At 40.9% G+C, this 57,671-nt stretch carries 50 protein-coding genes (1 of these 50 running past the window's edge); 14 read left to right on the top strand and 36 right to left on the bottom strand.

Annotated elements, in window-relative coordinates; translation table 11 throughout:
• Positions 1–2,391, top strand: partial view of an alpha-glucan family phosphorylase gene (gene glgP, locus A3775_RS06285; RefSeq protein WP_066424259.1) — the 3' portion only. Its footprint begins 174 nt before the window's first position; the window shows 2,391 of its 2,565 coding nt (coding positions 175–2,565); its start codon lies off the left edge, out of view; its stop codon occupies positions 2,389–2,391.
• Positions 2,392–2,541: 150 nt separating this feature from the next.
• Here the strand turns inward: glgP and A3775_RS06280 are convergent, their stop codons facing one another.
• From A3775_RS06280 to A3775_RS06235, 10 genes are all read right to left on the bottom strand, one after another.
• Positions 2,542–3,300, bottom strand: a complete 759-nt coding sequence (locus A3775_RS06280) for a DUF429 domain-containing protein (protein WP_066424257.1) — start codon at positions 3,298–3,300, stop codon at positions 2,542–2,544.
• Between the two features lie 93 nt (positions 3,301–3,393).
• On the bottom strand, positions 3,394–4,344 hold the full coding sequence (gene pip, locus A3775_RS06275) for a prolyl aminopeptidase (protein ID WP_066424256.1): 951 nt from the start codon (positions 4,342–4,344) through the stop codon (positions 3,394–3,396).
• A gap of 288 nt (positions 4,345–4,632) precedes the next feature.
• Positions 4,633–6,198: a B12-binding domain-containing radical SAM protein gene (locus tag A3775_RS06270; protein ID WP_066424254.1), complete on the bottom strand. Its 1,566-nt coding sequence runs from the start codon at positions 6,196–6,198 to the stop codon at positions 4,633–4,635.
• A 125-nt stretch (positions 6,199–6,323) separates the two neighbouring features.
• Positions 6,324–6,857, bottom strand: coding sequence for a rhodanese-like domain-containing protein (locus A3775_RS06265; protein WP_066376606.1), 534 nt, complete (start codon positions 6,855–6,857; stop codon positions 6,324–6,326).
• 111 nt (positions 6,858–6,968) lie between these two features.
• A complete protein-coding gene (locus tag A3775_RS06260; protein WP_066376605.1) occupies positions 6,969–7,229 on the bottom strand; it encodes a hypothetical protein in 261 nt (86 codons plus the stop codon).
• Positions 7,230–7,245: 16 nt separating this feature from the next.
• Complete coding sequence (locus tag A3775_RS06255; protein WP_066376604.1) at positions 7,246–8,118, bottom strand: CoB--CoM heterodisulfide reductase iron-sulfur subunit B family protein; 873 nt, start codon at positions 8,116–8,118, stop codon at positions 7,246–7,248.
• Positions 8,115–8,696 carry a 4Fe-4S dicluster domain-containing protein gene (locus A3775_RS06250; RefSeq protein ID WP_066424251.1) on the bottom strand — a complete coding sequence of 194 codons (582 nt, stop codon included), beginning with the start codon at positions 8,694–8,696 and terminating at the stop codon, positions 8,115–8,117. The genes A3775_RS06255 and A3775_RS06250 overlap by 4 nt, the downstream gene beginning before the upstream one ends.
• Positions 8,697–8,707: 11 nt before the next feature.
• Entirely contained in the window at positions 8,708–9,772 is a 1,065-nt protein-coding gene (locus A3775_RS06245; protein WP_066376601.1) for an FAD-dependent oxidoreductase, read from the bottom strand.
• A 77-nt stretch (positions 9,773–9,849) separates the two neighbouring features.
• On the bottom strand, positions 9,850–10,896 hold the full coding sequence (locus tag A3775_RS06240; RefSeq protein ID WP_066376599.1) for a heterodisulfide reductase-related iron-sulfur binding cluster: 1,047 nt from the start codon (positions 10,894–10,896) through the stop codon (positions 9,850–9,852).
• A gap of 19 nt (positions 10,897–10,915) precedes the next feature.
• Entirely contained in the window at positions 10,916–11,614 is a 699-nt protein-coding gene (locus A3775_RS06235; protein WP_066424302.1) for a 4Fe-4S dicluster domain-containing protein, read from the bottom strand.
• A gap of 291 nt (positions 11,615–11,905) precedes the next feature.
• On the opposite strand from A3775_RS06235, the gene trpS reads away from it, so the two are divergent.
• The 3 genes from trpS (at position 11,906) to A3775_RS06215 (ending at position 14,990) form a co-directional block, all read left to right on the top strand.
• Complete coding sequence (trpS, locus tag A3775_RS06230) at positions 11,906–12,913, top strand: tryptophan--tRNA ligase (RefSeq protein WP_066376595.1); 1,008 nt, start codon at positions 11,906–11,908, stop codon at positions 12,911–12,913.
• 277 nt (positions 12,914–13,190) lie between these two features.
• A complete protein-coding gene (locus A3775_RS06220) occupies positions 13,191–14,126 on the top strand; it encodes a methylenetetrahydrofolate reductase (protein ID WP_066376586.1) in 936 nt (311 codons plus the stop codon).
• A gap of 123 nt (positions 14,127–14,249) precedes the next feature.
• Positions 14,250–14,990, top strand: coding sequence for a Uma2 family endonuclease (locus A3775_RS06215; RefSeq protein ID WP_066376584.1), 741 nt, complete (start codon positions 14,250–14,252; stop codon positions 14,988–14,990).
• Positions 14,991–14,997: 7 nt separating this feature from the next.
• On the opposite strand, the gene A3775_RS06210 is transcribed toward A3775_RS06215, so the two are convergent.
• From A3775_RS06210 to A3775_RS06195, 4 genes are all read right to left on the bottom strand, one after another.
• The gene (locus A3775_RS06210; protein WP_066424250.1) at positions 14,998–15,855 is read right to left on the bottom strand and encodes an oxygenase MpaB family protein; all 858 of its coding nucleotides are present in this window, start codon (positions 15,853–15,855) and stop codon (positions 14,998–15,000) included.
• A gap of 52 nt (positions 15,856–15,907) precedes the next feature.
• Positions 15,908–17,038: a CO2 hydration protein gene (locus A3775_RS06205; protein ID WP_066424248.1), complete on the bottom strand. Its 1,131-nt coding sequence runs from the start codon at positions 17,036–17,038 to the stop codon at positions 15,908–15,910.
• 113 nt (positions 17,039–17,151) lie between these two features.
• Entirely contained in the window at positions 17,152–18,654 is a 1,503-nt protein-coding gene (locus tag A3775_RS06200; protein WP_066376578.1) for an NADH-quinone oxidoreductase subunit M, read from the bottom strand.
• Between the two features lie 93 nt (positions 18,655–18,747).
• On the bottom strand, positions 18,748–20,604 hold the full coding sequence (locus A3775_RS06195; RefSeq protein WP_066376576.1) for an NAD(P)H-quinone oxidoreductase subunit F: 1,857 nt from the start codon (positions 20,602–20,604) through the stop codon (positions 18,748–18,750).
• A gap of 657 nt (positions 20,605–21,261) precedes the next feature.
• Here A3775_RS06195 and A3775_RS06190 point away from each other — a divergent pair.
• The 7 genes from A3775_RS06190 to A3775_RS06160 all read left to right on the top strand — a co-directional run bounded on the left by A3775_RS06190 (position 21,262) and on the right by A3775_RS06160 (position 27,008).
• Positions 21,262–21,570, top strand: coding sequence for a carbon dioxide-concentrating mechanism protein CcmK (locus A3775_RS06190; protein WP_010995042.1), 309 nt, complete (start codon positions 21,262–21,264; stop codon positions 21,568–21,570).
• Between the two features lie 89 nt (positions 21,571–21,659).
• Complete coding sequence (locus tag A3775_RS06185; RefSeq protein ID WP_015111750.1) at positions 21,660–22,007, top strand: carbon dioxide-concentrating mechanism protein CcmK; 348 nt, start codon at positions 21,660–21,662, stop codon at positions 22,005–22,007.
• A 6-nt stretch (positions 22,008–22,013) separates the two neighbouring features.
• Entirely contained in the window at positions 22,014–22,316 is a 303-nt protein-coding gene (locus tag A3775_RS06180; protein WP_066376574.1) for a EutN/CcmL family microcompartment protein, read from the top strand.
• A gap of 72 nt (positions 22,317–22,388) precedes the next feature.
• Positions 22,389–24,059 carry a ribulose bisphosphate carboxylase small subunit gene (locus A3775_RS06175; RefSeq protein ID WP_066376573.1) on the top strand — a complete coding sequence of 557 codons (1,671 nt, stop codon included), beginning with the start codon at positions 22,389–22,391 and terminating at the stop codon, positions 24,057–24,059.
• A 149-nt stretch (positions 24,060–24,208) separates the two neighbouring features.
• Complete coding sequence (locus tag A3775_RS06170) at positions 24,209–24,958, top strand: transferase (RefSeq protein ID WP_066376571.1); 750 nt, start codon at positions 24,209–24,211, stop codon at positions 24,956–24,958.
• Positions 24,959–24,990: 32 nt separating this feature from the next.
• Positions 24,991–25,779 carry a carbon dioxide-concentrating mechanism protein CcmK gene (locus A3775_RS06165; RefSeq protein ID WP_066376552.1) on the top strand — a complete coding sequence of 263 codons (789 nt, stop codon included), beginning with the start codon at positions 24,991–24,993 and terminating at the stop codon, positions 25,777–25,779.
• Positions 25,780–26,069: 290 nt separating this feature from the next.
• On the top strand, positions 26,070–27,008 hold the full coding sequence (locus A3775_RS06160) for a LysR family transcriptional regulator (RefSeq protein WP_066376551.1): 939 nt from the start codon (positions 26,070–26,072) through the stop codon (positions 27,006–27,008).
• 217 nt (positions 27,009–27,225) lie between these two features.
• Here A3775_RS06160 and A3775_RS06155 read toward each other — a convergent pair whose 3' ends face one another.
• The 8 genes from A3775_RS06155 to acpP all read right to left on the bottom strand — a co-directional run bounded on the left by A3775_RS06155 (position 27,226) and on the right by acpP (position 38,373).
• Positions 27,226–28,737 carry a hybrid sensor histidine kinase/response regulator gene (locus A3775_RS06155; RefSeq protein WP_066376550.1) on the bottom strand — a complete coding sequence of 504 codons (1,512 nt, stop codon included), beginning with the start codon at positions 28,735–28,737 and terminating at the stop codon, positions 27,226–27,228.
• Between the two features lie 21 nt (positions 28,738–28,758).
• Positions 28,759–31,206 carry a GAF domain-containing protein gene (locus A3775_RS06150; protein ID WP_066424301.1) on the bottom strand — a complete coding sequence of 816 codons (2,448 nt, stop codon included), beginning with the start codon at positions 31,204–31,206 and terminating at the stop codon, positions 28,759–28,761.
• A gap of 536 nt (positions 31,207–31,742) precedes the next feature.
• Positions 31,743–33,275, bottom strand: coding sequence for a SagB/ThcOx family dehydrogenase (locus tag A3775_RS06145; protein WP_066376548.1), 1,533 nt, complete (start codon positions 33,273–33,275; stop codon positions 31,743–31,745).
• Between the two features lie 192 nt (positions 33,276–33,467).
• Positions 33,468–33,629: a hypothetical protein gene (locus tag A3775_RS24570; protein WP_197480099.1), complete on the bottom strand. Its 162-nt coding sequence runs from the start codon at positions 33,627–33,629 to the stop codon at positions 33,468–33,470.
• Positions 33,630–33,635: 6 nt separating this feature from the next.
• A complete protein-coding gene (locus tag A3775_RS06140) occupies positions 33,636–33,971 on the bottom strand; it encodes a hypothetical protein (protein ID WP_231866955.1) in 336 nt (111 codons plus the stop codon).
• 192 nt (positions 33,972–34,163) lie between these two features.
• On the bottom strand, positions 34,164–36,176 hold the full coding sequence (gene tkt / locus A3775_RS06135; RefSeq protein WP_066376546.1) for a transketolase: 2,013 nt from the start codon (positions 36,174–36,176) through the stop codon (positions 34,164–34,166).
• 521 nt (positions 36,177–36,697) lie between these two features.
• A complete protein-coding gene (gene fabF, locus A3775_RS06130; RefSeq protein WP_066424246.1) occupies positions 36,698–37,948 on the bottom strand; it encodes a beta-ketoacyl-ACP synthase II in 1,251 nt (416 codons plus the stop codon).
• 170 nt (positions 37,949–38,118) lie between these two features.
• Positions 38,119–38,373 (bottom strand): acyl carrier protein, encoded by a 255-nt coding sequence (acpP, locus tag A3775_RS06125; RefSeq protein ID WP_066424245.1) that lies wholly within the window; start codon positions 38,371–38,373, stop codon positions 38,119–38,121.
• A 434-nt stretch (positions 38,374–38,807) separates the two neighbouring features.
• On the opposite strand from acpP, the gene A3775_RS06120 reads away from it, so the two are divergent.
• Entirely contained in the window at positions 38,808–39,713 is a 906-nt protein-coding gene (locus A3775_RS06120; protein ID WP_066424244.1) for a CoB--CoM heterodisulfide reductase iron-sulfur subunit B family protein, read from the top strand.
• A gap of 224 nt (positions 39,714–39,937) precedes the next feature.
• Here A3775_RS06120 and lpxD read toward each other — a convergent pair whose 3' ends face one another.
• The 11 genes from lpxD to A3775_RS06065 form a co-directional block, all read right to left on the bottom strand.
• Complete coding sequence (lpxD, locus tag A3775_RS06115; RefSeq protein ID WP_066424243.1) at positions 39,938–40,996, bottom strand: UDP-3-O-(3-hydroxymyristoyl)glucosamine N-acyltransferase; 1,059 nt, start codon at positions 40,994–40,996, stop codon at positions 39,938–39,940.
• 138 nt (positions 40,997–41,134) lie between these two features.
• Complete coding sequence (locus A3775_RS06110; protein WP_066376535.1) at positions 41,135–42,184, bottom strand: polysaccharide pyruvyl transferase family protein; 1,050 nt, start codon at positions 42,182–42,184, stop codon at positions 41,135–41,137.
• Positions 42,185–42,266: 82 nt separating this feature from the next.
• Positions 42,267–43,685, bottom strand: coding sequence for an oligosaccharide flippase family protein (locus A3775_RS06105; protein ID WP_066376532.1), 1,419 nt, complete (start codon positions 43,683–43,685; stop codon positions 42,267–42,269).
• An 86-nt stretch (positions 43,686–43,771) separates the two neighbouring features.
• The gene (locus tag A3775_RS06100) at positions 43,772–44,761 is read right to left on the bottom strand and encodes a glycosyltransferase family A protein (protein ID WP_066376700.1); all 990 of its coding nucleotides are present in this window, start codon (positions 44,759–44,761) and stop codon (positions 43,772–43,774) included.
• A gap of 119 nt (positions 44,762–44,880) precedes the next feature.
• Positions 44,881–46,314, bottom strand: coding sequence for an O-antigen ligase (locus tag A3775_RS06095; RefSeq protein ID WP_066376522.1), 1,434 nt, complete (start codon positions 46,312–46,314; stop codon positions 44,881–44,883).
• A 2-nt stretch (positions 46,315–46,316) separates the two neighbouring features.
• Positions 46,317–48,503, bottom strand: coding sequence for a polysaccharide biosynthesis tyrosine autokinase (locus tag A3775_RS06090; protein ID WP_066376518.1), 2,187 nt, complete (start codon positions 48,501–48,503; stop codon positions 46,317–46,319).
• A gap of 347 nt (positions 48,504–48,850) precedes the next feature.
• Entirely contained in the window at positions 48,851–50,038 is a 1,188-nt protein-coding gene (locus tag A3775_RS06085) for a glycosyltransferase family 4 protein (protein WP_066424241.1), read from the bottom strand.
• Between the two features lie 116 nt (positions 50,039–50,154).
• Positions 50,155–51,369 (bottom strand): glycosyltransferase, encoded by a 1,215-nt coding sequence (locus tag A3775_RS06080; RefSeq protein WP_066424239.1) that lies wholly within the window; start codon positions 51,367–51,369, stop codon positions 50,155–50,157.
• Between the two features lie 453 nt (positions 51,370–51,822).
• Positions 51,823–53,070: an NAD(P)/FAD-dependent oxidoreductase gene (locus tag A3775_RS06075; RefSeq protein WP_066424238.1), complete on the bottom strand. Its 1,248-nt coding sequence runs from the start codon at positions 53,068–53,070 to the stop codon at positions 51,823–51,825.
• An 82-nt stretch (positions 53,071–53,152) separates the two neighbouring features.
• Positions 53,153–53,317: a rubredoxin gene (rd, locus tag A3775_RS06070; protein WP_066376506.1), complete on the bottom strand. Its 165-nt coding sequence runs from the start codon at positions 53,315–53,317 to the stop codon at positions 53,153–53,155.
• 192 nt (positions 53,318–53,509) lie between these two features.
• On the bottom strand, positions 53,510–53,704 hold the full coding sequence (locus A3775_RS06065) for a hypothetical protein (RefSeq protein WP_066376504.1): 195 nt from the start codon (positions 53,702–53,704) through the stop codon (positions 53,510–53,512).
• A gap of 382 nt (positions 53,705–54,086) precedes the next feature.
• On the opposite strand from A3775_RS06065, the gene A3775_RS06060 reads away from it, so the two are divergent.
• Complete coding sequence (locus A3775_RS06060) at positions 54,087–54,650, top strand: SRPBCC family protein (RefSeq protein ID WP_066376501.1); 564 nt, start codon at positions 54,087–54,089, stop codon at positions 54,648–54,650.
• A gap of 166 nt (positions 54,651–54,816) precedes the next feature.
• Here A3775_RS06060 and A3775_RS06055 read toward each other — a convergent pair whose 3' ends face one another.
• On the bottom strand, positions 54,817–55,086 hold the full coding sequence (locus A3775_RS06055; RefSeq protein WP_066376499.1) for a Nif11-like leader peptide family natural product precursor: 270 nt from the start codon (positions 55,084–55,086) through the stop codon (positions 54,817–54,819).
• A 191-nt stretch (positions 55,087–55,277) separates the two neighbouring features.
• Here A3775_RS06055 and A3775_RS24050 point away from each other — a divergent pair, with 191 nt between their 5' ends.
• Positions 55,278–55,442: a hypothetical protein gene (locus A3775_RS24050; RefSeq protein WP_156481572.1), complete on the top strand. Its 165-nt coding sequence runs from the start codon at positions 55,278–55,280 to the stop codon at positions 55,440–55,442.
• Positions 55,443–55,534: 92 nt separating this feature from the next.
• Here A3775_RS24050 and A3775_RS06050 read toward each other — a convergent pair whose 3' ends face one another.
• Together A3775_RS06050 and A3775_RS06045 are read right to left on the bottom strand one after the other, a co-directional pair.
• Positions 55,535–56,485 carry a DNA cytosine methyltransferase gene (locus tag A3775_RS06050; RefSeq protein ID WP_066376493.1) on the bottom strand — a complete coding sequence of 317 codons (951 nt, stop codon included), beginning with the start codon at positions 56,483–56,485 and terminating at the stop codon, positions 55,535–55,537.
• Positions 56,486–56,517: 32 nt separating this feature from the next.
• Positions 56,518–57,671 (bottom strand): HindVP family restriction endonuclease (locus A3775_RS06045; protein WP_339373756.1); only part of this gene is annotated, 1,154 nt, incomplete at its 5' end.

Below are 57,671 nucleotides of genomic sequence, written 5' to 3'. Positions count from 1 at the left end.
GGTACGATTAGTCAAGCCCGGCTTTTGGAAGTCGTGGAAGATGAAGGCTTCCTAGCACAGATGGATCGTGCTGCGCGTCAATTACAAGAATATCTCCAAGAGCGCACTTGGTATCAGAAACAGCGCAGTCAAAAACCAAAGGAATGTTACGCCTATTTTTCGGCGGAATTCGGGCTGGTAGATTGTCTACCCATCTATTCTGGTGGTTTGGGTGTGCTGGCGGGGGATCACCTCAAATCTGCCAGCGACTTGGGTTTACCTCTGGTGGGAGTCGGCTTACTCTACCAGCAAGGCTACTTTGCTCAGTATCTAAATGTGGATGGCTGGCAGCAAGAACGCTACCCGATTAATGATTTTTACAATATGCCCTTGCATCTGGAGCGTAATCCCGACGGTTCAGAATTGCGGATTGCAGTAGACTATCCAGGGCGGAAAGTATACGCGAGAGTTTGGCGCGTACAGGTGGGAACAGTACCCTTGTATATGTTGGACACTAACATTGAACCAAACAATCCCTACGACCACGACATTACAGATCAGCTGTATGGTGGGGATATCGATATGCGTATCCACCAAGAAATTATGTTAGGGATTGGTGGTGTACAGCTATTAAAAGCTTTGGGGTATGAGGTGACAGCTTACCACATGAATGAAGGCCACGCCGCCTTTTCAGCCCTAGAGCGTATCCGTCTGTTAATTAAAGAACAGGGATTAAGCTATGCGGAAGCTAGGCAGGTGGTAATTTCCAGCAACATCTTTACCACCCACACCCCAGTACCAGCAGGGATTGACTTGTTCCCTCCCGACAAAATCCTTTACTACCTGGGTTATTATGCAGATATTTTTGGGTTACCCAAAGAACAATTTTTAGGACTGGGGCGAGAGAATACAGGTGATTTATCTGCACCCTTTAGTATGGCAGTGCTGGCTTTAAAAATGGCAACTGCTTCTAATGGTGTGGCGCAGTTGCACGGCGTAGTCTCACGGCAAATGTTCCAAGGTTTGTGGAAAAAAGTACCCGTGGAAGAAGTGCCAATTGCCGCTATTACTAACGGTGTCCACGCCCGCAGTTGTGTTGCTAAATCAACTCAGGAATTATATGATCGCTACTTGGGGCCGAATTGGTCATCTGCACCACCTGATAGCCCATTATGGGAACGGATGGAAGCGATACCCGATGAGGAGTTATGGCGAAATCATGAGCGTTGTCGCTTAGACATGATTTTGTATGTGCGGGAACATCTGGTTAAACATTTACGCGATCGCGGTGCTTCTGCTTCAGATATTGCTCAAGCCCAGGAAGTCCTAGATCCTAATGTTTTAACTATTGGCTTTGCCCGTCGTTTTGCCACTTACAAACGCGCTACCTTGTGGATGCGTGACATTGAACGTATAAAGCGCATTTTGCTAGGTAACAAAAATCGCAAAGTGCAGTTTGTGATTGCGGGTAAGGCACACCCAAAAGACCTTCCTGGTAAAGAACTCATCCGCGAAATTAACCACTTCATCACAGAACAACACTTAGAAAAACATATAGTGTTTGTTCCCAACTACGACATTCATATTTCCCGGTTGATGGTGGCTGGCTGTGATGTCTGGTTAAATACTCCCCGTCGTCCCCGTGAAGCTTCTGGTACTAGCGGGATGAAAGCAGCCATGAATGGACTACCTAATTTAAGTGTCTTAGATGGTTGGTGGGATGAAGCTGATTATGTCCGCACAGGTTGGGCAATTGGTCACGGCGAAAATTATGATGATCCTAATTATCAGGATGAAGTCGAAGCTAATGCTTTGTATGACTTACTAGAAAAAGAAGTTGTACCGTTATTCTATGACCACCGTGATGTCGATGGTTTACCTCGGCGTTGGGTTGCTAAAATGAAAGACGCGATTCAGTTGAATTGTCCGTTTTTCAATACAGCGCGGATGGTGCGAGAATATGCTCAACGGGCTTATTTCCCTGCTAGCGATCGCTATCATACCCTGATAGCTGATAATTATGCTCCAGCTAAGGAATTAGCAGCTTGGAAAGCAAAACTTACTGACCACTGGTTTAATATCAAAATCAAAGATATCGACGTATCCGCAGGTGCAGATATCGAAGTCAATCAAACTGTGGCCGTAAAAGCTAAAGTTGACCTAGCAACTTTAACCAATGATGATGTGCAGGTGGAATTATATCAAGGTGCAATTGATGCCAATGGCGATATCGTCAACGCTGTACCTGTAGTCATGGATTACCAAGGACAGGATACACACGGCTTGAGTATTTACACCGCCAATATCATTTATACCAATTCCGGTTTACAAGGCTTGTCTTTGCGCGTGTTACCTCAACACCCATATCTATCTAGTTCTTATGAACCCCGGTTGATTGCTTGGGCTGAATAGGATGAGGGAGTTATACCAATTCACAATTCGCAATTCGCAATTCGCTATTAAGAAACTTAGATGAGGGAAATTTTCCCCAGAATTCTTTAATTTTGAATTTTGAATTTTGCGAAAAGTTCTGTAGGCGGGTTTCCCGCCGTAGGAAACTTTTCAAGACGAATTTTGAATTGATTTGTCCCCAGTCCCCAATCCCTTGGGGATGACAATGTAACCTGTAGTGCGATCGCCTAATACTAGGTTACGTTGTGTACCCCAATACCACCAGTAAGCAGCTACATAAGCACAGATTAAGCTATCTAATTTATCTTCTGTAGCTTTGAGTTCTGCACCTGTATAGGGAATCTCCACAGGTAACAAACTACCCACATCTAAAGCAGGTTCATAGGTGGGTAGCATTTCCACAATATATTGATATAGTTTGATTAATTCTAAGCGGCGTTCATTGATACGCCCTTTTTTATATTTTAGGATGCGTTCTAACCCGAATAAATGCACTATCGCGGGGTGAGGAAACACTTCAATTTGATATCTACCCGGCGTTTGTGGTGTAATTTCCGGTGCATGGGCAAAACCACGGGATTCTAATTCTAAACCAAAGTTAATAGTGCGTTCGGCAAATGGGAGACTTTGGTTAGCGGGGTAACAGCCAGCGTGATATTTTCCAAAGTATGTATGAGTTAGCTTATCAGGAAGACGACTACCTGTAGCGTTAGGGATGAGGGTAGGCGCATCTACGGCGATAAGTGCTGATTCGGTTGGTTTTACGCAGTTATCTATCCAAGCTAAAATGTGAGTGATCGCATCTTTCCGTGCTAAATCAACTAACTCTAATTTTCCCTCTGTTAATTGTAAGCAACACAGCCCACTCGGTTGAGATTTCCAACCCAAATCCACACCTATAAATTTCATTGTTATCAATATAAAATTATTTTGTTTGTAGTGAGGACTTTAGTCCTCCCTATCTTTAAATAAGGACTAAAGTCCTTACTACAAACTATTAACTTACACCCTATCACCAAACCTATCCGTTGCCTCAATCAAAGCACTACGAATTCCCACCTCACTCATCGAGTGTCCCGCATCAGGAACTACAATAAATTCAGCCTCCGGCCAAGCTCGATGTAATTCCCAAGCTGATATCATCGGACACACTACATCATAACGACCTTGAACAATCACAGCAGGAATATGCCGAATGCGGTCAACATTTAATAATAATTGATTTTCAGGATGAAAAAAACCTTTATTAATAAAATAATGACATTCAATTCGTGCAAAAGCTTCAGCAAATTTATCCTCGCCAAAAGTTTGCATTAATTGGGTATCAGGAAATAATTTACTGGTGCTAGCTTCCCAAATTGACCAAGCTCGTGCTGCTGCTTGTCTAATTTGTAAATCTGGGCTAGTTAAACGTTGATAATAAGCTGTGAGTAAATCATCACGTTCATCTACAGGAATTGGTTTGAGATATTCTTCCCAAGCATCAGGAAAAATATAGCTAGCACCTTCTTGATAAAACCATCTTAATTCTTTTTGTCTGAGTAAGAATATACCGCGTAAAATTAACCCTAAACAACGTTCTGGATAAGTTTGACTATAAGCTAATGATAAGGTGCTTCCCCAACTACCACCAAAAACTACCCATTTTTCTATGCCTAAATGTTCTCGCAGTTTTTCAATATCATCAACTAAATGCCAAGTTGTATTTTCTCGTAACTCTGCATGGGGTATACTTTTACCGCAACCACGTTGATCAAACATGATTAACCGCCATTTTTCTGGATGAAAATATTGGCGATAATGTGGCGGACAACCACCACCAGGGCCGCCATGCAGCAAAACTATAGGTTTACCTTGGGGGTTTCCTGATTCTTCAAAATGGATTGTGTGTAATTCTGAAACTTGTAATTTACTTTCATTATAAGGTTCAATCAGGGGATAGAGTTCACGCATTTTTATATGTAACTATTTACAAATAATAATTTCTTAGCTTATACTAAGTTAATATGGCTCTGTATAAAATCAGATATCAAGCATAATTGAACGCAGATGGACGCAGATAAACGCCGATAAAGACAGAGAAATCAATGGATTTTCTAATTATGTGCAACTTCACGTAACATTGGTATTGTACCATTTTTTGATGAATATGCGCTTGATTCTTAAATGTAGAGACGTTGCATGCAACGTCTCTACGGTATGTATTGAACTGCTATATTTAAATAGAGCAAGAGTGATGAATCAACTTACAGATGCTAATTGCTGAATTGCGTCTTCCTGTTTAGACTCCTGCAATGCTGCCAATTTTGCTTGTAACTGCGCCCTTACCTCATGACGGTAGCTGAAGAAATGTTCACCTATACCCAAGGTAGTCATGTAATCGTATAATAACCGGGGTTTGGAAAAGGCGATCGCTACCAATTGCCACCAAAACCGCCAGCGTGTAGAACGAACTACACCCTGTCGCCAGCAAATAGCAAAAAACAGACGTATTTCAATCATAGTTACACGACGGTTAGTTTTAGGCCGCCAGCCCGTCATCATCATAAAATGGCGGAAAGTCCGCTTTAAGTAAGGCATTGGCTCATAAATATGCCAAAAAGCCTCAATATACTCTTCCGTAATTTCCTCTACGGGACGAGTTGGTACAAAGTTCATAATTGCACCTTGATGAACAGTTCCTAACCCATCAACCAGCCGCCCTTCCTGCTGTAAGCGATTCCAAAGAGCAGTATTTTGTAACGCTTGCAGTAAGCTAAAATGCCCTTGAGGAATGCCAGTTTCCTCAATAAAATCCCTAATTCTTTGACCTGCACCTGAACGCTCATTATCAAAGCCCATAATAAAACCAGACATAATTTGTAATCCTGCCTTGGTGATTTTATGGCAAGATTCTATTAAGTCTTTACGTGTATTCTGGACTTTATGAATACCCAAAAGACTATCTGTGTCTGGGGTTTCGATGCCCATAAAGACCATCGTAAAACCAGCTTTCACCATCAACTCAATTAATTCGTCGTCCTCGGCTAAATTTAGTGATGCTTCTGTCACTAAAGTAAAGGGGTAATTATGTTCCTCCATCCACGGGATGAGTGCTTTTAAAAATACTTTGGCATTACGTTTGTTACCGATAAAATTGTCATCCACCACAAACACATACCTTCGCCAACCCAAATCATAGAGAGTTTGAAATTCTCTCAGCATTTGTTCTGGTGTTTTGGTGCGGGGTTTGCGTCCATACAAATTGATGATGTCGCAAAACTCGCATTGAAACGGACACCCACGGGAAAATTGTACAGTGATTGCTAAATAAGCATCTAAATCCAGTAAATCAAATCGAGCAATAGGCGTTTGGGTAACATCTGGTTTTTCTGGAGAACGAAAAATTCCCCGTTCCTCTCCCCCTGCTAAAGCTGATAAAAACATGGGGATAGTACATTCACCCTCATCCAAAATTAAATAATGCGCCCCTGCTTCCAAAGCAAATTCTGGGACTGACGTAGGGAAAGGCCCTCCTACAGCTACCTTTTTACCTAACGCAACTCCCTTTTTGATCAACTCCCAAAAGTCCTGTTTTTGGATAATCATTGCAGAGATGATTACCAAATCGCACCATTCCCAGTCTGCATCAGTTTCTAAACGTACATTGCGGTCTATCAATCTAATTTCCCAATCACTAGGTAACATCGCCGCCACTGTAATTAAACCCAATGGGGGATTCGTAGAGTGTAAACCTGCTAAATCAAGGGTTTCCTGGTAAGACCAGAAAGAATTGGGCATTATTGGCCAGAGTAGTAAGGCTTTCATAAAGCACACACCCCGGAATTCAAAAACATTACCTCCTAAGTTAATGTAAGTTTTTCAACGGGATATTAAGATTTGTTGTGATGTGTGAAAGCATAGAGACTGAAACTAGCGTTGCTGAGTTGCAATTAGCTGGAGGAAGTATTTAAAGTTTGACCTGCTGCTTTCCAACCATTGATACTTGGGGGAAAACCTCGCACATTGTCATAACCCAACAAACGTAAAGACATCACAGCCATTGCTGAACGATAACCAGATGTGCAGTATACAACCACAGACTGATTTTGGGGAATTTGGTCAAGGTTTTGCGTTAGTCTTGGCAGAGGAATATTAATTGCATTACCAATATGTCCGGTGGCATACTCAGAAGGTTCTCTGACATCAATCAAAAGAATATTTTCCTCCCTGAGTAACCGTTGCAATTCTTCTACATTACCCACGGTGTAATAGCCTTTAGGGATGGAAGTGAGATAATGATTAACTGCCGTTTTTAGGTCTGAATCTGAATTAACCACGGTTGTATTTTTGGTAACTGGGGTAGATAAGTTTTGATTCAATGACTGGGAAAATGCTAATGCTGACTGGTTATAGGCGAAACCAAAAAGAATATAGACAAATATCCCTAATCCTAATAAACTTGCCAGAATTTTTTGATGTTTCATGGTCTAGATTTTAATAGTATTTCGTGATGGTAACTAAGAAAAAAAATTCCCACTATATTCTAGACCATAAAAATAATCTGCTCGTCAACTCAAAGCATGAATATGTAAGTTTTAGTTGGGGATTTTAGCGGCTACTTCTGCTTTGGCTTCAGTGACAAGTTCTTTACTACTTTCATAGACAAGGATGCCGCCTTTGATGGTTTGCTTGGCGATTGATTTACCAACTTTTTTGACTGCTGGTAGCAGAATTGGTAAAAGAATGAAGCCAGTAGCACTGACAAGCAATAATTTTGTCATGCCTGGAAATGGACAGTAATTGCCAAACAGAGGATTTCTCGTGACTGCCTTGCTCAATTGATATTCCCATTTCATAATTTATCTCTCCTACTTAGTCAGATACATTCAATTTCTGCAAAACCGACTTGGTAGAAATTATGTGCTTATTTAAGCCTAATTTTCTGGGTGCAATACCAAAAGCCAGTCCAATTAACTCCGTAATGTAGATAATGGGTAAACCATAGCTAACATTGTATTTCTTCTCGATATCTGGTTGTTTAATTTCTAAATTTGTAGCACACAAAGGACAAGCCAAAACTATACAATCAGCCCCCAGAGATTGAGCCTCATCTAATAGTCTCTTAGTCAGTTCTAAGGCGACATCTTCTTTGGGGATGACTACAGACCCGCCACAACATTTGGTTTTTGAGCGAAAATCAACCACCTCAGCCTCACACTTTTGAGCTAATTTATCCATTGACATGGGGAAAGTAGGAGAGTCCCACCCAGTAATGTCTGCTGGTCGAGTCAAGAGACAACCATAATAACAAGCCACTTTCAAATTCTTCAGAGGCTTTTTGATGTGGCTGGAAATATCAACATCATTAACCAACACATCAACTACATTCCTGACTCTAATATTGGAGTCGGAAACGGATATACCCATTTCTGAGAGAATCGAGGTGATTTTTTGTCTTTCTGTATCCTTTTCTAATGCCTGTGCTGCCTTCGCTGATTTGTTATAACAACCAGAACAAGATGCTAACAAATCCAGATTTTGCTTTTGTGCCAAAGCGACATTTCGCGCCGCCAAAGCCATACCCACATCATGGGAAACTGCGCCAGCTACAGAACCGCCACAACATGACCAGTCATGCAAATCCTCAAGTTCAATTCCCAGTTCCCGCATCACAACTTTGGTGGAGATATCAAACTCTTTGGCTGTTGTATGCAGACTACATCCAGGATAGTAAGAAAATTTCATTGTTCGACCGCCTTTGATAATGCTGCGCTAAATTGTTTGGGGTCTTTGACTTGAGCCGGAAATGGGGATATTTTGCCCCGTAAAGCTAATTTGATGCCTAATTCTGCTTGTTCCAGCACGGCGGCCATACCCCCGTACTGTTGCATTAATTCCGGTTCAAACAGGATGCCGCGTTTCTTGATTAATTCCACAAATATCTGATTAAATCTTACAGAGTCATTTTTAATACCTTCCCGAATAGCGATCGCCTTCACTGCTTCCATCACATCCGACGGTCGCACCCCACGCGGACATCGGGTAGTACAAATTTGACAAGATGTACACAACCACAAAGCCTGACTTTGCAGCACCTTTTCCCACTCACCCCTCTGAATCATCAGTACCAAACTGCGTGGTAAAATATCCATCCGGTCAGCATTGGTACAGCCACCGCTACAAGTACCACACTGCATACAACTAGCGATCGCAGCATACTCACCACCCTCCGCCAGAACCTGCTTGAGAAACTCGTGGTTCATTTTGTCACCATCAACCTGACGGTCTACCTTCAGACCAAAGAAACATTTTTTTCCTGCCATTGCTTGATACCTTAATGAAGTGAAGTAGCAATTTCCGCCACTACCGAGCCACCATTGAGAGAATCTACTGATTGACTAGCTAAAAAAGCTGCAATTTCCGCCGCCGCCGACCGTCCATCAGTAATAGATTCCACAATTGCTTTTGGCCCTGTAGCTGTCCCCGCCAGAAAAATACCTTCTCTGGGGGAGGAATTATTGGAATATTGCATATTAGCAGTGACATAGAAACGGTCTGCACCAACCTTTAACCCCGCCACCTGTGATAATTCCGTATTGGCACACATCCCCACCATTAACACCAACATATCCACACTCAACCGCATCGGTCTAGCTGTTAAGGTATCTTCCAGTCTTAACAATAAACTGCTGTCAGTTTTCTCATTCGCCTCAGACAACCGACCACGAATAAACTGAATACCATAATCTTCCTGAGAAGTGCGATAAAGTTCCTCATAACCGCGACCAAACACCCGAATATCCATATAGAGGCAATAAATCTCACAATTAGGAATCTGCTGTTTAAGTTCAATTGCCACCTTAATTGTGTTCGTACAACAGACTCTAGAACAGTAATTATTATTGACCTTCTCATCCCTAGAACCCACACAGTGAATCATCGCCACCTTTTGCGGCGTTTTACCAGATGCCGTCTTCACAGTGTGATGTTTCAACATAGCATCTAGCTCAATTGAGGTAATAGAATTATCGTAGATGCCATAACCATATTCTTCCTTCAAAGCAGCATCAAACGGCTTAAATCCCGTCGCCACCAAAATCGCAACTGCATCTATGATTTCACCAGTCGAAGTTGTCACTTGAAAATTGGGTGCTGACCCAGCAATCTCCGTCACTGTACAATCAGTTAAAATCTTAGTCTTGTTGAGATTCCCCTTTAAATTACTAATAATTTCCGTAGCATCAGTAAAATCAGGAAACACCTTATACCAATTCTTAACATGACCCCCAATAGCGGCTGCCTTCTCAATTAAAACCACCTCATAACCAAAATCCTGCAATCTCCCCGCCGCCGCCATCCCAGCAACACCGCCCCCAATCACTACAACATTTTTACCCATAACTTTCACCTCTAAACTCTCTTACTCTCTGCGCCTGGAGCGTGACAAAATCCAAAACCATGCAACACCGCAGACGATTAAAATGGCCTCCTACGCTCCTGTGCCGTTTTACTCTTGTCATAAGGAATACCAATCTTCTCCAACAAAGGCTCAATCGGGACAGCCTTAGCATTCAATCCACAATCCTTAAATGGGTCATAACCCAACAACAACCCAGTCAATTGAGCATAGTCAAGAATACTGACATTAAACTCTTCTTCCAAAACTTCCTTAATAGTTCCTTGTTCAGCATCAAGAAACACAGTACACCCCGGACAGTTAGTCAAGATTAAATTACAGTCTGGATGCGCTTCCTTCAAACTAACTAATTTTTTGTAAACACTACTGGCGGTATAGTCTCTGTTTTCTGGGAAAGCACACTGACGAAAACCCATACCACAGCAATGTCTGCGTTCGGGATAATCCACAATCTCAGCACCAAAGGCTTCTAGTAGCCCTACTAACACTTGCGGGAACTCAGCCCCACCCATAGCCTCACCAGGGAAAATCTTCCCGTAGTGACATCCAACATGGTCTGTAGCTTTGATTCCCTTCAGGCTGTACTTAGCTTTTGCGGCTAATTTATGCCGATTCGCAAAGAAAACATCGGAAGCATGAACCACAGAAGGTCTACCCCCAGAAACATGAGGAATCCAAAATTCTCGTCCGGTAGTTTCCTTCAAAGTCTTTTCGGTATACTCTCTTAACTCTGGTTCTTCTTCCCAAAGTTTAATCACTTCCGTATAGTTAGCAAAGGAAGTAACGCAAAATGAGAAGAGATTATCTACACCCAGTTCGTGATGAGCAACAGAAAAATTTCTTGCCGCCATTACCATCTGCGTTTCCAGGTTGGACACATCCCCGTGATAGCCAATAGCACCACAGGAGGTATGTCCGGCAGCTTCCCGCAGTTCCATACCTAAATCGTTTTTCAAGATTTTATAAGCAATACCTTCTGTGTAGGGGGCAGCACTCTGAAGAAAACAACTGCGAAAACATCCCCACAACTTACCACCTTCATCATCTACAGATGGCACAGCTTTTTGGTGTCTTTCCCAAGCCTGATTTTTTCCTGCCAGTTTCATTATTTTTCACCCTATATAGTTATTTCAGTTCGTAATTTCTGCTGTCGCCGGTTTCTAGCCAGTTTTGCCAATATTTATCTACTTCAGCCTTACTACCCAGTTTCTTTTCCATGCCTTGTTCCACTGCATCCATTAAAGAAACTGCACCAGTTTTTTGATAAATTGCCCGTACTTCTTCCATGTCTGTTTCTGGAATCATCCGGTGCGAACCTGCGCTATTTTCCAGATTCATCGGTACATCCCACCATTCCCGCATCTGTTGCATATTGTCGTAATAGTATTCCCAGTTGTCACCGAGTTCGGGGAAGTGGGAAGGCGCGATATTCTCCGCCAGCAAGGTATAACCTCGTTTGAGCATATTTTCCCCAAACAGCCGCTTGGCGATTAATTGCTGTCTGCCTTTTTCCGACTCGGCGAAGTAACCGTACCTAATCGACAGTCGGCGTAAGGCAAGAATGACGGAGGCTGCGCTGTTACCTCTAGGACACCGGGTTTTACAAGAAAAACACTGTCCGCAATACCAAATTTTGTCTGACTTGAGTAACTCCTCAATCTGTTCGTCGTCTTCCGACTGCACCATATTCATGACTTCTCTAGGAGAGTAATCACTAAACTCCGCCGCCGGACATACAGCAGTACATACACCACAATTTAAACAGGCATTCATCCCATGCTGATACAAGATATCTTTCTTCAGCTCGTTAAATAATTTGCCCATACATAAAACCTCGTCATTCCACTTTCTGAATGACATCCCTCTGAATCTTTTTTCCATTATATAACTATATAGTAATATTATCAAGCATATTAAGGAAACTTTTGTGATTTTTCTTAAAATTGTCTGAGGGATTGGATATTGGGCAAAATTCTCGTTTACACCCCTATTCCTGACTCTAGAATTTGGACTACCGATTTTCAAGTCAGTTACCCTGGAAAATGTCAAAATGAAAGGTGTTTTGCCATTGCCACTTTACACGGTGGGCATTTGAGATTAATAAACTGGTAATTTATGGGTAAGCAGCGTGTTCTTTCTGGAGTTCAACCAACTGGTAATTTACACTTGGGTAACTACTTAGGCGCAATTCGCAACTGGGTGGAAATCCAAGAACAGTATGATAATTTCTTTTGTGTCGTAGATTTACACGCAATTACAGTACCGCATAATCCAGCGACATTGGCAGCAGATAGTTACACCATTGCTGCACTTTATTTAGCCTGTGGTATTGATTTAAAATATTCCAACATCTTTATTCAATCCCATGTCTCAGCCCACAGTGAACTTGCTTGGTTACTCAACTGCATCACACCCTTGAATTGGCTGCAAGACATGATTCAGTTTAAAGAGAAAGCAGTCAAGCAAGGCGAAAATGTGGGTGCTGGCTTGTTAATTTATCCTGTGCTGATGGCGGCTGATATTTTGCTATACCAAGCAGATAAAGTGCCAGTGGGTGAAGACCAAAAACAACATTTGGAACTAACACGGGATATTGTCAATAGATTTAATCATCAATTTGCTAAGGATCAGCCTGTGTTGAAACTTCCCGATCCTTTAATTCGTAAGGAAGGCGCGAGGGTAATGAGTTTGACAGATGGGACACGCAAAATGTCAAAATCTGATCCTTCAGAGTTAAGCCGGATTAATCTTTTAGATCCACCAGACCAAATTGCGAATAAGATTAAACGTTGTAAAACCGACCCAGTGCGGGGTTTAACTTTTGACGACCCAGAACGCCCAGAGTGTAACAACTTGCTAACATTATATATGTTGTTGTCTGGCAAGACTAAGGAAGAAGTAGCGACTGAGTGTCAAGATATGGGCTGGGGACAATTTAAGCCATTGTTGACAGAAACAGCGATTAATGCTTTGAAACCCATTCAAGAGAAATATCAGCAAATCATGGACGACAAAGGCTATTTAGAGTCTGTGTTGCGTGATGGTCGCGAAAAAGCCGAAGCCATAGCCAACCAAACTTTAAGAGACGTAAAAGCAGCTTTAGGCTATTCGATGCCTTTATGACTGCTGAATGTTGACTGTTGATTGTTGAGTGTCTTGTAGGGTGCGTCAGACTGCTTAAATAATGTCAATAAACAGATTGTTGATATCTGACGCACCCTACTATTATGCCAGTTGCGTAAGTCCTGTTGTTGATTGTTGAGTGGGGAGTGTTGAGTAAGCAATTCTTGAATTTTGAATTTTGAATTTTGAATTTTGAATTGATTAGTCCCCATTCCCCAATGTTTCCCTTTAAGGTGTGATTCATAATACCCTTAAAGAGAAACCACTTATAAACGTTATGGAACATCACCATAGCTGTAGCTATAGCACATTGAACAATTTTCGTAAAGCCGCGCAAGCGGGAGAATTCTTAGTTACCGCCGAGGTAGCACCACCGAAAGGGGTAAATCCAGCACACATGATTGAAATGGCGGCGACCCTTAAGGGGAGGGTTCATGCTGTCAATGTTACCGATGGTAGCCGTGCTGTGTTGCGGATGTCTTCGTTGGTAGCGTCAGTGATTTTGTTGCAACATGGGATTGAACCAATTTGTCAGATTGCTTGCCGCGATCGCAACCGTATTGGTTTACAAGCTGACCTCATGGGGGCGCACGCGCTAGGTATTCGTAATATCTTAGCTTTAACTGGCGACCCAGTAAAAGCAGGTGATCACCCTAAAGCCAAAGCAGTGTTTGATTTAGAAGCTGTGCGACTGTTACAACTGATTCGCAAAATGAATCAAGGTGTCGATAGCAACGATAACCCTTTAACAGATGGCGCAACAGATTTATTTGCAGGTGCAGCCGTAGACCCACAAAGTACCAGTTGGTCAGGTTTGCAAAGTCGCTTTGAACGTAAAATTGAAGCGGGAGCGCAGTTTTTTCAAAGTCAGTTAATAACTGATTTTGAAAGACTAGATAAGTTCATGGACAAGATAGCATCTGCCCATAATAAACCGATTTTAGCAGGAATTTTTCTGTTGAAATCAGCGAAAAATGCTCAATTTATTAATCGCATGGTTCCTGGTGTCAATATTCCTGACCATATCATTGATAGGTTAGCGAAAGCCAAACACCCCCTACAGGAAGGCGTGAAAATTGCCGCCGAACAAGTGCAAATTGCTAGGCAATTGTGTCATGGTGTCCATGTCATGGCGGTGAAGCGGGAAGATTTGATTCCGCAAATTTTAGATTTGGCTGGTGTTGCGCCAGTTCATCAGGTGGTTGTGAAATAGTTTCAGCAAGCCATTTATGAGTTGACAGGGGAGTGGGTAAGCTAGCAAAACCCTAGGTATAGCCCTCCTCCCCTTTGATTGTTAAACTAAAAAAACAACCCTTATCCCTGCAAAGGTAGCTTTATGACCTCTGCAAATCCAGTCACCGACCTCACCCCATTTCCCGACCATACGCAACTACCAGAGTCCGATGGTACATTTGTGTTCGCGAAGCGTGCCGGAGGCAAAAACTTTCAGGAACATCCGCAAAGCATTCTACTTACTGACTCGATTAAACCGATATTGCAACAACGCCATCCCGATGGGCAATATTGTATAGGTCAAGATAGCGGAATCTACTGGCGCATGACTGAACCGCCAGAAAAAGGCGCAGCAGCACCCGACTGGTTTTATGTCCCGAATGTACCACCGTTGTTAGATGGACAAACCCGTAGGTCTTACGTGTTATGGCGCGAGTTTATTGCCCCGTTGATTGTTTTAGAATTTGTCTCTGGGGATGGTAGTGAGGAACGAGACAAAACTCCTTGGAAGGGTAAATTTTGGATCTATGAGCAAGTAATTCGTCCGCCCTTCTATGGTATTTATGAAGTCAATAAAGCTAGTGTAGAAGTTTATCACCTGATTGAAGGACAGTATCAACTCTTACCCGCAAATGAACGGGGACATTATGCCATACATCCTTTAGGTGTTGAGTTAGGTATCTGGCAGGGAGAATATCAGAATATGCAATTACCCTGGTTACGTTGGTGGGATTTACAGGGTAATTTGTTATTAACTGGTGAGGAAAGAGCCGAACAAGAACGTCAACGGGCTGAACGCCTCATGGCTCAATTGCGATCGCTCGGTGTTGAACCAGAAGTATAATAATCAACTACTTGCCAATGTTCTCTGCTGGCCCTAGTTTCCCTATCTCATAACCCTTGGGATAAGTACGGATAGGTGCGTCAATAAAAAAGTCCGGCTGAGTGCGTGGAGGTAATAACCGCAGAAATTTAGCACGCAATTTCAAAATGCTGGCTACAGTAGAACGCAGTAAGGGCGAGGGATGGGGAAAGCCAAAAGCATTAATCATGGTATCATCTAGTAAAGCATAGATGAACGGTGTTAAGAGCGATCGCATCCACCAAGGAAACCAACTCAAAAATAAATCACGGGTTGCTTCCCCTACACGGCGATTAGTATCAGAATAATGAAAGTTTTGGCGTTCGTAGTCTAGGTTATAGCGTTCAAATTCGGCGTAGGTTTCCGGGATATTTTGAATTTCCATCCGCTTACCTACTTCTCGCCAAAAGTAAAAAGCTGCTAATTTTTCTTGTTCACACATCAACCGCCAACCAAACCGCTCATTCCACCGGATAGGTTCATAAACGAAGGTTGAAAGCACATAGAGAAAATCAGCGTTATCAATTTTAAAGCGGCGGTGGATAGCGTTCATCCGTTCCAAAGCTTGTTTACCGCGATCGCTATCATATCCCCACTTGACAATCTCAACCACAATAATGCTTGTATCATCATAGCGTTTCTGCGGACGATGAATAAATTCCCCTGTTTGATTCAATAACTTAGAAATGCTGGGAATACAGTAAGTTCGCATGAGTGCAACTTCCAACGAGCGCGTTATATCCCAGGGAAATTCATAACCGTTCATCAAATGATAAATTTGACAATGGTCGCGTTCTGGGTCTAATTGCTGAATCAAATCAAGATTTTGATAGCGATCGCGTTGCATTGGCGATGTTTCTGTTAACAGCTAATACAAAATTATAATTGTTTTCTCGTCCTTAACTATTAACATCAGCCAATCGTGATGTTGTAAATCTATCCATCCATTTTTCCAGATAAACTAGGTTAGCATTCTGCTCAGATGGGTCTTCTGTATCCACAGGATGAGGCATTAAGCCTAAAATTGCGGCTGTAGTCACACAAAACATCGATTTTTGGAACGTTATACAAATCTGCACCCGCAAATCATCTTCACCTCTGGGACTGCGGCGATAAACTTCATGCAGATACTCTGGTAAATAATGGCGCATATCCTGCATTAACAATGTAGGCGGAATACCAGCACCACCAATCGGTAAAGGATCAGCGTATAATGCCCCATACTGGAATCGCGCTTGATCCGGTGGAATTTGATAAGCTTGGGCATTGTAGGAAACTGTTCCTAAAAATGGAGTCCCTCTAAAGAAAACTGCTTCTACATAAGGTACTGCGGTATCTGCTAAAAAAGTCAACCCTAAACTTTTAGGAATAATTTCATAAACTGTTTTGTTAATTTTCACAGAATAAGTAATTGGCTTTAACGCATCCGCTACCAATCCGGCTTTAATATGGTCTACAACTTGCGGAATGGTTTTAATTTCACCTCGGTCATAGCGGTCTGATAAATTAAGGAAAATATCAGCCATCACTCGCCAAAATTGTCCTAAACCACTGTAATAAGAAGACACCCGTAACTGTTCGATTAAAAAGTCGGGAAATAGTTGATTTAATCCCAATATCAAGGGATTATTTACAAATTGCGCTTTGATAACTGCTTGCGCTATTTCTTGAAATTCTTTAGTATCTAAATAAGCATCTAAACCGCCTCCACCATGCCACATCATGGATTTCATACAGTATTCGGCGTATTCAAAATTGATTCTGTCGTGCCACCAATGGCTAAATAATTTGTTTAAACTTATTTCCCCATTAAAATATTTAAAAAATGGGAAAAATACTAAAAATTGATTTTCTGCTATATAAATTAAATTCTTAGAATAAGCATCTAAAACTACGCCGTAGCTTTTGAGAATCCCCACCACTTCTAAGACATTCTCTGGACTGTCTGCTAATAAAGCCTGTCCAGCTTTTAGACGTTCGATATATTCGGCTAATGGATGATTATTCTGTTTGTTTTTAATTGTTACCATTGTCAATTCTCCAAAATAGTAAAAATATAGTTTTTAATAATGTTTAGTAATTGATAATTGGTAATCGTGGGTTGTTTCCCATGATCAATTACCAATTTTCAAATACATGATATTTAGCTTTTGCTTTTGGGTTTATCTAGAGAGACAGTTGCAATTGGATTTTCTACATTTACCATAGCTGTCAGGGTTGGTTCAGTCCAACGTACTAACCAAGTGGGTTGGATACCGAAAATCACAATTAGCATAGCTAAGATAATTGCAGGTGCGCGATCGCTCCAGTAAACTCTAGGTAGGTTAATCACTGGCTCAGACAACCGCCCAAAAAAGGCACGATTAAGCAGAATTAAAAAGTAAACCGCCGTTAATCCAGTGCCAATCATGGATATCAGAGTCTGTACTGGAAAAACTGCAAAACTTCCCCGAAATACAATGAATTCCGAGATAAAGCCGACCATTCCCGGAGTTCCAGCACTAGCCATCACTCCTAGTACCATTAAACTACCAATCACAGGCAACCCTCTTTCTGGGTTTAGGAGTCCACGAATTACATTTAAATCACGACTACCAGCTTTTTTATACACAACTCCCACTAATAAAAACATCAGGGCAGAAATCAAACCGTGGCTAATCATTTGCATGACTGCGCCCAAGGTGCTTAATGGTGTAGCGGCGGCGGCGGCTAGTAAGACATAGCCCATGTGTCCAATTGAACTATAGGCTACCATTTTCTTCATATCAGTTTGAGCGATCGCACAAGATGAACCATACAATACACTCACCACAGCCCAAACTGCTAACCAAGGGGCTAAATACCCCCAAGCTTCCGGTAACAAGTTCATCCCAAACCGCAATAAGCCATAAGTTCCCAACTTCAACAACACACCCGCCAGTAGCACAGATATCGGTGTAGAAGCTTCAACGTGAGCATCTGGTAGCCAAGTGTGCAAGGGAACTAAAGGCATTTTGATGCCAAAACCAATTAAAATTCCCCCCAGCAGTAACAACTGTGTTGCTAAGGGTAGCGATTTAGCGTTTATCGATGCTAAGGCAAAACTACCAGCATCACTCAACCACACCAAGCCGAGGAAACTAGCTAAAATCAATATCCCAGAAACAGCAGTGTAAATCAGAAATTTTGTAGCTGCATAACCCCGTCTAGCACCGCCCCAAATGGCTATCAACAGATACAGGGGAATCAATTCTAACTCGTAAAACAAGAAGAATAGCAATAAATCCTGGGCGAGAAATGCACCATTGACTCCAGCACTTAAAATCAGAATCAAAGAGTAATAAAATCGCGGGCGTTGCAGAGATTCATCACTGCTATAGATGGCTATGGCAGTCAATAACCCATTTAACACGAGCAATGGCAAAGATAAGCCATCTACACCTAGATTATAATTTAATCCCAAGACATCTATCCAGGGTAGAAACTCTGTAAACTGTTGACTAACTTCCCCTGGATTGAATTGGCTAGCGAGTACCACCGACCACACACAAGTGAAACTCGCCACCCCCAAAGCTAGACTACGGGAAAATTTCCCATTCACGCCAGCAGGTAATAAACCAACTAATAGCGCACCCAATAAAGGGGCAAAAATTAAGGCACTTAGCATAAGCAAACATGAGCAAGGGGACTAGGGACTGGGGACTGGAAGGGACTGGGGAAATAAGATAATTCTTCACTCAGCACTCACCACTCAGCACTATCAAAAAGGCAATTGATCTAGTAAGCCTAATGACCAGGCGATGAAAAATCCCAAAGCACTGATAACTGCTAGGATGGTTAACATATAAGCTTGGGATTGACCAGAAACGCTGTAACGTAAGCTTTGTCCGCTAAATATGGCTGCAAAACCGACTAAGTTAACTAAACCATCAACTAAATAGCGATCGCTCCAAGCGGAAATTTTCGATAACATAGCTACAGCACTGACTACGGTGAGGCGATAAATCCGGTCAATATAAAAGTCGTAACCCAATAAATCTTGTACCATCCGCCAAGCCATCATGTTTGACCTAGACCAAGCTTTGTGCAGATGAATAATCGACCCGATAACTACGCCAGTGACAGTAGAAGACACCAACACTAACACTACATACCAATCAATACTTTCCCACGTTGGTAGTAAGTACCATTGCTGTAACATTAAGGGTAGTAGTAAAGTCAGAATTGTGAGTGTCACCATTGGGAAAGCCATCGGCCAGCCTACTTCCGGGGCGCGACGGGTTTTTTGTTGTGGTTGACCCCAAAATACTAATCTAAATACTCTGGTCAAGTTTAAGGCGGTTAAGCCGTTGACTATGGTTAAAATGGCAATTACCCAAGGGGTGACTCGGACTAAACCATCAGCCCAGGCTAGCATTGCCCAAAAGCTACCTAGTGGTAAAAGTGTGACCATTCCGGCTGCACCGACAACAAAAGCGGTGGTAGTTGCTGGCATTTTCGACCATAAACCGCCCATTTCGGTCATGTTTTGGCTGTGGGTGGTAAAAATGACAGAGCCAGAACTCATAAATAATAATGCTTTAGCGATCGCATGAGTCAGCAGCAACATCAAAGCTACTCCTCCTTGCTCTAATCCCACCGCTAAAAACACCAAACCCATATATGCGCTTGTCGAATGGGATAGAGCGCGCTTAATATCGGTTTGTGCGAGAGAAACTAAACTAGCTCCCACTGCTGTGACGCTACCGATAATGATTAAAGCATTCAATACAAATGGCGATATTACCAAGATTGGCTGCAATTTATACAACACATACGCCCCACCAGCTACCACCAAGGAGTTCCGCATCACAGAAGCTGGGTTCGGGCCTTCCATTGCTTCATCTAACCACAAATGTAAGGGAAATTGAGCGCATTTACCAGCCGGGCCAGCAATCAAACCCAAACACAACAACGCCGCCGTCAAGGAATTTAACTGTGCTGTTTGTGTCCATTCATATAAATCAGAAAAGTTTAAACTACCTGCTATAGTGGCAAGCGTCACCACAGCCATCAACAGCAACAAGTCTCCCACGCGCTTAGTCAAAAAAGCATCTCTGGCGGCTGTAACTACCAAAGGTTGAGCATACCAAAAACCCACCAACAAATAAGTAGAAAGGGTCAGCACTTCCAACAATGCGTAGCTGAGAAACAAGGAATCACTAATGGCTAGACCACTTAATGCGGCTTCAAAAAATCCAATTAGCCCGAAAAAACGAGCTAAAGACCAGTCTTTTTCCATGTACCCCAGGGCATAAATTTGAGCCAGTAGACTCAGCCCTGTGATTAATACTGTCGCCCCAATACTGACTGGTGAAAGTTCCAAGGCAAAAGATAAATTTAAATCCGCAGCTTGTAACCAAGTTACGACTAAATTCTCTTGTTCTCTGTTCCAGATATCTTTAAATACCAATAGGCTATGCAAAAAAGCCAAAAGGGTCGTCAACAAGTTGAGGTAGGCCGCAGGTCTTGGCCCTGTCCGGCGAATTATTCCTATTGCCCACGGCAATGTTAAAAGTGCGCCTAGCAAGCTATATAAAGGGACACACCAACTCGTTGCAAATAGAAATTGATTCATTTAGATTTCCCTTGATGACTCAGCCTTAATCTTTTTTAAACTCTTACAATAATCATTTATTAAAAATAATCACTTTTGCCAAAAACTACGCTTTTTTTAACTTTCTTAATTTTTCAAGTTTAATGCCTATGTTTTACTTAGTTAGCTTTAGTAACCTTTAATTAAACACAGGCGTTTAACTCAAAAACATTCGTTCTGATTACATCTATATCTTTGGCAAAAATGTATGTTACGGTTTTCTACAAATAAATTTATATGACTTATAAGAAAAAGTTATATATTGTTTAGACACTTTTGGTTTCAAATAGAAGATTGAGGAAAGACAGAGACAGCAAAAGCTACAGCCTGTTACTATTCCCCCCAGACATAATTTGTCTTGGTTATCAATATTTGTCTATGAATGTCATAAAAAAATTATAAAGCATAAGTGGTTGCTCTAGAAATCAATGAACTTTGATTGCCCAGAACACAAGTACAAAATTTTGTTAAGTTTTTTTAAACTTTTTAATTATAAACTATTATACTAATTTATATTGCCAGAGATGCCAAGCTTTCCTATGCTTAGTTTGGAAGTGTTTTTGTAGCTCAAGATGAGCTTCCCCGTCCAAAATTTCACACCACAATACTGATTGGATTAATTTTTGTAGGAGTTCTGGGATGCCAATTGCAGTTGGAATGATTGAAACTAAGGGATTTCCCGCAGTAGTAGAAGCAGCAGACGCGATGGTGAAAGCTGCGCGCGTAACTTTGGTAGGATATGAAAAAATTGGTAGTGCAAGAGTTACAGTAATTGTGCGGGGAGATGTATCTGAGGTACAAGCCTCAGTAGCAGCTGGGATTGAAGCAGCCAGAAGAGTGAATGGTGGTGAAGTTGTCTCAACACACATCATTGCTCGTCCCCACGAAAACTTAGAATACGTCTTACCGATTCGTTACACAGAAGCTGTGGAACAATTCCGTACCTAAAAGCTGATTAAAAAAAAGTAATTAACGGGGTTGCCTTCTTGAGCATCACTTAAGTCCAGGGCGAGAAATTTGATCAAGGAAACAAACGGATGTCAATTGCAGTTGGAATGGTAGAAACGCTGGGCTTTCCAGCAGTAGTAGAAGCAGCAGACGCGATGGTAAAAGCTGCGCGAGTCACCTTAGTAGGCTACGAAAAAATTGGTAGTGGTCGGGTGACAGTAATTGTTAGAGGAGATGTGTCTGAAGTTCAAGCTTCAGTAGCAGCAGGTGTGGAATCTGTCAAGCGGGTTAACGGTGGACAAGTATTGTCTACTCATATCATTGCTCGTCCTCATGAGAACTTGGAATATGTTCTCCCAATTCGATATACAGAAGACGTAGAGCAATTCCGGGAAAATGTGAATGCAATTCGTCCCTTTGGTGGTAGAAGACCGTAATTCATAATGCAAATTGCCAAAGTTCGTGGCACAGTAGTTAGCACACAGAAAGATCCTAGTCTTCGAGGTGTGAAGCTACTTTTGTTGCAATTAGTAGATGAAGAAGGAAACCTCCTGCAACAGTATGAGGTAGCAGCAGATAGCGTTGGTGCAGGAGTAGATGAGTGGGTACTAATTAGTCGTGGTAGTGCTGCTCGTCAAGTGCTGGGTAATGAACAGCGTCCATTAGATGCAGCAGTAGTGGCGATAATTGATACTATTCACCTGGAAGATCGTCTCATTTACAGCAAAAAAGACCAATATAGGTAGTCATTAGTCAATAGTCAAGGTCTATAGACTATGGACTCCAGATAATAAGCTTAATTTAGGAGGAATCTCGCAATGGCAGTCCGCAGCACGGCGGCACCCCCAACCCCGTGGTCGAGAAATTTAGCAGAAGCCAAAATCCATGAGACCGCATTTGTACATTCTTTTTCCAACATTATTGGGGATGTTCGGATAGGTGCAAATGTCATTATTGCTCCAGGAACTTCCATCAGAGCCGATGAAGGTACACCTTTTCATATTGGAGAAAATACCAATATTCAAGATGGTGTAGTTATTCATGGGTTAGAGCAAGGGCGAGTAATGGGCGATGACGGCCTAGAATACTCGGTTTGGGTGGGTAAAAATGCTTCTATTACCCACATGGCATTGATTCATGGGCCGGCTTATGTTGGGGATAATTCATTTATTGGTTTTCGCTCGACGGTATTTAATGCCAGAGTAGGAGCAGGCTGCATCGTGATGATGCACGCTTTAATTAAGGATGTAGAAGTTCCCCCTGGTAAGTATGTTCCTTCAGGAGCGATCATTACTACCCAAAAGCAAGCTGATCGCTTGCCAGATGTGCAACCCCAAGACAAGGATTTTGCACATCATGTTATTGGCATTAATCAAGCATTGCGGACTGGATATCTTTGTGCTGCGGATAGCAAGTGTATTTCTCCGCTTCTCAATGAACAAGTTAAATCTTATACAACTAATAAAGTTAATGGGTTAGAAAGGAGTAGTGAAGTGGCAAGCAGCTTGGGTGCAGAAACCATAGATCAGGTACGCTATCTATTAGACCAAGGGTATAAAATTGGTACAGAACACGTAGATCAAAGAAGATTCCGCACAGGTGCGTGGACTAGCTGCCAACCAATTGAAGCCAGATCCGTAGGCGAAGCGGTGGCAGCGTTGGAATCTTGTTTGACAGACCACAGTGGCGAGTATGTGCGGTTGTTTGGTATTGACCCCAAAGGTAAACGTCGGGTACTAGAAACTATTATTCAACGTCCCGATGGTGTAGTGGGAGGTGCGACCGGCTTCAAAGCTCCTGCTAGTCAGACAAATGGCAGTTACAACAACGGTAATGGTGCCAGCTACAGTAGTAACGGCTCTGGTAGTGGTAAACTCTCGGCAGAAACTGTACAACAAATTAGCCAACTGCTAGCAAGTGGTTACAAAATTGGTACAGAACACGTAGATGAGCGGCGTTTCCGCACTGGTTCATGGAATAGCTGCAAGCCCATCGAAGCAACTTCTACTAATGCCGTTGTCTCAGCTTTGGAAGAATGTATGGACAGTCACCAGGGCGAATACGTGCGGTTGATTGGGATTGACACCAAAGCTAAACGCCGTGTCCTAGAATCGATTATCCAAAGACCGAACGGCCAAGTAGTCTCCTCTGGCAATGGCCACAGAACGGTTGCTAGTGCGCCAACGGCAACAGCTAGCGCAACAGCTAGCGCAACAGCTACCGCTACCCGTTTAAGTGGGGAAGTAGTAGATCAAATCCGGCAAATCTTGGCTGGTGGGTATAAACTAAGCTTAGAACACGTAGACCAGCGACGTTTCCGTACAGGCTCTTGGAATAGTTGCGGGACAATTGCGGCTAATTCCGAAAGGGAGGCGATCGCGGCTGTAGAATCTGCCTTAGCGGAATATGCCGGCGAATACGTGCGGTTAATTGGCATCGACCCCAAAGCCAAACGTCGGGTACTGGAAAGCATTATTCAGCGTCCATAGTAGAAGGTAGTAGGGAATAGGGAATAGGGAGTAGGGGAGATTTTTCCCCAAAATTCTTGAATTTTGAAGTTTGAATTGATTTATGCCCGATTCCCCATTCCCGATTCCTCATTCCCCATTGATATTTGGCTTCCGAGGTTAAAATTTCCATGTCTGTGCCGCCACTGCGCCTCCAGCATAACTTTGATTCCTACATTAGTGGCGAGGTAATAATTCATCCAAGTGCAGTCATTGCACCAGGTGTGATACTCCAAGCGGCTACAAACAGCAAGATCATCATCGGGGCAGGTGTCTGTATTGGTATGGGGTCAATTCTCCAAGTTGATGAGGGAACTATAGAGGTAGAAGCAGGTGCAAGCTTGGGGGCAGGTTTTTTGATGGTGGGTAAAGGCACTATTGGCAACAATGCTTGTATTGGGGCAGCAACAACGGTTTTCCAATGTTCGATTGCGCCAGGCTTAGTAGTGCCACCAGGTGCGATTTTAGGAGATCCCAGTCAGCCGATTGCTGAAGCAGAACCACCAACATCATCAACTAATAGCACTGCTGAGACAGATACCCAACAGCCTCAAGAAGAAAATGAGAGCAAAGTGATCACTTCAACTAGCGTTTCAGCTTCAGGTTTTGAGGAATTAAAACAAGAGTCTATTTCTGTCTCAGAACCCCCAGCCACACCAGAAAATCAGTCTGCGGCTGTAGAAGAAAATACGCCTTCTACTGACTCTACCCTGACACAACTCAGCCCTGAAGATTCAGAACCTGGTCAAACAGCCACTGAATCACCTAATGGCTTCGGGACTCAAATTTATGGACAAGGAAGCATCAAAAGACTTTTGGTGACATTGTTTCCCCATAGACAAGCCCTAAACAACCCGGTATCTGACGATCTGTCTGAGTAAGTGTTAAGTTGTGAATATCCTGGAGAATTCACATGGAGATATATAATAAAAGTTCTATTAGCACCAACCAGACATCCCATCGTCGAGATCACCTCAAGGATACTGCCCTAGGGTTAGTATCCACCCTCAGCTTCCCGGCGATTGTGGGAACAGCTGACATGATGTTGAAATCGGCTGGGGTTCACCTAGTGGGTTATGAAAAAATTGGCAGTGGTCACTGTACGGCCATCGTCCGGGGTGGAATTGCTGATGTCCGACTGGCGGTAGAATCTGGTGTGCAAACTGCTGAACAGTTTGGTCAGCTAGTTTCTAGTTTAGTCATTCCTCGACCTTTTCCTAATCTAGACGTAGTCCTACCAATTACTAACCGCCTGAACCAATTCATGGAGGAGGGAAAATACAGCCGATTGAGCAACCAAGCGATTGGTTTGGTAGAAACGCGGGGCTTTCCAGCAATGGTAGGCGCGTGTGATGCCATGCTAAAAGCGGCTGATGTCCAGTTAGCATCCTATGAAAAAATTGGTGCGGGCTTGTGTACAGCCATTATTCGTGGCTCTGTAGCTAACGTGGCAGTAGCAGTAGAAGCTGGGATGTATGAAGCAGAAAGAATTGGGGAGTTGAACGCAGTTATGGTGATTCCTCGACCCCTAGATGAATTAGAGCAAACCCTGCCAATAGCAAGTTGCTGGATCGAAGAGCGTCAGCCTTTAAGATTGCCAGTGAACATCAAAGAGCAAGTAGCCGAAGTGGAAGTGTTACAGTTGCCAGATTTAGCCACCCTGCCTGTAAAAATTACAGAAGAAGTATGGAATGATGAATGATGAATTATGAATTGCTAATCAAAGAATGATAATTTATGGGAAATTTTCATTCCACATTCAGCATTCAGTATTCAGCATTCATCTTGCAGCTGGAAGGCATCTTACGCTTTGCTTGTTTTTTTGATGATAACTTCTGAACACCATAAAGAAAATAATTTTCTTCTGATAGCGAGAATAGAGTTTTATCTATAATGAACTCATAACTTTTGTATGAGTGCAGCTGTGTCATGTATTAGTGTTGAGTGATACAAGTTTTATAATGATAAATCGCTATTGGAGGAGAATCACCCTTGAATCAGGCGACCCTACACCAGTTGAAGGTGTTCGAGGCGGCGGCAAGACACGGCAGTTTTACTCGTGCTGCTGAGGAATTATTTCTCACCCAGCCGACTGTTTCCATGCAAATCAAGCAACTGACAAAATCTGTGGGTTTACCACTGTTTGAGCAGGTAGGAAAGCGGCTCTATTTGACAGAAGCCGGGCGGGAATTGTTTGCAACGTGTAGACAAATTTTTGATAATATCGCCCAGTTTGAAATGAAGGTGGCAGACCTGAAAGGATTAAAACAGGGGCAATTACGTTTGGCAGTAATTACAACTGCAAAATACTTCATACCACGTTTACTTGGGCCTTTCTGTCAACTTTATCCAGGAATTGACATTTCGCTGCAAGTAACCAACCATGAACGCATCCTAGAGCGGATGATGAACAATATGGACGACTTGTACATTATGAGTCAAGTTCCAGAACACGTAGATGTGAATTGCCAACCGTTTTTAGATAATCCTTTGGTGGTATTTGCACCTGTAAATCATCCCCTAGCAAAAGAAAAAAACATTCCCATCCAGCGTTTAACTAATGAGCCTTTTATTATGCGCGAACCAGGTTCAGGAACACGCCGTGCTGTACAGAACCTTTTAGATGAACATGGAGTTACAGTCAAAGTCAAGCTGGAACTAGGGAGTAATGAGGCGATTAAACAAGCGATCGCTGGCGGATTGGGAATTTCTGTTTTATCTCGGCATACCCTGTTGTCAGACGCATCAGAGTTCAGCATTTTGGACGTACAATATTTTCCTGTGAAGCGGGCTTGGTATATAGTTTATCCGGCTGGTAAACAGTTATCTATTGTAGCTCGTACTTACTATGAGTATTTGCTAGATGCGGCACAAAAGTTCGTAGCGTCCACTCAGCAAACTGTTGCTTCTGAATACGTTCAGGTTGAGTAAGTTTTCAGGCAGGAGGCAGTCCTGATGAACTTCGTACAACCGTCAGGTACTCTGCGAACAAGTACGGGGAATACCAGTCACCTAGGTTGGTTGGGAAACCCGCCTACAACCTATAGGACTGGTATCACTGCACTAACACGTTTAATTGTGGCAATTTCACCAAAATATTTGCCCCACCTCATGAGTCATCACCGTCACATAACTATAGTGTAATTTCTTAAGATGATGATTTGGATTCAGAGTTTAAAGGTAAAACTATTGTAAATGTAGTACCTTGAGCTTCTTGACTGCTCACACGAATTGTACCTTTGTGAGCGTCAACGCAATTTTTCACTATAACTAAACCCAGGCCAGTCCCTTGAATTGTTTTAGCATTTGAGGCTCGATAAAAAGATTCAAACAGGCGCACTTGATCGGCTTGAGGAATACCAATACCTGCATCTTGAATACAAAAAGTTGCTACGCCTTCTGTTTGGTTACAAATTAATTCAAACTTAATTGTTGAATTTTCAGGTGAATACTTAACTGCGTTAGAAAGTAAATTCATTAACATACAATTTAATAATTTTTCATCCATGCGAGCCTGAGTATTTTCGTTATTACAGGTAAAAATAATTTCATGCCCGCTAGTTCTGACCGAGGTGAATTCTTCAATTAGCTCTTGACAAAATTCTTTCAGGTTCAATTGAATCGGATTACATTCCAGTTTTCCAGCTTCAGTCCTACCTATAAACAACACATCCTCCATGAGTTGCTTCATCGACTGCACAGCTCCTTGAATTCTTTTGAGATAGGTGTTTTTCTTAGCTTCTGTTAAATTTTCTCCTTGCATTTCTATCAGTTCTACTGCCGTTTGAATTACACTTAAGGGATTGCGGAATTCATGAGAAACTGTAGAGATAAATAAAGATTTGAGATGATTAAGTTCTTTTTCTTTATTTAATGCTTGTTCTAATAATTCGGTTTTCCGCCGTTCGCTGATATCCCAACAAACAATCACTACACCATTGACTTGATTGGGTAATCTTCTAATTGGTGACGCACTATCACCAATTGGGACTCGTTGACCATTTTTAGTGATCAAGGATGTAAATTCTTCTAAATAAACAACCTTTTTTTCTCTTAAAACCTTTGTAACTGGGTTTTCTATAGTAGTTTCTGTAACATCATCAACAATATGAAAAACTTGGGAAATATCTGCCCCCAAAGCCTCTGATTCATGCCATCCAGTTAGCTTCTCGGCTGCTGGATTCATAAATGTAATAATTCCATGCTCATTAGTAGCAATCACAGCATCACTCATTGAGTTTAAGAGAGTCGCTAACTGATCGCGATTTTCCCGGAGTTCACTTTCTAGGCGATGTTTTAACAGAGCTATTTCAATTGCTATGCGTAAATCTTTAGAAGTGAAGGGTTTAATAATATATCCAAAGGGTTGGGTAATTTTTGCTCGTTGCACAGTATCGTCATCACCATAGGCAGTTAAGAAGATGATAGGAATATCTAAACGTTCACGAATGTAACTAGCGGTGTCGATACCATCCATTTCCCCTTTGATAATAATATCCATTAAAATTAATGCTGGTTTGCTATCTAATGCTTTGGCGATCGCCGCTTTTCCAGAAGAAGCTGTACCGATAACGGTGTAACCTAATTGAGTGAGTTGACTAGCAATCGTTCTAGCCACAATTACTTCATCTTCTACAACTAATATTTTCGCTTGTTCCATCGCTTGGTTATTAATAAAAGTTTACTGAGGAAATTGAATCCTAAATAATGTTCCATGAAGCCGTTCTATGGTGATAGTGCCTTCAAGTTGTTCTGTCACTAGGTCATAAACCAAAGACAGACCTAACGAATTCGTATTATTCCAATTTATGTCATCTGATAAACCAACGCCATTGTCTTGAATAATCATCTCTATAGTATTATCAAACCGATGCAAAGCAATCATGATTTTGCCAATCTGGCTTTCTTTAAAAGCGTGCTTAAGAGCATTAGAAAATAGTTCATTGATGATTAAACCACAGGCTATAGCTTGGTCAACATTCAAATTAATAGCTTGAATATTAGTTTCTAAATTGATTTTGCCTGGCTGTATTTGATAAGAAATGAGGATGCTAGTGGCTAAATTATAGATATATTCTGCAATATTCAGTTGCCCAATATTAGGAGAAGTATATAAGTTCTTATGAATCAAAGAAATTGACTCAATCCGGTTCTGACTTTCTCTTAATGTTCTAATTAATTCCGGTTCTTTGAGGGTTTGTGACTGGAGTAGTAACAGTCCAGAGACTATTTGTAAATTATTTTTTACGCGGTGATGAATCTCTTTTAATAAAACTTCTTTTTCGGCCAAGGCACTTCTTAATTGAATTTCAGCTTTTTGCCGTTCAGCTAATTCACTCTGGGCTTGCTGAAATATGCTAGATTGTTGGATGGCGATCGCAATTGGTATTGAAAGTTGGTCAAGCAAATCGAGTTCATGTTTTTTCCATTCCCTAGGTGTAGAACACTGGTGCGCTATCAACAAACCCCAAAGGCTACGGCCAGTAAACTCTTCACCTACTTCTAAAAGAATTGGTACGACTAGGTTAGCTTTGACATCAAACTGTTCTAACAACTGAATATGACAATCAGTTAATCCAGCCTCATAGATATTAGCGATCGCTCTTTTTCTTCCTAGATAATAGTCTGCTCCCGCACCTGTCTGGAAACAAGTGTCTTCAATATCTACACCCAAGGAAACCTTCCATCCAGGTTGTACCGATTCTGCTACGATTTTACCACTCATATCTGCGGCAAACTGATACACTATAACTCGATCAACCTGAAGTAAATCTTTCACTTCTTTAACTGTGGCGTTAAGAATATCTTGAAGATTCAAAGACTGATGAATTCTTTGAGCAACAGTTCGCATAAGTTGCTCCCTTTCAGCTTGAGCTTTCAGTGTCCGTTCAGTTTGTTTGCGTTCTGTGATATCTTTACCGATACCGATGACTTGACCATTTGGCAATTTGACATTTGTCCAAGAAGTATCCAGTATCCGACCGTCCCGCAATTTAGTTCTGAGGTCACGCCAATATCCATCTGCCGATTGCATAAAATTAACGACAGATTGATAATATTCAGGGTCAGGGTATAATTCTGCTAAAACATTACGAGTTTGATATTCTTCTAAGCTATAACCTAGAATACTTTGTATTTCTTGGTTAACCCAATGGACTTTACCATCGGTATTTACAAGTGCAATCATTAAAGGTATGCCAGCAAAAATACTCTGTAAAAATGAATTTTCCTCTTGGAGCTTCACCTCAAAATTTTTACGTTCAGTGATGTCATATAGTACAGTTAAAATCGCATATTCATTGTGAAAATTTAAATATTGGAAAGAAGTGATCGCCCAGAAAAAAGTACCATCACCTCGCTTAAACTGGATATCGTAATTTTCTAAAGAACCATTCTGAGCCAGAGTTGCCAAAATAGTTTTTTGCTCATTTGGATTTTGATATATTTCAGAAATATAACGGTTGACTAAATCATTTGTAGTCAACCGAAATTTTTGCATGAATTCTGAATTACTATATAGTATCAAGCCATCTGTCACCCTTGAAATAACTAAAGGCACAGGAATAGCCTCGATAATTTCTCTGAGTCTAGCTTTACTTGTTTTTAGCGCGTGTTCAGTACGTTCACATTCTTTGATATTGATAATTTTCTGCCGTTGCAACTCTAAATGCCTGATTACCTGACGTGCTAATCTTTGTAATGAAGCTTGTGCTTTTAAACTCAAATGTCGTAGGACAAAATCCATTACAGCGAGACTACCTAATGCGAAACCATCAGAGGTAATTAGTGGAATTCCTGCATAGAAACGCACTTGTTTTTTTGACAAAAAGAAAGACTTTTTAGCATAATTATCATCTTGTAAAATATCGGAAATAATGAGGATTTCACTTTGCAAAATAGTATGAGTACCGAAACCCATGCTGCGAGGAAGTTCTGATTCAGTAACTCCTACCTTGGATTTGAACCATTCGCGTTCACTATCCACAAAGCTAACGACAGCAATTGGTGTTTCACAAATGTCAGCAGCAAGCTGTACCAAATCATCAAAAACTGCTTCTGGTTGTGTATCTAAAATCAGATATTGATGGAGTAATTCTAACCGTTGATTTTCGTTTTCCGGTAATAACATTAGTGCTTTCATTATCAAATAATATTAATGTGATCTGATAAGTAAAAATACTTAAAAAATCTCCTCTTGGGAGCAGATCAGCATCATTAAAGGCACTATTATACTGTATGGACAAGAGGACTGTTCGCTAAGTGCATTTGTTGGCAATAGAGATAGCAATGACTGAGATTGTTTCGCTCCTGAAAATCACAGTTTATACCATAATTCTTTACGCATATTTACTTTTAAATTCGATATTATATGTTACGATAAATAAGATACTACACCTATAAAGTTTAAACATAATAAATTTTATTAAAATGCACAGTAATGAGATAGATGAATTAGATAGACGAGAAAGTATCTAATTAAAGCAGTGACGTAATTAGTCAGTTCACCATAATTGATATCTCAGGTTAGAGTTGCTAAAGAAGAATGGTATTTACTCGTGCCAAGACACAAGCAAAAATGTGTAGCAACATCCCAGTCGGCTGGCTACTTTCTCCTATTCCTGAGTTGTTAGGGATAAATCGGCGTAAACACAGAAAATTGAAGATTTATCTTGGTCTACCGAGAGTTGTGATATATAACACAGCTTCATCAGCAGGAATCCCTAAAACTTCATTTACTTGGTTATCGAAGAAGCCACCGATACCACTGACACCCAAATTGAGTTGAATAGCTGCTAAATTTAGGCGTTGTCCCAAATGGCCAGCATCTATATGTAAGTAACGATAAACGCGATCGCCATATTGGGCAATAGCTGATTTTAAGTCAGCCGTATGGAAAATCACGGCGGCGGCATCTCGTCCTAATTCTTGTCCTAAGCAAAGGTAGTGTAACTCGCGCCGGAAATTTTTAAACCGAATTTGACGTAACTCTTGAGCTTTGGGTGCGTAATAGTAACAGCCAGATTCTAGTCCATTGACACCACAGACAGCAATAAATGTTTGGATTAAATTCAAATCGAAGTAATCAGGAGAATTATCTAAACTTTGGTCAATATAATTTTGAGGTTGATAAGTGAAATCCAATAAAGCCTGAAGTTCATCAAAAGTTAAGTTTTCGCTATTATAAGCACGGGTAGAACGTCGCTTGTGGATAGTAAGTTCTAAATCTGATAGGTTTTCTCCCCAGTAAATAGGTGTAGTAGCGGTAGGAATTTTCAAACAAAAAGGAAAATTATATTTATCTTCTAAGGATCTAGGTTGTTTAATCGCTGGTAAATTGAGGTTGCCAGTAATACCTGCCTTAATTTGGGTATGGTGATGAAAATATCTCAGCAATTCGCCATCGGGGATATAAGGATAATTGGTTGCTGTGGCTGAAGGTAGGGCGGTACATCCAGGGGGTAAGTTTTGTTGAATATCTAATAAATCTGCCAACGGTAAAATAGCGATCGCACCTTCCTGTTCCGCATCGATGTAAAGTAAATCATTAATGGCTTCATCGATAAAACCACCAATCAGGTGTGGGCGATAATCGGTAATAGCCCCTGCTAACTCGATATTGCCCAATAAGTGTCCTATATCTAAACCAATTCGACGGTAAGCCCTGTCTTCATAACGCCACGCCGAACGATAAAAAACCGCCGTCACAATAATTGCTAATTGGGTACTTTCTAAAACCGGATGCCAAAAACAAGCGTCTTGTAATGCTTGCCAAACATCATTTTCCCAAAAACATACTAAAGAATGAGTCCGACATTGGTAGTTATACAGACCAGCCGGTAGTAAAGGCGTACCACGAGAAACTACATACAATTCCGCAGGATACAATCCCCCAGCACTAGGCGCAGAGCGTAAATATACCGTACTACCCATAGAGGGCATTCTCGCAGTCAGCCCATAACTGCAAAATAGTAACCGTGAAAGTCTTTGCCACCATTGAGCATGAGAATCATTAACAAATTTCTCTGGTGTGGCTTCAATATAGGGTATCAGGTCGATGTGAGAACCAATTCTGTATTCTTTAAACGGGACTGGCTGTTTAGCCCAATCTAGCCGATGATTTTTAGATGCTAGAGTGTTAGGGTCGTATTTAGTACGTTCGTGATAATGCTGTGCAATTGATTGGTGTATTTCTGGCATAAAAATTTCAATACCTTGATCATATCCTGATTTTTATCTTGGCATTCATCAGGCCGATTATTCGTTTTAATTAGTACATTCCTTATATTTAGTTAATCTTGTTTGAATAATTACAACGCCGTCATGTTTAAAAGCTTCAATAAGCAATTAAACATATTACATCAGCTTGCATCATGTTTATATATTTTCAATTTAAAAATTTGTGGTCAGCCAATTTTCTAAATTTAAACCCTGTATTCTTGCTAAATCAGAATCATCTTCCCCTAGAAACCGCACCTCCTCTAGTTTGTTATTGACACTTTGATTTTTCTTTAAAATAGCCGTTAAAATATTTGTATCAAGAAGATAGCCCATTTACTTCTATCTCCTGTTTACAGAGGAATCAAACATCTCTATTTGCTCTGGAGTTAAATCATTTAATGTTCCAGAAACAGCCTCTACCACCAAAATACTATCAATTCTATGTACTAATTCTTCATCAGAAATAGCTTTTAAAACTTCTGGAGAAAACTTATCCAACAGTTGGATTAAATGTTGAATCATGTCTTCTTTATTAAGTCTTTGCTGATAGAGACGATTGCTTAGAAACAAATCCCCAATAATTTTTGATATTCGTCCTATCGCTAAGTTTCTCTCCCCTGAAAATTCCTGCATAATAGCCTGCTGTATTTTCTTAATTTTAGATTCTTTGATCATCAACCATCTACTTAATTATAACCTCTCGCCTATCTCCTCTCTCCTCTCTCCGCGCGACGGCAGTCGCTACAAGTCTGGCGACCGAACGCGCTGCCTCCCCTCCGCGTTTCCCTCCGCGCCCCTCCGCGTTAAAAAAAAAGGGCAGACAAAAAGCCCACCCCATAACTAAATTAAGAGAATATTCTATTGCGATTAACCCAACAATTTTTTAGCTGTAGCTAACACATTATCAACGCTAAAACCAAACTTCTCCAAACAAACACCACCGGGAGCAGAAGCACCAAAACGGTCAATAGTAACCGTATCGCCTTCAGTACCGATGTACTTATGCCAGCCGAAGCTACTACCAGCTTCCACAGCCAAACGCTTAGTAACAGCTTTAGGTAGAACAGACTCCTTATAAGCTGCATCTTGAGCTTCAAACAAATCCCAAGCAGGTAAAGAAACAACACGGACTTTCTTACCTTCGGCGGTGAGTTTCTCAGCTGCGGTGACACAGAGACTCAATTCCGAACCAGTACCAATCAGGATTAAATCTGGTGTACCTTGAGAATCTACTACTATGTAACCACCCTTAGCCACATTTTCGACAGATGTACCTGCCAAGTTGGGGACATTTTGACGAGTGAACGCCAACAAAGTAGGAGCATTTTCCTTAGCTCTCTCGATAGCTACTTTGTATGCGCCAGAGGTTTCGTTACCATCGGCGGGACGAATCACAGTCAAGTTAGGAATAGCGCGGAGAGAAGCTAGAGTTTCGATAGGTTGGTGAGTGGGGCCATCTTCACCTTGACCGATGGAGTCGTGAGTCATCACCCAAATCGCACCAGCTAGAGACAGAGCAGATAAGCGGATAGCTGCCCGCATATAGTCTGTGAAAATTAAGAAGGTCGCGCCGTAGGGAATTAAACCGGAACCATGTAACGCAATACCGTTACAAATTGCGCCCATAGCGTGTTCCCGTACACCAAAGTGGATGTTGGGGTTTTGGTATTGTCCTTTTTGGAAGTCGCCCTTACCCTTGATTTCGGTGAGGTTGGAGTGGGTTAAGTCAGCCGAACCACCAATCAGTTCAGGTACAACCGCCGCCAACTTGTTGAGGCAGGTTTCTGAGTGCTTACGGGTAGGAATGCCTTTGTCTTCTGGGGTGTAGGTAGGTAATACTTTGTCCCAACCTTCAGCCAGTTTACCGCTTAGGTAACGCTCAAATTCTGCGGCTTCTTGGGGATACTTAGCTTTGTAATCAGCAAAAGCTTTGTCCCAGTCAGATTCGTAGCTTGCACCACGCTCTACTGCTTTGCGGGTGTAGTTGAGGACATCTTCGGGAATGACAAAAGGCTCGTGTGGCCAATTGAGTTTTTCACGAGTCAGTTTTACTTCGTCTGCACCCAAAGCCGCACCGTGAACACCAGCAGTATTGGCTTTATTAGGAGAACCGTAACCGATTGTGGTTGTCACCTTAATCATGGTGGGCTTATCGGTGACAGCTTTGGCTGCTTCAATGGCTTTAGCGATCGCCTCTAAATCGGTGTTACCATCTTTAACGTGAAGAACGTGCCAGCCGTAAGCTTCAAACCGTTTAGAAACATCTTCGGTGAAGGCTACATCTGTAGAACCGTCGATGGAGATGTGGTTGTCATCGTACAGAGCGATGAGTTTACCTAATCCCAAGTGTCCAGCCAGGGAAGCAGCTTCACCAGAAACACCTTCCATGTTGCAGCCATCACCGAGAATGACATAGGTGTAATGGTCAACAATTTTGGCATCGGGTTTGTTGAATTTAGCAGCTAGGTGAGCTTCAGCGATCGCTAAACCCACACCATTGGCAATCCCTTGACCCAGAGGCCCGGTAGTTACTTCCACGCCAGGGGTGATAAAGTTTTCTGGGTGTCCAGGTGTTTGAGAACCCCATTGGCGGAATTGCTTGATATCTTCAATGCTTACACTGTCGTAGCCTGTGAGATACAGTAGGGCATACTGCAACATTGAGCCATGACCAGCAGACAAGATAAAGCGATCGCGGTTAAACCACTTGGGATTTTTGGGGTTATACCGCATAAAGCGATTCCATAGCACAAAAGCCATCGGAGCCGCGCCCATCGGTAATCCTGGGTGTCCTGATTTTGCCTTTTCTATAGCGTCAACAGCCAAGAAACGGATCGCATTAATAGAAAGTTCTTCGAGGGATTGGGTTGCAACAGCCATAATAAGATTGTTTTTAACGACGGGTTAGCACTCTTCGAGCTACTGTTTCTGGGGTTGTTTTTCACAGTTAACAGTTAACAGGTTAACAGTGAAAGCTGATTAGTTTGATTCGTTAGGGTTTAAATCCCTGACTATAAGCTGAATCACTGATTACTGATAACTGAACTACTGCTTGAAGTTCCCCTGCGGTATTCTCATCATCCCATTCCCAATTGTGCATAGACAAGCGGGATCTTTGGTGTTTGTGGTAATTTATCACGCCAAGAATCAGATTATGTTGAACCCTTGGCTGATTAGGGAATGAGATTGATGATACTTTTTCTGCCTTGATCACAGAATGCAAAACTGGAAAGTCAAAGGGAAGAATTCAGAACTCAGGAGTCAGGATGCAGAATGGCAAAATTTGAAATTCTCAATTATTGCTCAAGGTGGGAAATTATGAACAAGTTGATTACTCAAATTATCTCCTGATTTTGGAACTATTCTGTCCCCTGAATTCTGAATTCTGAATTCTCCCGACTTTAAATGTACTTTCTAAAGGCTAAGGTGACGTTATGACCACCAAAGCCAAAAGAATTGGATAAAGCTACCTCAACTTTTTGAGCGCGGCTAGAGTTGGGTACGTAATCTAAATCACAGTCTGGATCAAGGTTTTCAATATTGATTGTCGGTGGAATTTGATCGTTAGCGATCGCTAGCACCGTGGCTACAGCTTCAATACCGCCAGAACCGCCTAACAGGTGTCCTGTCATGGATTTGGTGGAACTGACAGCGATTTTATAGGCATGATCACCCAAAGCTGTTGTAATCGCGGCGGTTTCAGTGGAATCATTAGCAGGGGTGCTAGTACCGTGAGCATTGATGTAGCTGACTTGCTCTGGTGTGAGTCCTGCGTCTTTGAGCGCGAGTTGGATGGCTCTAGCTGCTCCTGCACCACCGGGAACTGGGGAAGTGATATGGTAAGCGTCACAGGTCATGGCATAACCGACGATTTCGGCGTAAATGCGCGCCTTACGACTCAGGGCGTGTTCTAGCTCTTCCAGAATCAGAATTCCCGCACCTTCACCCATGACAAATCCATCGCGATCGCGGTCGAAGGGACGGCAAGCATGAGCGGGGTCATCATTGCGAGTGGAAAGCGCGCGGGCAGCCGCAAATCCAGCTACAGATAGGGGTGTAATCGCGGCTTCACACCCTCCGCAAATCATCGCTTGGGCATAACCGCCTTGAATCATGCGGAATGCGTCCCCAATCGCGTTAGAACCAGCCGCGCAAGCAGTCACAGTACAGTTATTTGGCCCTTTTGCTCCTGTATGAATTGCTGTGAGTCCCGCCGCCATGTTGGCGATCATCATCGGAATCATAAATGGACTACAGCGATCAGGGCCGCGATTCAGGTAGATTGTTTGCTGATCTTCCATGACCTTAATACCACCTACCCCAGAACCAATAATAACTCCCACTTGTTCAGCGTTGAGTTCATTAATAACTAAGTTGGCATCTGCGAGGGCTTGTTTAGCTGCTGCGACTCCAAATTGGGAAAACCGATCCATGCGCTTGGCTTCTTTCCGATCCAAATACTGATGTGGATCGAAGTTTTTTACCTCACCGGCAATGCGGCAATCATGACTAGACGCATCAAATGCGGTGATATAGTCAATGCCATTGCGTCCGCTTAACAATCCTTCCCAATATTCATCTGGTGTGTTACCAATTGGTGTAATCGCGCCAACACCAGTTACAACAACGCGCTTACGATTATAATCTGTCATGACTCAGTAAAAGATGGCGAGAAAGCTGCAAAAATTAGGGACTAGGGATTAGGGACTGGGGACTAGGCACTAGGAAGAATCAAACGGGCAGAGAAAGTATGTAATTACTCATCTCCAATCCCTTCCAATCCCCAGTATCCAATCCCCAGTATTCAATCCCCAATCGCTGTTTAAGCGGATGTGGCAACTTTGCTGTTGATGTAATCCACTGCTTCTTGAACGGTTGTAATTTTTTCGGCGGCTTCATCGGGAATTTCAATGTCAAATTCTTCTTCCAAAGCCATGACTAATTCAACGGTATCTAGAGAATCAGCACCTAAATCATTGGCAAAGCTTGCCTGTGGTATGACTTTTGCCTCATCATCAACACTAAGTTGTTCGATGATGATTTTCTTGACTTTTTCAAAAGTTTCTGTTTGGCTCATAAATAACAGTCCTTAACAAAATTACTATTGTCTGCTCTTTATGGGAGACATGGTTTTGAGCATATACATCTTATCGGAAAGCGCGATCGTCCGTATACGTTCCTGTCCTCAAAACGGATAGATGAAGTTAGTGTTGAGTCATGAGTGCTGAGTCAGTATCCAGACTCACCATTCTTGTACAAACATGATTGCTCATGCCAGTACCTATCACTATTTAAACACCATACCCAAGCGAAATTTTGTTGTGTAATTCTTGAAAGAAATACCAACCCCAATCCCAACCCATCAGGGTAACAAAATTATATTGTGTGTTGGGCTTTACCCCACCGCAGGTGTTGACATACATTTTTTGACAATCCCCGAAATTCTGTTTCGGCGATTCTTGATAAAACAGTTATCATCGGGGCAGTTGCCTGAAATATCAACCTAGTTTTATGCTATCTCAAAGATTAAAATACGCTTACTTCCCTGGTTGTGTGGCTCAAGGAGCTTGTCGGGAACTGTATCAATCCACTCACGCCCTCACCCAAGCTTTAGGTATTGAACTGATTGAATTAAAAAAAGCTGCTTGTTGCGGTTCCGGTACTTTTAAAGAAGATTCTCAACTGTTAGAAGATACAGTTAATGCTAGAAACATTGCCTTAGCAGAAGAATTAAATTTGCCACTACTGACTCATTGCAGTACCTGTCAGGGTGTGATTGGTCATGTTAACGAACGTTTGCAAGACTGTCAGCACAATAACCCAGCTTATGTTGAGCAAGTTAATAATTTGTTACACAAAGAAGGCTGTTCACCTTATCAGGGTAGCACGGAAGTTAAGCATCTTCTATACGCTTTGGTGACAGATTATGGTTTGGAGGAAATTAGCAACCGTGTCACCCGTAAGTTATCTGGTTTAAAGTGCGCTGCTTTTTATGGCTGTTATTTGCTCCGCGCCCAAAAGTTGATGCCTTATGATGATCCATACAATCCAGTAGCGATGGAAAATGTTTTTCGGGCGGTGGGTGCAACACCAATATATTATCGCGGTAGGACACAGTGTTGTGGCTGGCCTTTGTCTAGCTATGCTACTACTCAATCTTTCCAAATGGCGGGGATGCACATTCAAGACGCTTTAGCAAATGGTGCAGATTGTTTAGTTACGCCTTGTCCTCTGTGTCATCTCAATTTAGATTCTCGTCAACCAGAGGTAGAAAAAGTCATCGGTCAAAAGTTAGGTTTGCCAGTGTTACATTTACCTCAGTTGATTGCTTTGGCATTGGGCATTAGTCCCAAAGAATTAGGTTTAGAAAAGCATATAGTTTCTACAAAACCAGTGTTAGAAAAATTAGGATTTTAAAGGGGACTGGGGAATGGGTATAAACAAGTCAAAAGTCTTCGCGCCAGCGTCACGTAGTGAAGAATTCTAGGGAAAAATTATTTAATTTTAAATTTTGAATTTTGTAGCTTGCTTCTCTTTCCCTACGGGACGCTCCGCGAACAGAGATGCTACCGCGCTCGCGCAGCGTATCCGTAGGATTCACCCGTAGGGTATTTTGAATTGATTTGTCCCCCTCCACTCTCCTATTCCTTATTGCCTACTCCCTTTGACTGGCGTTGCAGTTGTCTAAATGTTTGATACATTTCTGGTAAGCGGCTATAAATAGCATAAATTTTGAGATATAGTTTGTGAGGAATAGCTGGAGAACCTGAAACAATTTCTCCTGGGGCGACATCGTTATGAATTCCAGTCTGAGCCGATGCGATCGCACCATCTCCAATTTTCGCTTGATTGGCAACTCCAGTTTGTCCAGCTAAAATGACGCGGTTGCCTAATTTTACGCCACCAGCCATCCCGGCTTGACCAGCGATCGCACAACCAGCCCCAATTGTACAGCCATGTCCAATCTGCACTAGGTTATCAATTTTAGTATCTCGCCCTATTCTGGTTTCTCCTACGGCTGGACGATCAACGGCTGTATTGCAACCGATTTCTACACCATCCTCTAACACGGTGTAGCCTGATTGTTGCATTTTATACCAACCAGTACGGGTAGGGACAAACCCAAAACCTTCTGCACCGATGACAGCACCACTATGGATTACGCAATCTGCGCCGATTTGACTGCGTTCGTGGATGGTACAGTTAGCGTGTAAGGTGGTGCGATCGCCGATTTTCACATCTGGGTAAATTACCACATTGGGATGTATGACTACATTGTTACCAATTTCTACCCCTGGTTGAATCACAGCATGGGGGCCGATGTAAACATCATTGCCAATTTTTGCTGTGGGGTGAATAACGGCGGTGGGGTGAATTTCTGGTGTGGGGTGGTATGGTTGGTAAAATAGAGCGATCGCTTTTGCAAATAACAGTCGGGGTTCGCTTGTAGCAATCCAAGCAATACCCCGTTCTTGTGCTTGTGCTTGTAATGTTTTGTCTGGTGGCAAAATTAAAGCACTAGCATTTGACTTAGCTATAAAAGATGCAAATTTGGCACCTTCTACATAACTGATATTCCCGCTAGTAGCTTCATCAATCGCTGCTATGCCTGTAATTTCTGGGTCTTGGTTTTGGCTAATCGTCAGGCTATTATCAGTGGCAATGTCACCGAATAGGTTTACGATTTCACTGAATTTCATATTTCCGCATTTAGAAGTGTTCTTTACAAAGGCAAGATTATCACTCCTATGTTACTGCGGACATAGAAAGACTTAAAGTTTTGTATTGATTAATAATCAAATCATTACGCCTAGTAAAAAGATGTTATTGATTTGATATTAACCATCATGAATTGCGTCGAACAAAAATTTTCTGGATGAAGATATACTTGCTGATAGTGTGCCAACTGTAGGCGTATAGTCTATCTCTAGATTTTCCTCAACAAATTTATTTAGATCAACAGATGGTGCAAAAATGCGATTTTCCAAACCTATAGATTTAAGTAAGTCATTAACTTTTATTGACTTATTAGCTCTACTTAAAAAAGTAAATGGTTTGCCAAAAAGTATTGCGAATATAGTTCCATGATAGAAACTGGTTACAACATAAGAAGCTCTATTATAATACCCAAGCCAATCTGATACGCTAACAGTTACTAGATTTTTATCAGCGATTTTGTTATTACATCCTACAGAAAGTATCTCTAAACCATTGCGCTTTGCTAAAGCTTTAATTAAATCCGCTTCTTGAGGATTTAAAACATTTCCATATATTAACAAATATTTTTTATCATATTTAATATCAGACATAATCTCGCTGTAATCACCAAGGATAAATGTCGGATCTAAAACTTGTTGAGCTTGACATTTGCCTTCTTCAGTAACCAGTTTCAAACTATTTAAGTCTCGCACAGAAATGGCAGAAAACTGACCTAGGAGTTTACTGATTTCTTCTTGATGTATACCTAGTGTTGTTGTGCTACCAAAGCTGGCGGCATAACTAATTTTTTTGATGCCTTCTTGAGAAGAAAAATCCAAAAAGTAAGAAGGATCAAAGCCTCTAAATGAATTAATATTCCAAACTTCGTCGCTACCGGTAATTAAGACATCATAATCTTGACATTGCTTTGGAAGATTAGTCCTGGAATAAGTTGTAGGTTTACCCAATTTTATTTGAGTATTTAAAAACTTTTCTACTTTTGGAGCTTTAATAAGGTGACTGATAAAACTACTGCCAAAGAAGTATTGTTTGATTGCTTTGAATGGTCTATAGTCGATTATTTCTACATCATGATTTTGATTTTTTAGGGTTTTCCACAAAGCATAAGCTTGCAGATTGGCACCATAATTAATCGCATGATGGTAGGTGATTATTCCGATTTTCTTCATGAGTTTTTCTCCTGGATGTGATTTTTCAGTGAATAATTCAGTTGTTTCTTCTAAATTATGGCTTTACTTGATTTATGAATTTCTAAACAATCTTTTTTTCCTTTGACCGGAAAACAGACCATAATTCTACGATAATTTTTCTCATATTTCCATTCAATCCAAATAGTAATCCATAACTAACAGTTAGAATTGCAAAATTGATTAAAGGTGGTAAAAATATTCCAGCTACAAGAGGTGGTATGGATGCAATTACTATCCATAAAACATTCCAGTAGTTAGGGGAATTACACAATTTATTGAGCAATTTATCTAGCCAATAATAACGAGGTAATGCTAGGAGTTCTGCTGATACATAACCCCAAAGTCCAAAGTTAGGTATTAGTACAATGCAACCTAGCCACAGAACTACTAAATAACCAAGATTGAACATTGCAACTGCTTGGTTAAAACCTGCTGCATAAAGTGCAGAACTATGCAAATCAAAAATAGACTCGACTACTGCTGCTAATCCCAACAGGGGAAAAATCTCTGCACTCAATATCCATTTTTCACCAAAAACTGTGGGTATGAGCCAAGAAGCACAACAGGCGAAAGTTACAGATATTGTTCCCATGAGCAGAGCTTGATAAGTCATACCTCTACTAATTGCATTTCTTGTAGCATTTGGATCATCCACAAGCTTGGCAATTACACTCAAGGACATACGCTTGACAACTGCTCGCAGTAATGAAAGTTGCTGAATGATTCTAGTAGCCATATTGGCAATTCCAGCCGCTTCAATACCAGCTAAACGACTGACAAATAAAGGTATAGTCAGATACTTCATGCTAGTGAGCAAGATAGCCACATAGTAGGTTGAACCGTACTGTATGGCGGGTTTTAAATTCTGCCAATCCCACTGCCAACGCCAAGACATGGGATAAAACCAAAATGATAAGCTGGCAAAGATGATAAACTGTAGGATAGTGCCTGCAACCACTCCCCAATAATTTTGATAAATCAATACAACTGCAATAGAGAGTAAATAGTTGGCAATCTGTGCTATGGCATCTATCAGACCAACCTGCTTAAAACGTAGTTCACGCTCTTGCATACTAGCAGGTACACTACCAATCATGTCTAACCAGACTGCTGGGGCAAGCCACTGTAATAGTTGACCAACTTCAACTTCTCCAGTCCACCAACCAAATAGAGGAGCAGCTAACCAACAAAGCGAACAGAAGGCAATACCTGCAACGATATAAAAGCATAAAACTTGTTGAGCTTCATTTTCTGATAGATTAGGTTTGCGAACTAAGTATGTATTGACACCAAACCTTCCCGACCACTTCCAAAAGTAAAAAATTCCTAATGCTGTTGTGACAATTCCATAATTCTTTGGCCCTAGTATTCTGGCAATTAGTAAGGCACTTACCAGAGAACAAGCTGATGCTAATATTTGCCGGATAGTTAAGTAAATACTACCTTGGATAACTTTATTTTTGATGTTTTTGTTTTGCATCAATTTTTGACTTCAGGTTGACTACCCTATAAATTTGGAAACTAACGTTTGAGACTATAATTGCAATAACCTATTTGGTTGGAGTTTTATTTTGCAATTGAGGATTGACTTGTCGATTGGGTAACAGATGGAATGCGCCGACGGAGAGCATAAAATAGCTGGATAAATTTGTTATATCCATCAGCACCAAAGCATTGCATAACGGCGATCGCTACACTTAAACGAATGTATTCTTTAGAAAAAAGTAACTTATAATCATGCTTAAGAGCCTGCCGACGAAATATATTTGCTTGTTTATAGTCCTTATCCCTACTTTGCAAGCATTTCCAGGCTATTAATAAATTGAGATTGCCATAGCTACGATTTCTCAGGTGTAAAAGTTCAAATGGGGCAGATTGAAAAGCTTTTTCTATAATCGTGCGAAAGTCATGGAGGAGTTTAGGATAATTCTTAGATTTATTATTGGCGTGCTGGCGATAACTAACTAATGGTTCTTTGATGACTGCAAAAGGATAAACAGCAGCAATACGGAGCCACATATCCCAATCAGGTGCAGCATCAATACTTGTGTCAAATACACCTAAATCATCAAAGCAACGACGACGAATCATCGGCACGCTACCACACTCAATCAGATTACGCTCTGTAAATTTATCCCAGATGTAGCCTTGTGCTTCAGGTTTGACAATTCTACCTGTTGGTTCGCCTTTTTCATTTATATAATCTACCCATGTGTAGACTAAACCAACTTCTGGATTTTCCTCTAAAACCTGCACTTGCTTTTCTAACTTAGTGGATTGCCAAGAATCATCAGCATCCATAAAAGCTATAAACTCGCCTTGGGAATGTTTGATGCCTGTGTTTCTTGCTCCTGATGAACCTTGATTTGCTTGAGTAATGAATTTAACGTTAGGTTCTTTGATTTGAGATGCCCATTCAGCAGTTCCATCTGAGCTACCGTCATCAACAATGATTACTTCAAAATCCTTAAAAGTTTGGTTGAACAGGCACTTCAAGGTTTCAGGAAGATATTTCAAGGCATTGAATGCTGGAATAACAACAGAAACTTTTGGTATCATAGACATGATTAATTTAGTTTGGTAATTCAATATTTGAGCAATGTTTTTATGATTATTTTTGCTAATTTATATTTAAATTGATTGGTATCTATGCTCAGGGCAAATTCCCATTTTATTTAATAATAATTTGACTGGTTTTCTTGCCAATCCCAATTAACAATAGCTGATGTTGTTAACCAATAAAAGAAAAGAGTTGTATGACTCCAAATATTTTCGGTGATCATGCCTACTATTAATGCTATCAAAATAGCGATTAGAACTAAAGAAAGATTTTTCTGCGAAATATTTTTAGCTGAAGAGCGCAACACTTGAGTTAATCTTAAAATATTAGCTATCAGAAAAGTTATAAAAGCCATCAGTCCGACAATCCCACCTTCAACTAAGGCTCTTATATAATCATTGTGAGCGTAATTCGGGAAATAACCAACGGCAGAGGATGTTCCTAGCCCATAACCAAGCATTGGCGAATATTGCCAAGCTTTCAATAAAGAAGTCCACTGAGTAATCCGCCAATTAAAACTGTTACCATCTGATGCTGACAGTAAAATTGAACGTGAAATGTCAATGTCGGGATTCAGCAGTGGTGTATTAGCGATAGATGCAAGTCTTTCTCTGCCAAACTCTGTACTAGCATAAAGGCCAATAACCACGGCAAAAAACAATAAACCACCTATGAAGTTTAAAGGCGTTAATTTAGGACTAATTAAAACAAATATCAGGATAAATGTCATTACTAAAGCAATGAGAGTTTTGGTACTCACTAGAAAAAATACAAGAATACCTAATAACAATAGCCAAAATGAGCGTCGCCGAGATTGTTGCAATTGCCAACAGGTGAGTCCAATAAAAAATAATAAGAAAGTAGAGAAAGTGTTGGGATGGCCAAGAGTGCCATTTATCCGAGAAAGGGTTTCCAGATTTTGCAGAGCACTTGGGTCTGCTTTGGTCAGGAAAGCAGGGAGTAATGAAGGTGGTAGGATTGTTTGCAGCAAAGCTGCTGTCAGGGGTAGTACAAGACTGAGGAATAGCGCAGATATCATTTTTTGAGGATGAATTCGGTCTTTTAGTTGCATTACTAGCAAATAAACCATCGACCACGAAAATAGACGCAGCCATTCGCGCACAGCAGTTTGTAAATGTGTTCCATCTAGTCCTAAACCTCCTAGGGGTAATAGCACTACCCAAAGTGCCTGTAGTGCTAACCAGCCAGCAAAGAACCACCAGAATTGATCAACTTTAACCCTTTGACCTGTTAATAAAGAAACGGTTACATATAGCAGGGTCAAGATATTTAAACCAATAGCAAATGCGGCGGGTAGTTGCTGTGCTGCGAAGATATCCAATGAGCTACGCAGGACTAATAAACCGATGACTGCTTGCTCAAATTTACCAAAGAACCAGACAACAACTAATACTGCAAATATAGGTAAACCTAGCAATATGGGACTGGCACCAGCCAGGAAACCTGCAATTAGACCGATGCCAATGCCTGCTAACCCAATCAAAATTCCTATCCAGGAAGAACGACTTGAGCTTTTATTGGTCAACATTGTTATTTCAACCTCAAATCGTTATCAGAATCTTTTTCCCCACTACCTAAAGTAGCTAGGCGTTTAAAAGGTCTGGATAATAAGGATTGATTACTTTCCATTGCATAGCGATAATAGGTTTCAGTCTCTTTGGTCATACCATTGACTACTACTCCTAAAATCGGTATGCGATTTTGATTGAGTTCTGATACGGCTCTTTGCAGAACTTCCTTGAGCGTGAAACCAGGTCGTGTTGTCAATATCACTCCATCACTGTACTGACTTAAAGTAGCAGCATCAGCACAAGCACTTAATGGTGGTGTGTCTATAATTACTAAATCATAGTGTAATGCAGCTTCAGAAACCAAGGACTTCATGGCATCTGACTCTAAAATTTGCGAAGGTCTGCCGCGTAGTTCGCCACAAGTCAATACAAATAAGTTTTCAATATCCGTTGTCTGCGCGGCACTTAACAGTGATTTATTTCCGTCGATGACATCGGTAATGCCTGGTTTGGGTGCCAGATTAAATAATGTGTGCTGGGAGGGACGACGTAAATCTGCATCAATAATTAGTGTTTTCCGAGATAACATAGCTGCAACAGCCGCTAAATGCGCTACTACAACTGATTTACCTTCTCCAGAGATGCTACTACTAACAATGACAATCTGCAACTTGTCTGTACTGCGAAACTCTAGGTTTTTCAGCAGCATCCGGTAAGGTTCAACCAGTCCCACATCATCTAAGAATTTTTCGGCTGGCTCAAGACTTAGCCGAGTAGCAGGAAGACTTGGTAAGACTCCCAATAATGGTAATTTCAATAATTCCTCTGCGTCGGCAACATCATAGAGTCTGTTATCCATTGTTTCTAATAACAGCACTATACCAGTGGCTAAGATAGTGCCAAAGAAAGTAGCTATTACTATCACTACTAGAGGTCTGGGAGATGCAGGTGCAATTGGTAGTTGGGCTGTTTCTATAATGCGAATATTACTAACTTTTTGAGCTTCGGCAATACGTGCTTCTTCTAGTTTATTTTGTAATAATTGTAAGGATGCTTCTGCTTCTGCCCGTTGGCGGGTGAGCATGGTAAGTGGTTGTTGTCTAATTGGCAATAGTGCTAGACGCGATTGCAGATTAGCTTTCATTGCCTGGACAGCTCTGAATTTATTTTCGATTGCTAACCGCTCAATTTCATTATTGATTAGCTGTGAGGTGAGATTTTGACTGATCTGATCGGTGGCAATGTCTGCTGAAGAAATGTTCTGCCCATTAGAAGATACACGAGCCAGTTCTTGTGTGTACAATGCTCGCATGGAATCTCGTTGGCCAAGCAAGGATATAACTTTTGGATGACTATCTGTAAACTGCAACCGAGCCTCAATCAATTGAGTTTCTAAGTCTGTCAACTTGCCTCGTAGCACTCTTAATTGCTCATCTTGACCACTACGCACTGATGAGTAAGCATTATCCAGGGTTTGGGTGTCAGTAATTTGTCTGAGGGAGGCATCACGCGATCGCGCTTCTTGAAGTTGAGCCAGCAATAGGCGTTCCTGATTTTCTATGTTGGCTAAACTTTCAACCAAACTCCTAGTCTGGCTATCACCCTCAACTACCCCGCTTTGTTGTCTGTATTTATTTTCTGCAACTTCTGCTTGTTGCAACCTCTGGCGAGCCAATGGTACTTCTTTTTCCAAAAATTCTCGCACCTTTGTGGCTTCGGAACGGATGGTCTGTATATTTTCCTCTACCATTGCTTGGGCAACAGCATTGAGAATTTTGGCAGCGAAATTTGGATCTGGGTGTTGATAACTTAGTTCCAGAATATTGGTAGCTGGAACAATTTTTACTCTCACTAAAGGACTGATACTCGCCAATGTGAGTGTATTTTGAGCAGAATTATTCTCTGATTCGGGAAAAACTTTGGCAATCGCCCTTTCTAAAACAGCTTGTGAATTAACTAACTCAGCCTGATCTGCCAGTGGACTGCTACTTATACCACCCGTTGAACGCAATTCTGTGAGATCACGACCCAATTCTGAAACACTTACCCGATTGTTGTTTACCATCAATCGCGCTGAGGTTTCATACAACCGTGGCGTAACATTAAGATAGGCAATTGATGCCCCAATTACCGCCGCAAAAGTCGTAATAGCAGGCAAGCTTCTCCGCCGCAAGACTGCTAGTAAGGTTGAAACGCCTTTTCCCATTACATATACCTTAGTGACTGCAAGTAGGACAGTAAAGCTTGGACAATAGACTACAGCATATTAACTACTCGGTATCATACCTGATCAATGCAACAATATTGACATAAAAATGATCAAGTTTTACTTTTTTCCAAGTGTTCAATCCTATTTATCGGCGGTTCGACCGGTGACAGCAGAGGACAGAAGGGAAGAAAAAAGCTTTAGGTTTACCTAAGAGTCGCTACCAATTCTGTTTAAGACCGCTAATAATTGTTTAATTCAGTGGTCTTTAATTTAGAAGTAGTTCAGACTATATCAAATGACCTTCTGCCTTCTTCCTCCAGCATTACTCCTTTCTTCAATTCTTTTTATCTAACATTCGCAAAATCCCTATCTTGGGTTTTGCTTTGCATGTTGTCTAATTTTTCAGAAGTGTTTAAAACTTTGGCATAAAGTTTCAAATTTTCAGCAGTGATCGAATCCCAGCTAAAATTAGAACTTACGTGTTTTTCTGCATTATGAGCCATTAAGGCTAGCTTTTGCGGATTGTTTAACGCCTGATCTAATGCAGAAACACAAGAGTTGAGATTGCCGGCTTCAAATAACATACCTCGGTTATCACCCAGCAGTTGTTGATGTGGGGGAATGTCGCTACCTAAAACTGGTATACCTTCTTTCATGGCTTCTAGCATGGACAAAGGTAATCCTTCTAAATCAGAAGGCAGAACAAACAAACCAGCCCCGCGAACAATTTCCCACAGACGAGAGCCTCTGAGTTCCCCTGCCAATAATATATTTTCTTGATTGGCTACTTTCTTGAGCAGTTCAGCAGTAAAGGTTTTAGTATCACTGACTCCTCCAGCTAGTACCAGCTTCCATCCTTTTGGCTTCAGGGCGGAAAAAGCATCAATTAGTAAATCTGGGCGTTTTTCTGGTACCAGTCTGCCTAAAAACAGAATATAACGTCCTTTTTCTAGACCTAAGTTAGTACCATAGGTAAAATTCGGATCTGACTGACCGTAGTTAGCAGGAGCTGTGGGAATATAAACTGTTTCTTTGCCATAAGTTTGGGCAAAGTATGCTTGCAGTGCTTGCGATACCACAACCATGCCGTGAGAAAAGCGTACTCCTGCTTTTTCTCCGAGTTGGATCATTTTTGTTGATAAGCTTCCCCACTTTGCACGTTGCCAATCTAACCCGTGACAAGTAACTACAATTTTTGCAGAGTCAGCGATTCTGGGTATACAGGTAAACAAAGATGGGCCAAGGGCATGGAAGTGAATGATATCGTATTTTTTGCCAGTAGATGCGATCGCTCCCATCGCTGATGTCACCAAAGCATCCATACCAGCATAATTTAACCCTGGTAAAGAAATAACTTGCACACCTTCATAATCATAGGTGTCCCACCCAGCAATATCTGTGTAAGATGAGCGAGCAAATAAATCTACACTGTGTCCCTGTGACACCATGCGAGGATAAATTTCTGCACAATAATGTTCAATTCCACCTTGTTTTGGAGGTATGCCTTTTGCACCAATTACTGCTATTTTCATAAGAATTAATTATTTTTTACTTGTGGACGATGAAATACATTCAGTAAAATTTGGACTGGGTTTCGTTTAGCTAAAAATTGGACTTATGTATTGATTTTGCTGACATTTTCCTGTGATTAGCTCACTAAAGATAGTTTTCCTATCTCCCAACGGTTGAACATTTCACCGTAAATATCTCTAATTACGGTGCGGGCGGCATAAGGTTGTGCAGTTCTGACACAAGCCTCTATGGGATAATTATCTGGATGTGACAGTACCTTATCTAAAGCATCTGCTAAACATTCGGGTGTACGTTGTTCACAAATTACTCCACTGTCAAGATGTAGTAATTTTGGCGTTTCACCGCATCTGGTGGTAACGATTGGGGTGCCACTACCAAGTGCTTCTAGGACTACTAACGGTAAGCCTTCGTAAGCACTACTTAAAACAAAGACGCTACTCAACCTATGTAATTTAGCTAGTTCCGGTTGCTTCAAGGCACCTAGCATCGTTACTTTATTAGACAAGCCTAGTTGCTCAATTTCCTGACGTACTGATGGTGCTAATTCTCCATCACCGGCTATCAATAAATGAGCATTACTTTCTTTTAACTTAGCAACAGCGCGTATTAATAATATGGGATCCTTCTGTGGATGCAGCCTACCAGCAAATAGAATAAAACGTGTTTCTTCATCCAGACCCATCTGTGTTGCTAGTTCGCGCCGATGAGCTTGCTTTTCTTGCCAATTCCAGGGGTAAAAAACTTCATTATCAAAGGAATTTTTGACATACTGAATACAATCTTGTAAGTGGGCATAATTTTGCCGATAGAATTCGGCTGCATCAGTGTTGCATGAAAGAATTTGATTAAATTGACCTATTAATAATCGTTCTAAAGCAAAATAAACACCAGGAAATTTTCTCCAGAGGATAGCCTTCTGGTCACTCACAGTTTTCATCTGTGTGCGAATATCATTATGAATAAATAGAATTTTTTCGCCTTGCCAATTCATAGCTGCCAAACTTGGCTCTAGTCTATGAAAGTGCATAAAATCGGAAGAAAAAGAACGACCTAGCAAGGCTGCTGTATATTTCAGTGTTGTGGGGATGAGGCTTCTTTTATTGTCATCCTCTACCAAAAATAAGGGAAAGAAACTGATTTCTCTGCCGGCAAATTCCGCTTGTTGCCATTTACCTATGGGCTGACTGGCATCACTGGCTGTTCCTACTAGCTTGACTTCAAACTCATCAGGAGCATATTTGATAAACGTATTGATGAGTGTTTGAATTCCTCCTATAGAAGCGTGCCAGGGATTAAATTGGTAAAAGATTGTGAGAACTGGTTTACGCATTACTGATACTCTAGATTATCCTTGCTTTATACAATCTCAAATTTGATCAACCAAAGAAACTACGGACAAATTTTGGTATTTTCTTAAACAAGAATACTGAATCACACACAGCAATATAGTAGTATTTCTATGTTCAAAAGTCACTGAATCACGAAACTCTTCACTAAAGTTTTATATTGTCGGAAAAATTTTGTTACCTAGAACTTCAAAACTTTATAATTTCTACCTACAGACTCTTGACTGATTAAGTTTATGAAGATGTTTGTATGTTTGTAACAGGGTATGCAACTAGCTTTATCTTATCTTTACAAATACACAAAATCATGGAGTGATAACTTGGTGCAATATGGTACATAGAATTAATAAACATCCTTAAATTTGCTGAGATACTCATTTGACTTATCAAAGCTGATTAAGAAGTTTATGCAATTTGATGACTGAATTTTATCCTGATCATCGTACTTTTTCCGAGTTACCGATTCCCATAGCGTTACCTGCTAAATAGGCGGTTGTCCAAGCACTCTGGAAGTTAAATCCACCAGTCACGCCGTCGATATCTAGAATTTCACCAGCAAAGTAAAGTCCAGGAACTAGCTTACTTTCCATTGTCTTGAAGTTAATTTCCTGGAGGTTGACACCACCACAGGTGACGAATTCTTCTTTAAAGACTCCCTTACCATTGACTAGGTATTTACTCTGGGTAATTTCTTGGACTAAGAGATTTAAGGTTTTGTTGGAGAGTCCTGCCCATCTGTCATCTTTGGTAATACCTACACGGGCAATCATGTATTGCCAGAGACGGTGGGGTAAATCAACGCCCCGATGCAAGGCGATCGCTTTTTTTCCCCATTCATTCTTAATTGCTAAAATTTTGGCACGTACTTGTTCTTGGGTGAGTTCAGGCAACCAATTCACCAATAAAGTCGCTTGATAGTTGTGTTCATGCAAAACTCTCGCACCCCAAGCCGATAGCTTCAGCACGGCCGGGCCACTTAAACCCCAATGGGTGATCAGTAATGGCCCAGTTTGTTCTAATTGTGACTTCTCACCTACAAATAATTTTAAGCGTACAGGATTAACACTAATACCAGCTAATGCCCTCAGCTTGTCTTCTGGAATATTGAATGTAAATAAGGATGGTACTGGTGCTTCGATGTGATGTCCCAATGCTTGGGCAATTTTGTAACCTATGAGACTGCTTCCTGTAGCTAGGAGCAGGCGATCGCATCTAATTATCTCACCAGATTTTAAAAGTAGCTCAAATCCAGCATTAATACGGCTGACACCAACCACAGGGGTGCCAGTCCAAATCTCTACGCCCTCGGCTGTGGCGGTATTCATCAGACAGTTGACAATTGTTTCTGAACTATCTGTGATCGGAAACATCCTACCATCGGCTTCAGTTTTGAGTTTTACGCCGTGGTGAGTAAACCAAGCTACTGTATCTTGAGGTTGAAACCGAGTAAAAGCACCACGTAAAGCTTTACCACCTCTAGGATAATTTTGGGTTAACGCCTGTGGTTCAAAGCAAGCATGAGTTACGTTGCAGCGTCCTCCGCCGGAAATGCGGACTTTAGCTAATGGGTGACGACTAGCTTCGAGTAAGATGATTTGAGCTTCTGGATTGACTTGAGCGCAGGCGATCGCCCCGAAAAATCCTGCGGCTCCACCGCCAATGACTACAATCTTTAAAGGTAGCAATTTACAAAATATCTCTTCTACAGCACCTACTTTCTAGGCTAGTACAGTTAGGTCACAGTAGTGAGATGATTGTTAAATTTATTTAACCTTCGGCTGGTTCAAATAAATCTTTGGTAGCACCACAAACCGGACACACCCAATCTTCTGGTATAGCGTCAAAAGGTGTACCTGGAAGTATACCGCTATCGGGATCGCCTACTTCTGGGTCATACTCGTAGCCGCAAGCACTACAGATGTAAATTTGCATAGTGTCACCTGCTTCATAGTTGATCTTGCCTATATTGTTAACGAAAATCCCGGAGCAACACACCTTGCTGATTGCATAAAACAGACGTTTGTGATGTCTTTGCTCAATAAGACTTGCGAGAGATTATTTTTGTGAATAATTGTGGTATTTCTGGTATATTGTTGTGAAATCCTGTGGAAAATCTCCAGAAAATCAAAAACGCCACCAAGTTTTTTGAGCATAAGCAATCACACCTAGAGCGATCGCCCCAAACAACAATAGCCAAATCACGCCACCTGGAATAAATGACAGTAGTCCAAAGCCTCTAAGTAGCCAAACAGCTATACCCATACCGAGAAGTACACCAAAAGCCTGTGTTAACCTGCGGTTTAACGAAGATTGACTCACTATTTTGTCCTCTTAATTCCCAATTGGTTGTATATTCACAAGGTAAGCATAAATTTACAGAATTTTTACTAAAATTTGATTTTTATCAATTGCATAAAATATTCTATAGATTATATTTGTGGTATTTTAGCTTGTTTAAATAAAATTTTCCCTAGGGAAGTAGTGCGATTATTTCTGCTACGGAAATACAAAACAGTATTTGTAGTTTAAACCACGGATTTTTCCGTAAATTTTCAGATATTTTGGGAATGTGATTGGTTCCGGAAATCTGGTGTACTGAAGTGGAACTAATATTGATTGAGGTTGTAATTCATGAATCACAGATGGTTGATAGTTGCAACCTCAGCAGATGGTGAAGTTGAGGAGTAACGGAAAAAAATTTATGTTGGCATACCATATCTCAAACCCAGCGTTTACAGGTTCAGATATGACATGGAGTAAAGAACAGCAAAACTTGCTGATGCAGGGTGAAATTTTAGTCAAGACGCGATCGCATACTGCTTGTGGTGGTGCAGTCAGTGCTTGTATGTACTTGCCAATAGTGCGATCGCATGTATGGCAGCAAATCACCGATTACCCCCGTTGGGTACAATACTTTCCCGACATCACTAAAAGTGAGGTGTTGCAACGTGGCGAAGTCAAGCGTCTATATCAAGCAGCACAAAAAGCTTTTCTATTTTTAACGGCTCAAGTTGAAATTTACCTCAACGTTGTCGAAGTCATCGGTCAACAAGTACAATTCCGTATGGAAAAAGGAACTTTTCTTGACTTTGAAGCCAATATTGAGTTAAAAGACTGTGGCAATGGGACTTTACTCCTTTATAGCGTCCAAGCTACCCCAAATATTCCCGTACCTAGCATTTTTGTTCAACAAGCCATGAATTTTGAGTTGCCCGCGAATATGCGTAAAATGCGGCAAGTTATTTGTCAAAATAGATCAGCATAATGTCACAGGCACAGTCAATAAGCGTTTTAGTCGCTTTCCTGATCACAATAGCATTTTAGAGTGTGTTTTTACTCCAGAAGAAGAATTTTTCAAACAGCCAGGCTCTAATTTTTAATCATAAACTTTCAAGACGCTTTTTCCTTCATAGGAGAAAGCGTCCAAACAATTATGCTTGAGTAAATCCCAGCAATTGGTTTTGTGTTGATAAACTTAAGGAATTTTGAGCATAACTAGGCTCACTTTCAAACCATACATTAGCTAGTTCATCTTCATTGAAATGATACCCAAGACTAGCTGCAAACTTAACTATTTTAGTTTTGTCCCAATGGCAACTATTTAATAAACCTCTACTACAGCACTTATTAAAGTATTCTTCATAAATAGTGGGTTCCGATATCAAAACTTCATAAAAAGCATTAACCTGTTCTAGAGACATAGAAATTTATCCTCTAAAAGTCTAATTTTGTATTCAATAATACATACATTCAATTACCAAAGTGTTCCGGATTGTATAATCCAGCCAGAAAAAGACTCTCGTTAAAGAAAGTAAAATTAAATGGATAAAAATTTATCTGGCTTTTGGTAGAATTTTGATGAGCTACGAGTATATTTAATTACATAAAACTTTTGCTGATTACCAATTTTGAGAATCAAGCTACTAACAGTATTGGTGAGAGTAATCACGAGTATGAAGAGCGATCGCCTCTAGAGGATAATATCTTAACTCAAAGCAAGTTTACGCCTGATTTCTGTCCTGAAAATTCCACCTTCAACAAGTTAACCCGCGAGTGAAACTCAATTAACATCATCTGAAAATGATGATTTACAGAAATTGTTACTTAATCTCTATGTTTAAAACGAAAATAATCATATTAATGCTTTACTTATACACTCTCAAATAACTTTAACTGAATGTGTGGTAACTGATATAAAATACTCTGAGGATAATCTTCAATATATTCAAGTATACAACGAGCAACATATTCAGCCAGATTCACAGGAACAGCATTACCAATCATCTGTTCTAAATCTGATTTATTACCCTGAAACTTAAAGGTTTTTGGAAATGTTTGAATGTAACTGCGTTCAATTGTAGACAAAGGTCGCAGGTTTTCATTAATATCACAAGCATCTCCTTCATGTTTTTGATATGTTTTGGGAATAGGACGATTTACTCCCCGCACTGTTGGGCTAGGTTCATATATGCTGAAAATTGCCCTTCTTTTATAACTTCTAGGGTGACGATAAAAATATTCGATTCCTAACTGATTACCTAGATAGTCAAAAACAGTCATCGGCTTCTCAGATTGATTTTTTTTAAGATAATGACTCAAAGCATCATCTTCTCCGTGAAGCTGACCAATTAAAAAATATCTTTTTCTAGCTTGTGGAACTCCACAGTAGCTAGCATTTAGAATTGAAGCTGTTAAACTATATCCACTTTTCTTGAATATTTCTAAGGCTATTTTTAAAACTTGACTTTTAGAAATTCTTTCAACATTCTCCATTACAAACCAATTAGGTTTTACTTGAGCAACAATGTTTGCAAAAACCAAAGTTAAGTCCGCCCTACCAAGATTTTCATCTCGTTTCCCTGCGCTTGAAAAATCTTGGCATGGAGGGCCACCAATAATGATTTCTGGGCTAAAACTAGAAATTAATTCACAGACATCTTCTGTTAAAAGGTCTTTCTGAAAAATAGGATGTTGGAAGTTGTTTCTATAAACTTCAATTGCTGGTAGCCAATAATCGAAAGCTGCTACCACATCGAAGCCAGCATTTTGAAATCCTAGTGATAAACCTCCACAACCTGCAAATAAATCTACTGTTTTCATGTTTGAGTCGCTAGTTGAGAGTTGGTAATTTACTAATCAAATATCTCTGGTGAGTTGAATATTATAGCATCAAATCTTCTTTCGGGACTCAACAAGTTTTGACCACCACCTAAAATAATGTTTTTGATTTCTTGTTTTTTAATTCTTGGCTGTTTTAATGATTCCGATTGCATATAAGCATGGGTGACTCTACCGCTTACAGCAAATGCTTTATCATTTTTGGTATTATAAGAAAGACTATCTATAATTCTTCGATGATTAAAAGAACCATTAATACCAAATTCAAACAGCATTTTAAATAGCCAAATAATTGTGCGAGTATGCCTAGAAATATTTTTGATTCTTCCGTATGTACTAATCTCTATTTTTGCTAAATCTATAAATAATCTAGTAAAAGCAAGATTACTCCAAACAAATACATCTAAGCAATTATCTGATAGCCTTGGTGATTTACCTTCTGTTTTCCAAACAGGCTGTAGTAAAAAAGGTTTTTGTTCATTTAATATTGATAGTGCGATCGCATCTATACAATCAATCATATCTAGAATATAAGGTATTACATAAATCCCTTCATTCCAATCCCTAATATTTGCCAGATTTCCAGTAATAACACTTTCAATAAGAGACGGATTAAATCTAAAACTTTCTACAATACTGCAAGCTAAATAAACTATAGTATCTGGTCTTACTACAATTTCACAACCATAATAATCTTCTGCTAACTCACAGGTCGTATTATCTGGTAAAGCCGTCAATTTAATCTCAATTGCCTGTAAGCAAGAACCTAAATCTCTAGCTTGAGTAACCAAATCAACGCCTGGAAGGTTGCCAATTAAATATTGTTGATATGGTGTAAACTGTGTTTCAAAAGCATAGAAAAGGTTCTCAGAGTTTGGGTTGATTCCGTACAAGCTAGCTGTACTAATACTTGAATGCTCAACTTGAAGATTTGAGTTCAGTCTAATGTATACATTATCAAGATTTAAACTGTATAAATATGAGCAAAGAGCAGCCGGAAATGAAGAATTAAAACAGTTTTTACCCCAAGCTTCTTTTTGAGTAAAATCTCGGTTTGAGTGTCTTAAACCAAATAATCGAGGCTGCTGATTTGGTGTATTTCGTGACGTACTCCACACACTCCCCTTCCCTACGGGACGCTGCGCGAACGGGTGAGTGTGGGCTTCTC

Origin of the sequence: Anabaena sp. 4-3 (assembly GCF_001597745.1) — a bacterium.
GTDB lineage: Bacteria > Cyanobacteriota > Cyanobacteriia > Cyanobacteriales > Nostocaceae > Trichormus.
This window is presented reverse-complemented; position numbering and strand designations above follow the sequence as displayed.

Bases quoted from the DNA above. Each gene is read 5' to 3' on its own strand.
- A3775_RS06085 (WP_066424241.1), bottom strand. From the start codon at position 50,038: ATGAAAATAGCAGTAATTGGTGCAAAAGGCATACCTCCAAAACAAGGT.
- A3775_RS06250 (WP_066424251.1), bottom strand. From the start codon at position 8,696: ATGGCAGGAAAAAAATGTTTCTTTGGTCTGAAGGTAGACCGTCAGGTT.
- A3775_RS06185 (WP_015111750.1), top strand. From the start codon at position 21,660: ATGTCAATTGCAGTTGGAATGGTAGAAACGCTGGGCTTTCCAGCAGTA.
- trpS (WP_066376595.1), top strand. From the start codon at position 11,906: ATGGGTAAGCAGCGTGTTCTTTCTGGAGTTCAACCAACTGGTAATTTA.
- A3775_RS06190 (WP_010995042.1), top strand. From the start codon at position 21,262: ATGCCAATTGCAGTTGGAATGATTGAAACTAAGGGATTTCCCGCAGTA.
- A3775_RS06200 (WP_066376578.1), bottom strand. From the start codon at position 18,654: ATGCTAAGTGCCTTAATTTTTGCCCCTTTATTGGGTGCGCTATTAGTT.
- fabF (WP_066424246.1), bottom strand. From the start codon at position 37,948: ATGACAGATTATAATCGTAAGCGCGTTGTTGTAACTGGTGTTGGCGCG.
- A3775_RS06195 (WP_066376576.1), bottom strand. From the start codon at position 20,604: ATGAATCAATTTCTATTTGCAACGAGTTGGTGTGTCCCTTTATATAGC.
- acpP (WP_066424245.1), bottom strand. From the start codon at position 38,373: ATGAGCCAAACAGAAACTTTTGAAAAAGTCAAGAAAATCATCATCGAA.
- A3775_RS06270 (WP_066424254.1), bottom strand. From the start codon at position 6,198: ATGAAAGCCTTACTACTCTGGCCAATAATGCCCAATTCTTTCTGGTCT.
- A3775_RS06180 (WP_066376574.1), top strand. From the start codon at position 22,014: ATGCAAATTGCCAAAGTTCGTGGCACAGTAGTTAGCACACAGAAAGAT.
- A3775_RS06205 (WP_066424248.1), bottom strand. From the start codon at position 17,038: ATGGTAACAATTAAAAACAAACAGAATAATCATCCATTAGCCGAATAT.
- A3775_RS06215 (WP_066376584.1), top strand. From the start codon at position 14,250: ATGACCTCTGCAAATCCAGTCACCGACCTCACCCCATTTCCCGACCAT.
- A3775_RS06260 (WP_066376605.1), bottom strand. From the start codon at position 7,229: ATGAAATGGGAATATCAATTGAGCAAGGCAGTCACGAGAAATCCTCTG.
- A3775_RS06210 (WP_066424250.1), bottom strand. From the start codon at position 15,855: ATGCAACGCGATCGCTATCAAAATCTTGATTTGATTCAGCAATTAGAC.
- rd (WP_066376506.1), bottom strand. From the start codon at position 53,317: ATGCAAATTTACATCTGTAGTGCTTGCGGCTACGAGTATGACCCAGAA.
- A3775_RS06105 (WP_066376532.1), bottom strand. From the start codon at position 43,685: ATGCAAAACAAAAACATCAAAAATAAAGTTATCCAAGGTAGTATTTAC.
- A3775_RS06240 (WP_066376599.1), bottom strand. From the start codon at position 10,896: ATGAAACTGGCAGGAAAAAATCAGGCTTGGGAAAGACACCAAAAAGCT.
- A3775_RS06050 (WP_066376493.1), bottom strand. From the start codon at position 56,485: ATGAAAACAGTAGATTTATTTGCAGGTTGTGGAGGTTTATCACTAGGA.
- A3775_RS06280 (WP_066424257.1), bottom strand. From the start codon at position 3,300: ATGAAATTTATAGGTGTGGATTTGGGTTGGAAATCTCAACCGAGTGGG.
- A3775_RS06165 (WP_066376552.1), top strand. From the start codon at position 24,991: ATGGAGATATATAATAAAAGTTCTATTAGCACCAACCAGACATCCCAT.
- A3775_RS06220 (WP_066376586.1), top strand. From the start codon at position 13,191: ATGGAACATCACCATAGCTGTAGCTATAGCACATTGAACAATTTTCGT.
- A3775_RS06110 (WP_066376535.1), bottom strand. From the start codon at position 42,184: ATGAAGAAAATCGGAATAATCACCTACCATCATGCGATTAATTATGGT.
- A3775_RS24570 (WP_197480099.1), bottom strand. From the start codon at position 33,629: ATGGGCTATCTTCTTGATACAAATATTTTAACGGCTATTTTAAAGAAA.
- A3775_RS06255 (WP_066376604.1), bottom strand. From the start codon at position 8,118: ATGAAATTTTCTTACTATCCTGGATGTAGTCTGCATACAACAGCCAAA.
- tkt (WP_066376546.1), bottom strand. From the start codon at position 36,176: ATGGCTGTTGCAACCCAATCCCTCGAAGAACTTTCTATTAATGCGATC.
- A3775_RS06060 (WP_066376501.1), top strand. From the start codon at position 54,087: ATGTTGGCATACCATATCTCAAACCCAGCGTTTACAGGTTCAGATATG.
- lpxD (WP_066424243.1), bottom strand. From the start codon at position 40,996: ATGAAATTCAGTGAAATCGTAAACCTATTCGGTGACATTGCCACTGAT.
- A3775_RS06090 (WP_066376518.1), bottom strand. From the start codon at position 48,503: ATGGGAAAAGGCGTTTCAACCTTACTAGCAGTCTTGCGGCGGAGAAGC.
- A3775_RS06145 (WP_066376548.1), bottom strand. From the start codon at position 33,275: ATGCCAGAAATACACCAATCAATTGCACAGCATTATCACGAACGTACT.
- A3775_RS06155 (WP_066376550.1), bottom strand. From the start codon at position 28,737: ATGGAACAAGCGAAAATATTAGTTGTAGAAGATGAAGTAATTGTGGCT.
- A3775_RS06140 (WP_231866955.1), bottom strand. From the start codon at position 33,971: ATGATCAAAGAATCTAAAATTAAGAAAATACAGCAGGCTATTATGCAG.
- pip (WP_066424256.1), bottom strand. From the start codon at position 4,344: ATGCGTGAACTCTATCCCCTGATTGAACCTTATAATGAAAGTAAATTA.
- A3775_RS06235 (WP_066424302.1), bottom strand. From the start codon at position 11,614: ATGGGCAAATTATTTAACGAGCTGAAGAAAGATATCTTGTATCAGCAT.
- A3775_RS06175 (WP_066376573.1), top strand. From the start codon at position 22,389: ATGGCAGTCCGCAGCACGGCGGCACCCCCAACCCCGTGGTCGAGAAAT.
- A3775_RS06150 (WP_066424301.1), bottom strand. From the start codon at position 31,206: ATGTTATTACCGGAAAACGAAAATCAACGGTTAGAATTACTCCATCAA.
- A3775_RS06170 (WP_066376571.1), top strand. From the start codon at position 24,209: ATGTCTGTGCCGCCACTGCGCCTCCAGCATAACTTTGATTCCTACATT.
- A3775_RS06245 (WP_066376601.1), bottom strand. From the start codon at position 9,772: ATGGGTAAAAATGTTGTAGTGATTGGGGGCGGTGTTGCTGGGATGGCG.
- A3775_RS06120 (WP_066424244.1), top strand. From the start codon at position 38,808: ATGCTATCTCAAAGATTAAAATACGCTTACTTCCCTGGTTGTGTGGCT.
- A3775_RS06055 (WP_066376499.1), bottom strand. From the start codon at position 55,086: ATGTCTCTAGAACAGGTTAATGCTTTTTATGAAGTTTTGATATCGGAA.
- A3775_RS06080 (WP_066424239.1), bottom strand. From the start codon at position 51,369: ATGCGTAAACCAGTTCTCACAATCTTTTACCAATTTAATCCCTGGCAC.
- A3775_RS06265 (WP_066376606.1), bottom strand. From the start codon at position 6,857: ATGAAACATCAAAAAATTCTGGCAAGTTTATTAGGATTAGGGATATTT.
- A3775_RS06095 (WP_066376522.1), bottom strand. From the start codon at position 46,314: ATGTTGACCAATAAAAGCTCAAGTCGTTCTTCCTGGATAGGAATTTTG.